Here is a 57,671-nt window from a genome sequence, read left to right on the forward strand (position 1 = left end):
GCGCGGTTGACCAGGACCGCGTCTGCTTCCCGGACGGTCTTGGCGCCGCTGCGCAGCAGTTCCTTGTCCGGCTCGCGCAGCTCAATACTGATGAACCGGAAGGATTCCGCGCCGGCCTGGCCATCCTTCAGGATCGACGCCGCACGGGAGATCTCGGCGCGGGAGAGCGGATCCAGGGGGTGCGATACCCCTACAACGGTCTGGACTTCAGTGGTCAGAGTCATGGTTTCTCCTTGGTTTCTAATAAAAAATGACGGCGCTTATAGCGGGCAGTCGGTATGGTTTTATTGCCATCGCGGGATAAAGGACAACATTCGCGGAATATCAGAATGGCAAATCTCTTGATTTCCCAGAACTGCTAATTATTTCGTGCATACGGCGCTGCGCTAAAAGACCCTCCCCGGGCCCGTTTGAGGCTGGTGAAGGGATCGCTTGCAATCGGCATCCTCTTTTTTTGAGAGTGCCGGCCGGGGCTCCAATTCGGGCCCTGCCAGCGTGATGCGGATCACTGGGATTCCGTCTGTGTAAGAAAGCTACGTCATTCAAGTCACCCAAGGCGAGCCTTTTCCGGATATTTGCGTGAGAAATTCACGGCGGCATTTTCCCGCCACAGTTAACATGTTGGAAACATTCGGGGACGGCCCGGGGGTGGCGCGAGGTGAGAAATTTGGCGCGGATTTTTCCCACCGCAGTTAACATGCTGGAAACATTCACAAACGCGTTCGCGACTGTCATTGAGGGCCGGGAATGCTAATGTTTTGCACCTCCGGCCGGTGACTTGCGTCACGCAAAATCAAAGACGAGCCTGCATGCCGGAGGGAAAGTTGGTCCCAGTGTCTGCCCGCGGTGATCGCTTCATCACGCCCCGCTCTCCGGTGGAAGGCCTGAGACGCCGGAAGCTTTCCTTCCTGCCGGTCTTCGCACAGGCAGTAGCCAATGTGGCGCCCGCGGGCGCCATGACCGTCATTCCGGCCCTGATCTTTCCGGGTCTTGTTTTTGGAGCCGGTGGAACGAACCTTGTTCTGACATTCGGCGCAGCCATGGCGGTCATGATCCTGGTTGCCTTATGCCTGAGGCCGATGGCAAAGCGCATGGCTGCCGTCAGCGGGCTCTACAGCTACACAGCCAAGGGGCTTGGCCAGCGGACGGCAATCACCGCCGGCTGGTCGGCCATCTTCGGGTACGGTCTCGTGGCCATGGCCAGTCTGTTGGCGGTTGGCACGTATGTTGTTGAGCTGTTCATCAACCTTGGCATCCCGGTGGCGGACCCCGGTGTTGTCACGGTGCTGGTCATTCTTGCCGCCGCTGGCGCCGCCTGTTTCCTGATGATCCGGGGGATCCAGCTATCCGCGTGGGCCACGCTGTTAATGGAATCCGTTTCCATTGCAATCCTCGCCGTTCTGATGGTGGTCTACTTCGCCCTCAACAAACCGCAGGTCAGTCTCGGAAGCGTATTTTCCTGGAACGGACATCTTGATTCGCTATCGATCGCAATCGTGGTGGCCGTCAGTGCCTTTGTCGGCTTCGAAAGCCCCACCACCCTCGGAGGGGAGGCACAGAAACCCTTCGTCAGCGTGCCGCGGGCCATTACGTGGACTCCCATCCTGGCGGGCGTGCTCTATCTGCTCGCCGCGACCGCCCAGGACGTAGCCCTCAGAGGTGCACCGTCAGATATAACAGGCAGTTCTACACCGTTGTCTGACTTGTTTTCCCAGACTTCCCCGGTGTTCGCCGCCGTGCTCGACCTGGGAATCGCGGCATCGTGGTTTGCGTGCGCCATCGCATCTGTGAATGCCCTGGCCCGGATATTTTTTTGCATGGGCCGGGAAGGCGTTGCCCCACGGGCCGTCGGCCGGACACATCCCGCTTTTCGGACACCTTCGACGGCCATCCTGGCAGTTATGCCGGTCGTTGCCATCGTTCCCAGCGCCATCGTCATCTCCGGAGCCAGTCCTGAGCAGGGCCTGGCCAACCTCTTCACGCTCGGCGCCTACGGATACCTGGGGTCCTATATCCTTGCCAGCGCGTCCCTGCCCTTTTTCCTGCGCAGGATCGGGGAGAACACGTACACAAGCTGGGTACTTGGAGCGGTAACCTCCCTGGTGCTCGGTGCAGTGCTGTGGGCGGCTGCGACAACATCGATTGGAACAGGCAACCTGCAGACCCTCATCTACGCCGGTGTCCTCCTGGCCAGCGTCATTTACGCCATGTACCTCCACCGCCGGTTACCCATGCGCCTGGCGTCAGTGGGAATCTACGACGAGACCCGGGAATCGGACCTGTTTCATGGCGGGCCGAACAAATGAACTACAGACCCACACACTCCGGTTCCGGCCCGGCGTCAAACTCGCTCAGGATCCTGGAGACCGTGGCACGGTTCGGTACCGGGACAACGGCGAAAGAGATTACCGACGCCCTGCGCATGCCTCCGGCCACCGCCTACCGTTTACTGAATGCCCTTGTCGGGGACGAATATCTGGTCCGCACCTCAGATCTTCGCGGATTCGCGCTCGGCCACGCAATTTCAGGACTGGTGACAGCGGCGAACCCGCCAACTGTTCCCACCGCGGCCCGCACGGTAATTGACGAGTTCCGGCAGGGAAACCGGTTCGCGGTGCACCTCTTGATGTTCAGGAACGCTTCCCTCAGGATCGCTGATGAAGATCCTGATTATCCGCTCCACTCGGTCCACGAGATGCTCCGGTACCCGCACACCTCCGCCCCGGGGAAGCTCATGCTCGCTGAACTTGGTGACTCGGTCTTCCCGCTTCCGAGCGGCCAGCTGGTGAAGCTGACAGAGGACACCATTACCGACAGCGGCCAGCTGTACAGGCAACTCGCGGAAATTAGGCTCAACGGCCAGGCCTCGGAAATCAACGAACTCGAAGCGGGATCCGCAAGCCTGGCATTTCCCGTGCGGCAGCCCGACGGCTCAGTCGGCGGAGCGTTATGTCTCACCGGCCCCGCGGAACGGTTCGCCGCCATCAGCGAACACGCGGAGGCGGCACGTGAACTGACAGTACGGCTATCGCCCCTCCTGTTCTGATGAGCGGGTGCTTCGCCACGCAACTGTCCTCGGTTCCTCAGAGCTGTCCCCCCGAAGAACCCGTCCCCATTCCCAGCCGCCGGACGTAAACTGACCTCCGCACCATTTATCGCGGGACGGAACCCTTGGAGCCGCCATGCTCTGGAAACTGCTTGTTGAATACCTGCGGCCGCACCGGCAGCTGCTGGTCGCCGTCGTGGTTTTCCAGCTGGCGCAGTCCATCGCGTCGCTGTACCTGCCCACCCTGAACGCGGACATCATCGATGAGGGCGTAGCCAAGGGGGACACCGGGGTCATCCTCAGCCTGGGCGGCCTGATGCTGGCGATCACGCTGCTGCAGATCATCTGCGCCGTGATTGCCGTGTACTTCGGCGCCAAGGCCGCGATGGGCACCGGAAGGGACCTCCGCGGGGCCATCTTCACCCGTGTGGGGGAGTTCTCCGAGCAGGAAGTCACGAAGTTCGGCGCGCCCAGCCTGATCACCCGCTCCACCAACGACGTCCAGCAGGTCCAGCAGCTGGTGCTGATGGGTGCCACCATGATGGTGGCCGCGCCCATGCTCGCCATCGGCGGGGTGATCATGGCCGTCCGGCAGGACGTGCAGCTGTCCTGGCTGATCGCCGTCGCCGTGCCCGTGCTGCTCATCGCCGTGGGGCTGATCATCGTCCGGATGGTGCCGCTGTTCCGGAAGATGCAGAAACGGATCGACACCGTGAACCGGGTGCTCCGAGAGCAGCTCACCGGCATCCGCGTGGTGCGCGCGTTCGTCCGGGAGGACATCGAGACCGCCCGCTTCGCCCAGGCCAACGACGACGTCACGGACACCGCGCTGCGTGCCGGCCGGCTGATGGCGCTCGCCTTCCCCGTGGTGATGCTGGTGCTGAACGTCTCCAGCGTGGCGGTGATCTGGTTCGGCTCGTTCCGGATCGAGGACGGCTCCATGCAGGTGGGCACCCTGATCGCGTTCCTGAGCTACCTGATGCAGATCCTGATGTCCGTCATGATGGCCACCTTCATGGCCGTGATGATCCCGCGCGCCGCAGTCTCGGCGGACCGGATCGGCGACGTGCTGAACACGGAATCGAGCGTCCGGCCGCCGCTCAAGCCAGTGAGCAGCGCGGTGTCGCCCAACGGGCACCGCCGCGGTGAGCTGGAAATGCGCGACGTCGGATTCGCCTACCCGGGTGCCGACCAGCCCGTCCTCTCCGGGCTCAGCTTCACCGCCAAGGCGGGGCAGACGACGGCGATCATCGGCAGCACCGGCGCGGGCAAGACCACCCTGGTGAACCTCATGCCGCGGCTGTTCGATGCCACCACCGGCTCGGTCCGGATGGACGGCGTGGACGTCCGCGAGCTGCACCCGGACCTGCTCTGGGGGCACATCGGCCTGGTCCCGCAGCGGCCCTACCTGTTCAGCGGCACCGTCCGCAGCAACCTGCAGTACGGCAAGCCCGACGCCACCGAGGACGAGCTCTGGACCGCCCTCGAGATCGCCCAGGCCCGGGACTTCGTGGAGGAGATGGAGGGCGGGCTGGACGCGCCCATCTCCCAGGGCGGCACCAACGTCTCCGGTGGGCAGCGGCAGCGGCTGGCCATCGCCCGGGCCCTGGTGAAACGCCCCGAGCTGTACATCTTCGACGACTCGTTCTCCTCGCTGGACACCGGCACCGACGCCCGGCTCCGCCAGGCCCTCAAGCGCAACACCGCCGGCGCCACGCTGGTGATCATCGCCCAGCGCGTCTCCAGCATCGTGGACGCGGACCAGATCCTAGTGCTCGACGACGGCAGGATCGTGGGGCGCGGAACGAACCTCGAGCTCCTGGAGACCTCCGAGACGTACCGGGAGATCGTTTCCTCCCAGCTGGCAGCCGAGGAGACGGTATGAGCACGCAGAACCGGCCGACGTCGGGCGCTCCCCACAGTGCAGGACCCGCCTCCAAAACCGCGACGGCCGACGTCGTACGCATCCCCCGTCCGCCGGTAGGACCAGGGAGGGGCGGCGGACCGTTCGGCGGGATGAACATCCCGGCGGAGAAAGCGATGAACTTCGGAGCGTCGGCCAGGCGGCTGGTGGGCACGCTGCGGCCGGAGCGGGCGTGGCTGCTGCTGGTGCTGGTCATGGGGGTGGCCAGCGTGACGCTTTCGGTGATCGGGCCGCGGCTGCTGGGGGAGGGCACCAACCTGATCTTCGCCGGAGTGGTGTCCCGGGAGCTGCCCGCCGGGGTGAGCAAGGCGGAGCTGATCGCGCAGCTGCGGGACGCGGGGGAGAACCAGAAGGCGGACATGCTGACCCCGATGGCTCTGACGCCGGGGCAGGGGATCGACTTCGCCGCGCTGTCCAACGTGCTGCTGTGGACGCTGGTGCTGTACGTGCTGGCGTCGGCGTTTATGTGGGTGCAGGCGTATGTGCTGAACGGGGTGGTGCAGCGGACGGTGTTCGGGCTGCGCGAGGAGATCGAGGCGAAGATCCACCGGCTGCCGCTGCGGTATTTCGATTCGATCCAGCGCGGCGAGCTGCTGAGCCGGGTGACCAACGACGTCGACAACATCTCCCAGAGCCTGCAGCAGTCCATCAGCCAGGCGGTCACGTCGGTCCTGACGGTGGTGGGTGTGCTGGTGATGATGTTCATCCTCTCGCCCACGCTGGCGCTGATCGCGCTGGTGACCGTGCCGCTGACGCTGGGGATCACGGCGCTGATCGCCAAGCGCTCGCAGAAGCTGTTTGTGGCGCAGTGGAAGCACACGGGGGAGCTGAACGGGCAGATCGAGGAGACGTACACCGGGCATGCGCTGGTGAAGGTGTTCGGCCGGCAGCGCGAGGTGGAGGAGCGGTTCCGGCAGAAGAACGCGGAGCTGTACGACGCGAGCTTCGGCGCGCAGTTCATTTCTGGGTTGATCATGCCGGCCATGACGTTCATCGGGAACCTGGTGTACGTGGGGATCGCGGTGGTGGGCGGCTTGCAGGTGGCGTCCGGGGCCATGCAGCTGGGCGACGTGCAGGCGTTCATCCAGTATTCGCGGCAGTTCACCATGCCGCTGGCGCAGCTGGGGTCCATGGCCAACCTGCTTCAGTCCGGGGTGGCGTCGGCCGAGCGGGTGTTCTCGCTGCTGGATGAGGATGAGGAGTCTGCCGAGCCTCCTGCTTCGTCTGGTCCGGTTTTTGGGCGTGGGCGGCTGGTGTTTGAATCTGTTTCCTTCTCGTATTCGCCGGACAAGCCGCTGATCTCTTCGCTTTCTCTGGTGGCGGAGCCGGGGCAGACGGTGGCGATCGTGGGGCCGACCGGTGCGGGCAAGACCACGCTGGTGAACCTGATGATGCGGTTCTACGAGCTGGATGCCGGGCGGATAACGCTCGACGGCGTGGACGTCACCACGGTGCCGCGGCGCGAGCTGCGCTCGCGGCTGGGGATGGTGCTGCAGGATACGTGGCTGTTCGGAGGGACGATCCGGGACAACATCGCGTATGGCCGGCCTTCGGCTACCGAATCCGAGATTCTTGAGGCGGCGCGGGCGACGTATGTGGACCGGTTCGTGCACTCGCTGCCTGAGGGGTACGACACTGTGCTGGAGGACGAGGGCGGGAATGTGTCCGCGGGGGAGAAGCAGCTGCTGACGATTGCGCGGGCGTTCCTGGCGCGGCCGTCTGTTTTGATTTTGGATGAGGCGACTTCTTCAGTTGATACGCGGACCGAGGTGCTGGTGCAGAAGGCGATGCGTGCGCTGCGGTCCGACCGGACTTCTTTTGTGATCGCCCACCGCTTGTCGACCATCCGCGACGCCGACCTTATCTTGGTGATGGAGGCCGGCCAGATCGTGGAGCAGGGGACGCACGCTTCACTGCTGGCTGCGGGCGGGGCGTACGCGCGGCTGTACGAGGCGCAGTTCGCGGCTCCTGTGGCGGAGGTTTAAGTGGCTTGCCGCTCGGGAATCCTCACTGCAGCAGAGCGAATCCGGACTCGTAGCGTGTTTTCCCGATTGCTGCCAATACGATCTGGAGAAAGCCCATCGCCTCAAGTTCCCTCGCACGCGAAAGAGGGCCGGCGTCGACCGCCCGGAGGCCTGCCGCTTCGAGGAGGGCCGCGACTGCCATTTTCGCCTCTGGATCGTCTCCTGCGAACAGGACTGTCGTCCGCGTTAGGCCATTGGTGCCGGTGCTGAGCGTGTCGCCGAGATTGACGTTGAACGCTTTCACGACTGTAACGCCCACCGGGAGGGCCTTGGAAAGTTCAACTGCAGTCGAGGAGTCTGCTGGGACCAGCAACTCATCGTACGTGGTGAAATCAATGGGGTTGCTGATATCGATGACGACCTTGCCGCTGAGTCGATCCCGATAGTGCTCAAGTATGTTCGGATACGCTTCGTATGGAACGGCGAGGACGACGAGGTCACCTGTGAGTTCATCGCCGACAAGCCCATATGCCGCATCCGGACGCTCGGCGGACGAGCCAGCCCCCGCCCTGCGCCGGATGATTTGGATACTCGCTCCGGCTCGCGCCGATACTTCGGCAATTGCTGAGCCCATCTTGCCGGTGCCAATGATGCTGATCGATGTCATGCGAACTAGATCCTCCTGAATCGTTTGAGTGCCTTTTCGGCGGCTGCCACCGCGTCGAAGTCGAAGAGCACACTTCGGCGAAAATCGCGTCCTGCGCGCAAGTCAGCGTCACGCTTCTTGATGTCCTCAAATTCATTCTGCGCGTCGAACTGTGAGCCGCTTCTGCGAGAGCTGTTCTGCAAGATCGCCGTGCGTTGCATTCGAACGGCGGTGTAGCGCTTGAAAGCTTCGGCAATCTCATCGGCGTCTTCGGCCTCCTTGAGGAAGAAGGCAAGAGTAATGCTGTCCTCGATTGCCTGGTTCACTCCCTGGCCCGCGTGCGGCAGCATGGTGTGTGCTGCGTCCCCAAGCAACGTGACGCGCCCTCGCGACCAATTAGTGAGTGGCTCGTGGTCGTAGAGGCCCCACCAGAAGGTCTGGTCGATGAGCTGGATGAAGTGGCGAAGCTTCGGGTCCCATTTCTCACCCGCAAACTCGGCGGCGAGTTCGCTCACGTCCCCCGGGGCCGACCAGGTTTCCTTGAGCGGCCTGTCACTGGGTACGAACCCGACATAGTTGAACAACTTGCGCTGCTGCAGCGGGTAGCACATGAAGTGCTTTCCCTCACCCATCCATACCTGGCTGATCATGGGCCAGTCGTCGGGAAGAAGGGCCGCGTCAAGTACTCCGCGAAACGCGATGAATCCGGAGTAGACGGGGTCGGGGGTTTGCATCAGAGAATCCCGCACCACCGAGTGGATGCCGTCCGCGCCCACCACTGCATCAAACTCATCGTGTACGCCGTTCTCGAATTCGAGGCGGACGCCTGTGTCTAGCGTCTGAATCGACGTCAGACGATGGCCGAGACGGATCGTGTCGGGCGCGACCTCTCGAGACAAAACGTCTACCAGGTCGGGCCTGTACATGCCGACATTCTGATACCGCTTTGCTGAATCTTCCCAAGCTGCTTCGGCTACAACGTTGCCCATGGCGTCCTGGTAGACGCCGTGGCCATCCGGAGTGGCGCCTGCGCGCTTGACCTGTTCAAGGACACCGAGTTTGTCGAGAACGCGCTGGCCATTCGGAGCGACAGTGACGCCTGCGCCCACGTCGCCCAGCCCCCTTGCCTGCTCGAACACCGTGACGTGGGCACCGGCGATCCGCGTGAGGGCGATCGCAGCAGTAAGCCCCCCCAGCCCCCCTCCAATGACAGCGACTCTGGTGGTGTGATTTACCATCGGTTCTCCTCGACTGCATTACGTAATCCTTGAATTTGCCGACCATAAGAGGCCATGACGGCATGGTGAATAGTTCCGTGGACGTCACGGTGGAAGGGTAACGGGGTCGCTACGGCTTCGCCGCAAGCTCCCTGTGGGCCACGTTGGGGGCGAATATCGTTGCGCCGCTGGCCTGCTCGGCCTCGTGGTCCGGGCCGAGGGGGATGCCGCGCCGATCGCGCAGGCACAGCGTCGCCGCGGCTCCGACGAGGGTGGCTATGAGGATATACCACGAGACCGCAGTCGTGGTGCCGGTGGCCTGCAGCAGTGCTTGGGCGATGGTGGGAGCGAACGCCCCGCCGAGGATTGACCCAATCGCGTAGGGGATGGCCACTCCCGAGAAACGAACGGAAGCCGGGAAGATCTCGGCGTACCACGCCGCCAGGGGCCCGTAGGTGAGGCCGAGGCCGATCGAGAGCAGGACCAGGCCAGCGTAGAGCCCGGGAAGCGTCGCGGTGTTGACGAGCCAGAATAGCGGGAAGGCCATCAGCGCCTGTACCGCGAAGCCGATGAGGTGGGTGTTTCGCCGGCCGATCGAATCGGCGAGGCGCCCCGCAATGAGCGTCGCGACGAACCATACCGCCGAGGCGACCGTGGACGCGATGAGCATCGCCGTGGTGTCTATCTTGAGCCTGCCGGTGGCGTAGCTCTGGAGGAAGCCGCCGGTGGTCATGTAGCCCACAGCGTTATTGCCCACGAACACAAGCGCGGCGAGGATCACGAGGTGCCAGTGCCGCTTGAAGAGGACCACGACAGGGGCCTTGGTCTGCTGGCCGCGCTCGGCGATCTCGGTGAACACGGGGCTTTCCTCAACGGAGCGGCGGACAAAGTAGCCGACGACGATGAGCACGATGCTCAGCAGGAACGGCACGCGCCAGCCCCACTCGAGGAAGGCCTGGCCGGGGGAGACGACACCGGTCATGAGGGCCATCAAGCCCGAAGCGAGAAGAAAGCCGAGCGGGACACCGACCTGCGGCAAGGCGCCAGCGCGACCGCGGCGGTCAGCAGGAGCGTGCTCGACGACCATGAGGACTGCGCCGCCCCACTCGCCGCCGGCGGAGACGCCTTGGAGAATGCGGAGGAGGAGCAGGAGGATCGGCGCTGCGATGCCGATCTGGGCGAAGGTGGGCAGGACGCCGATGAGTGTCGTTGCCGCGCCCATGAGGATGAGCGTGCGGACAAGCATGGCACGGCGGCCAATCTTATCGCCGTAGTGACCCGCGAGGAACGCGCCGAGCGGGCGGAAGAGGAAGGAGATGCCGACCGTAGCGAAGGAGAGCAAGAGCCCGATGTCCTCCCCGGCAGGCTTGAAGAAGAGCTGGGTGAACACGAGCCCAGCGCCCAGCGCGTAGATGAAGAAGTCGTACCACTCAATCGTGGTGCCGATGATCGTCGCGAACGCGACGCGACGTTGAGTGGCGGGATTGCTAACGGCATTGGAGGAGGTCATTGCTGTCCTTGTGAAGAGTGCGGACGATGCTGTTCCTCTATGGTGAGCGGACTCACATCTGCATGTAAATCTCAGAGATTTGTAGATAAAGTTCTGTTGTACTTAAGAAGACCTATCTACGCTGAGGTGGCCATGGCCGATGTGAGCCTGAGGCAACTCGAGCTGTTCGCTGCCTTGCCGGACTTCACCACATCCAGTGCAGCGGCAGCCCATCTTCACATCTCAGAGTCGGCGCTGTCCCAGGCCATCACGGGGCTCGAGAGGACTGTGGGGGAGCAGCTATGCGTTCGCCGCAAGGCGCGTGGCCTCGCGCTGACTCCCGCGGGCCAGCACTTCGCAACGCAGGCGCGCCGGATCCTCGCGGACACACGGGAGCTCGTCCAGGGCGACCGCCGGGGAGAAGAGCTGCGGGGGAGTGTCAAGTTTGGCTGCTACGCGAGCTTCGCCGCGAGCGTGGTGCCCGAGCTCCTCGAAGGCTTCCCGCGGAGGCATCCCGGGGTGGACCTCGAGACCACGGTGGGCACCAACGAGGACCTGTTCCCCGCCCTCCAGTCAGGACGCCTCGACGTGGCCATCACGTACGAAAGGTTCCTGCCTGCCGGCTACCGTCACCGCCGGGTCTACGCGACCGAGCTTGAGGCCCACCTGCATCCGGACCACCCGCTCGCGGCGGGCAGCACGGTGGATCTCGCTGATCTCGCCGGCGAGCCACTCATCCTCTACGACGTGAGCCCGAGCACCATCAATATTGTCGAGGCGTTCGCCGCGCGCGGGCTCGAGCCCAGGGTCGCGGCCCGGGTCACCCAGATCATCCTCGTCGAGGCGCTCGTGGGCCGGGGCATGGGGTATGGCCTGCTCATGTCCCGGCCCAACGTTCTCCCCGTGAGCGTCGAGGGGCGGCCGGTCGCCATCCGCCCATTCGACCCTCCCGTAACCCTCTCCAACGTCGTGGGGATCTGGCCCGAGGACATGACCCTCACGCGACGAGCCGCGGCCCTGCTCGACTATGCGGTCGAGAAGCTCGGCTGCTACGACCGCGCAGACGTAGTTCAGAGCGCAGCCACCCACGACGTCGCCGCCCCGCCTCATGCGGGCAGCGGCGCTTTTCAGAAGTAGGCCTTCAGATCGAATGTGGGATCGGCCAAGACCCCAGGGCAGTGCCAGGGGCTGCGCAAGACGATTAGGAAACAAGACGGCCGTTTCTGACCGGTGGCCGGCAAGCCTCCCTTTCGGCCTTTGAGGCCCTCCTGACCTGCAGTATCAGGCTGACCTGTGGGCCGCGAGAGGCTGAGTCACTGCCACCCCAGGGGCAGCATCGAGTTTTGAGGCGCAGTTCATTTCCGGGCTGATCATGCCGGCCATGACGTTCATCGGGAACCTGGTGTACGTGGGGATCGCGGTGGTGGGCGGGCTGCAGGTGGCGTCCGGGGCGATGCAGCTGGGCGATGTGCAGGCGTTCATCCAGTACTCGCGGCAGTTCACCATGCCGCTGGCGCAGCTGGGGTCCATGGCGAACCTGCTGCAGTCCGGGGTGGCATCGGCCGAGCGGGTGTTCTCGTTGCTGGATGAGGATGAGCAGTCGCCGGATCCTGTTTCTGCTGGTCCGTCACCGGATGGGGCGGGGCGGGGGCGGCTGGTATTTGAGTCTGTGTCCTTCTCGTATTCGCCGGACAAGCCGCTGATCTCTTCCCTGTCCCTGGTGGCGGAGCCGGGGCAGACGGTGGCGATTGTGGGGCCCACCGGTGCGGGGAAGACCACGCTGGTGAACCTGATGATGCGGTTCTACGAGATTGATGCCGGGCGGATAACGCTCGACGGCGTGGACATCACCTCGGTGCCGCGGAGGCAGCTGCGCTCGCGGCTGGGGATGGTGCTGCAGGATACGTGGCTGTTCGGCGGGACCATCCGGGACAACATCGCGTACGGCCGGCCCACTGCTACCGAGGCGGAGATCATGGAGGCGGCGACGGCGACGTATGTGGACCGGTTCGTGCGTTCGCTGCCTGAGGGGTACCACACGGTGCTGGAGGACGAAGGCGCCAACGTATCCGCCGGCGAGAAGCAGCTGCTGACGATTGCCCGCGCGTTCCTGGCCCGGCCGTCGGTGTTGATCCTGGACGAGGCGACGTCTTCCGTGGACACCCGGACTGAGGTGCTGGTGCAGAAGGCGATGCGTGCTTTGCGGTCTGACCGGACTTCGTTTGTGATCGCGCACCGCCTGTCCACGATCCGCGACGCCGACCTCATCCTGGTCATGGAGGCCGGGCAGATCGTGGAACAGGGGACGCATACTTCGCTGTTGGCCGCGGGCGGGGCTTATGCGCGGCTCTACGAGGCGCAGTTCGCGGCTCCTGTGGCGGAGGTTTAGTGGGCGCCGGCGCGGCGGCTGAGACTTTCCTTTAGCGGTTTCGCGAAAAGGCTCAGTATCATTCCGAAGATACAGGGCAGGGAAACATTCCGATGCAAAGGACCAACATGGCTAAGTGGGGGATAGACCTAGAACAGGGTGCAAAGGTCCTCAATGGTGAGAAGTATGGCGACTGGTATCGGGATCCCTGGGGGTGGCCAGAATTCTCCGAACAGTTTGTAAAAACGCTGGATATTGAGCAGGATTTCGGAATAGTCCCCGGGGGGTCTGGTGTACCGTTCAAGTTCGCAGAGACACCCCACTTCCATCCCCTTGACGTTCCGAAATCCAGGCTGGGCACCCGGCCGGCCGTAGTTCAAGATCCACGAAGCAGGCTGGTTTACAGTGCAGCGACCCGCGGCTTGGTTGGGACTCTGCACAAAGACCTGCCCGACTGGGTGTTCGGGTGGCGACAACGGGATGGCGAGATCCCTCCCTCACCTGAAGAATGGTCTGCCTACGGGCGCAGCATGGCCGATGTTGCGGAAGATACCTACTCGCTTCAGACGGACATTACCTCTTTCTTCTCGTCCATAAACGTCGAGACGTTGATCAGTACTCTCAGCAGTTCCTTCGGTCGGAATGCGTCCGTAGGCCTAATTTCTGAGGTGTTGAGAACGCACAACAGCATGATGTCCCGTAGTGGGTTGCCGCAAAGGAGCTCTGCATCCGCCTTCCTCGCGCAAGTTGCCGTTGGGCCCATTGACGACGAGATATCGACCGCATTGCAGAACGACCTTGTACGGTCGGCCAGACGCTGGATGGACGACATCAGTGTTGAAGGTAGCGAGGATGAGCTATTCGCCCTAAGCCAGAGAATACAGGCGAAGGCTCGACAGGCTGGCCTCGAAATAAATGCGGCGAAGACGCACCTCTCTACACACAAGGAAGGTCTCGATCGATTCAATTTAGAAGCCATTCGTAGTATCCGAGTCCCAGAGGTTATAGCGATGCTGGCAGCTGAGTACGACGACGAACCAGAGTTCGCTTTTGAATCGGACCCTGGTGAGCTGGTCGCCCTCGAGAGAGAGCTCTTGGATTCACCTCTGGCAGTACCCAGGCCAGTAGGAAGGGCGGTGCTCCGCTCGCTGCGAGACAACTTCCTTTTCGATCAAGTCGGGGAATGGATTGACAATGCGCACCACTTCCCGCATCTCGCGGATGCCCTGAGTCGCTACTTTGCCGGTGCCCGCACCTATCCAGGCGTGTCGACCGGTCTCGAATCATGGTTTCCAAAATTTGAGAGATCGAACTGGGGCAAGCTTGATTGGGTCACGGCGCAGCATGCCCTTGCCTTTGCTGCCGACGATTTACCTCAAGCAGTTTTGGTAGTCCTGAGACAATGGCTGAGCCAGAGCTCTAATGTACAAAAGGTTGCCGTAGCCATCCAAAGGCTCTCGATTGCAGACGCAAATTTTGTCCGCAGCACCGTGAGCGCACGCGTGGATCAAGTCTCGGACCCACAACTTCTTCGTCTCTTTGCGCTTGGGATGGTGGCGGCAAACGCAGATAGAACTACTGTGGAGAGCATTTTGAACCGAGATCGCCGGAATCAGTTGACTCACAAGTTTCTTGACGATCATAAATGGAAGCTTCCTGCGACGCCTATTGATTTTGATCACGTGCAGAAAGTGCCACCGCTCACGGACGAGGTTGGGTGATCGAGCAGGAGCTCACCCGTTTCTGCAAAGGTCAGCTTTTGTGCCTCAAAGCTGCTCCCGTGTGAAAATCGCCATGTTTCATCAGTGGGCGTGCCGTAGAGCCTGCTGTGCCGGTTGGAATGCCATTTCAATCCTCTGCGCTATGACGTAACTTCCGACAACGGCCGCGTGTTTACGCCAGCCCGTGAGAGTCATCACGGCTAGAACCGGAGTCGAGAGTCATCTCCTTCACGTGGTGGGTCTTCCGCCTTTCGGACGTTGGAGCCGTGGCAGGGAGCTGTGCATTGTTTGTGGATTCCACCGCCCGGCGCAGGTCGTGCGGTCAACTTTCGGTGTGGCGAGGCGCATAAGCCGCGTTCCTGACCAAAACTCTGGTTCGATAGTCGAATGACAAATATTGGGGAACTGGGAATTACGCTGGGTGATCTAGACTTCGGAGGTATCGACGCCGAATCAGATACTGGACTGGAAAGACACTTCGTAACGACTCCATACGTTGAATCCGCGTTGGAAGGCAAGCGTCGACATTTTCTTGGAAGAAAGGGCAGCGGCAAGTCCGCATTGTTTAGTCAAATCCCTCAACTCGTAGCTGATAGTAATAGGCCGGAAACTTTGGTTCTATCTTTGACTCCCAACCAATATGCTTGGGGTGCCTTGCGGGACTATCGAGACCAGGGGATCTTGGAGGAACAAGCGCATACCGACGCGTGGAAGTTTACACTTGCCGTAGAAATAGCTGGGGCACTTCTTGCTGCTGATGTAACTTGGACTCCTGGAGCGGCAAATTCATTGGCGCGAGTTCGGAAATTCCTGACTGATAATTACGGGAGCGTAAACCCGGGTCTCTTAGGTACAGCAAAATCCATAGTCAAAGGGCTAACTACTTTTAATTTGAGCGCATTCGGTTTTGGGGTAGGTGCAACACGAAAGATAGACGACAATCAACCGCTAACCCCTGCTATCTCAAGTCAACTCATGTCGGAGCTTGCTACTGCCATTCATGAAGAAGGTCTGATAGTAGCGATCGACAGGCTCGATGATTCGTGGGATGGGAGTCCCGCATCGGCCTCCTTGATGGTGGGATTGCTGAAAGCCTCAAAGGATCTGAATGACGAATTTCCAAAGTCTGGAGATAACAGGGGTCTTCGAATTCTGACATTTATCCGATCGGACATATATGACAGCCTTAAGTTTGACGACAAAGACAAGCATCGTTCCTTGGAAGAGCCAATCCAATGGACGCCGGAGCTTCTAAAAGAAATGGTCGATCGCCGACTTCCACATAATTTAGAAGCTGGTGACCTATTTGAAGAAGGTGATATGCGAGGCCGGATATCGCCGTTCAATTATCTTGTCAAGAGGACATTCTTGCGGCCGCGCGAAGTTCTTCAATTTCTCGATGAGTGTATTCGTGTCGCTGGGACGAAGGCGCCCGAAATTTCAAAGGACAACATAAGTACTGCCGAAGACCGGTACAGCTCGTGGAAGGTCAGTGACCTAAAGCAGGAGTATTCGAAAGCGTTCCCTGACTTCGAGCCACTGATTGAGAGTCTCCGCCAGGAAGTTCACCGATACGAGAGCTTGGACGATCTCGCATCGCTACTTGAACGGAAGGTGCCGGACTTGGTTGGAAAGTACGGCACACGTTCACTCCTTGAGAAGCTTTTCGAATTCTCGGTTATTGGGGTGCGACTTGCCGATGCAGGCTCGACGCGTTTCAAGGCGGAGGACAGCAGCCTCACTCTGCCGTCGTCGGGTGCAGCATATGTCCACCAAAGCCTTTTTAGGGGACTAAGTATCCGTGAAACGCGTCGTGCCGCGGAAGCTGTGAATTAGTTAGGTGCGCTTGCTTAGACTCGTTCCGCATGGTGGTCCCTCGCCACAATCTAAACGCTCATGCGCGGTTGGTCCTTCGTTGCCCATGTCGGCCCGGCCTGAACTGAGCCACCGGTCCGGACGAGGTGAGAGAGCTTCTGCGCCACCTCGCCAAGCAGTCATCCGTCGCCATGGCCTGCATAGCCAGGAGTTCACTTCGTTCAGCGGTCTGTTCGGGGCAGATGGTCGCGTCCACCAATTTCCTGCTCAGCGGCGCCGCGGCAACATCGACAGCACCATGCCCAGGTCCGACGGCGGTTGGTCGGCGTTTACAGCACCTCACCACCACCGAAGCTGGCGGCGGCAATTTCTTGCCGTCGCACCACAGCGCGAAGAGGCTATTACGTGCGCGCCTAAAAGAGCATTCGCGGCTTCCCCGATTCAAGCCCATTCTGCTTTCGTTTTGCCTTGACGCTAAGCGGAACAAAGCGTTCCGACTCCGGTAAGGAATCGTAAATCGCTTTAGCTCGTTCCGCCCCTTGCGGTCCCGATGCGGCCAGGTATGAATGTGCCACGTCAGTGCGAAGCCAACCAAGATCCGTCATTCGAAGCAAGACCATATCGGTCATGAACTTCACATCGGGCTTTCTGAGCTGTTCAATGCTCACGTTGTGGATCGGATCCAGCAAAGCTAGGGGCTCCTCACGGATACGTATCACCCGGAAGCCAGCACGGCGAAGTCGCGTTGTTTTTGATTGGTCGCGTCCCTCGTGACCTTTGCCGTTGTGAGAGTAAGAACCGTCGAACTCGATGACAACCCCGAGAGATTTAATGAAGACATCGACTGCGTGAGGCCGGTTGTGGCCAAGTTCGAGACGTTCCTGGTGGATCGGATCCACGTCGTGAGGGAAAACCACTGCAAACTCACAAGCGAGAGCGACATCAACCTTCGACCGCACGACGGGTGCGCACCACTTACAGCCATCACCGTCGAGGGCACGTGCCCGAACTTGTGCCTTCCACACATGGTCTGGCTCCTGTGGACAGATCCACCATGCGGACTTGTTGCTCCCGATGGTTATGTTCGCCGGGACTAGGTTTCCGTTCTTTGACGGGTGCCATTGCTCGGCCAGCGCGGGCCGGTTTAAGTCAAGACGGTTGTGGTCCGTGGGCCGCTTTCCGTCGCAGAACGGGCAGCCAGCGCCGTTATCTGGCCTAGAGCTGACTGCAGCAGTCCACTTGTGAGTGCTGTCTTTTCGGCAAATCCAGCCAGCTGAGTAGTCGCTCCCACGAGCCACTTGTTCAGCGCTTTTTGCATTGTCAGGATCCCACTCGGAGTCAAGAAAAGGACTCATTCCGGCGACACTGTTTGATGAGTTAACCCGTTTTCCAGCGCAGTAGGGACAGCCCCTGCCGCGGAACCGGGCGGCAGGGGAGGCCTGGTAGTCATGGCTGGTGTCGAGCGGACAGGTCCACCACACCTCCTGATTGGATTGTGGCAGTACTTCTGTCGGGGCCAATCTCAGTTCGGTTTGGTTTCGCTGATAATGCCAAGTGGGTAGGAGTTCCGGCCGGGCCAGCGCGAAATTACTGTCGGGTGCGGCTTTCATGCCTGCGCATACAGCGCAGCCGTGACCTTTGGTTCTTACGTCGGGGGTCGTAAGCCATGAGTGTCCCTTGTTGCAGAGCCACCATATCGAGCGATTGCTCCGAGGACGGACATGCGTCGGTGGAAACAAATTCTTGATTGGGTCCCATTCCGCGGCGACCTCAGGGAATTTGTGAGCAAGCGAGTCCAGTCCTTCATCTTTGACAGGCTGCTGACGATTTCGGGCCTGATTATCTGACCTGCCGCCTTTGCCATTGATCATGAGCTTCCTTATAAGTGAGGGTTTGAAAAAGGGGTCGGCTCTGTCGAATAGCAATACCGTGTTGCACCCCTTCCGAAGAGCATTTCACGGCTTAGAGGAAACAAGGTTGGAATCGGCCGAAGACCATAACCATCTTTGTCGCGCCCTGCTGCTACGGTTCGAGCATCGCTACTCGACTATTGGGGGAATCATGTCAGACGTGTCATCCGGGCCTGCGCCGGAGCCGGAGAAACCAAGAAAGGCGCCGGATCCATTTGCTAAGCACATCGCATGGGCCTGCGTAGCCCTTCTACTTACCGCGTTACTTGCGGCTGCGTTCTTTCCACTTAGTCTCATACCGGCTGGCGGCGTGCTCTGGATTCTGCTCGACGTCCTGAAGCAGTACAAGAAGGCCTTTGGTGCACCCGCCGAAGGCTTCGGGATCAGTGCTGAGAACACCTACCGGACCAGCCTCGGCGCTCCGCCACTCCCGGCCGCGGGGCTGAAGCAGTACGCAGATGAGGTGTATAAGGCGAATGCCCAAATGCTTGCAGACCTGCAGAGGCTTGGCGCATTGGACACAATGGCCAAGGAACGCCACGACGCAGATCTAATGGCCAGCATCGCTTCCGCGCAGCGCGAGTTGGCTGCGATCAACGCCGAGCTGGCTGCCGTCCGCGGGGAGGTGCTGGACGTCCGGCAGGTCGCAGAACGCCACAATGTTGGATTCTACGACTACGAGCATCCGGCCGAGACATCGGTAAAGCTGGCCGATGAACTGGACGCCGTGCGTGCGCGCATCAAGGACAAGCTGCGGGAGAAGACTGCAGTGACCACCGTCTCCGGTTTCACCTTCAATGGATCAACGAAGGAAGGCGCCAAGTTCGTTCGCGACCTCTCCGCGCTGCTGCTCCGCGCCTACAACGCCGAGGCCGAGAACTGTGTGAAAACGGTGAAAGCCGGAAATCTTCACACCGCCGCCGCCCGACTTGAAAAGGCCCGGGAACAGATCGCGAAGCGAGGCACCATGATTGGACTCCAGATCACCAACGCATTCCACTCGTTGCGGGAGAAAGAACTTGAACTGGCTGCTCGGCACTTGGAAGCCGTAGCCATCCAAAAGCAAATGGAGGCTGAGGCGCGGGCCGAAGCCCGCGAGGCGGCCAAAGCGCAGCGCGAATGGGAGGCACTGAAGGCCAAACAACAGAAGGAAGTGGACCACTACGCCACTGTGCTCGTCCAACTGCAGGCTGCCGGAGACCTTGAAGGTGTCCAGCGTATCCAGGAGCAGCTCGAGGAGGCAGAAGCAAAGCTCGCCGATGCCGAAGACAACGCGCTGAACATCCGCGCCGGCTACGTGTACGTTATCTCCAACCGCGGCGCATTCGGTGAAGGTGTTGTGAAGATCGGCATGACCCGTCGCCTTAATCCAATGGAACGTGTTCGTGAACTTGGCGACGCATCGGTCCCGTTTCTCTTCGACGTCCACGCGCTGTTCTTTTCTAAGGATGCAGTTGGAATCGAGACGATGCTGCATCAGTACTTTGCCCTCCATCGCGTGAATCTCGTGAACCTGCGGCGTGAGTACTTCTACGCGTCCCCTTCGGACGTGAAAGACGCTCTTGTTGAGCATCACGTGGAACTGGTGGAGTACCAGGAGAATGCACCGGCCGAGGAGTTCGCCGCATCCAAGGACATGCGCGAGGCAGCGTTAGTGTCGGCCGCCGTTTAGCAATGTCTGCGGGCAATGAACCGAAGTGGACGGCGGCACGAGGTCCCGCCGTCGTCCATTCAGTGGTACGGCCTCGGCCCCTGTCACTATCGGTCTAGGCGCATCTGCCCACTCCCCGCCGTAGTACACGGACACACAGCGCAACGTTGGAGCCACCAGACGTAACCTGTTTAGATGCCTCGTTTTGCGCTTGATATTGAGTCCGTGCCCCGTCCCGTCCGCGCCCAGGAGCTGCTGGATGCGGTGAACCACCGGGTGGTCATTGCCGACGGGGCGATGGGCACCATGCTGCAGGGCCGGGAGCTGTCGCTCGAGGACGACTTCCTGGGGCTGGAAGGCTGCAACGAGATCCTCAACGCCACGCGGCCGGACGTCCTCGCGGACATCCACGACGCGTACTTCGCCACCGGCATCGACGCCGTGGAAACCAACACCTTCGGCGCCAACTGGTCCAACCTCTCCGACTACGGCATTGACGACCGCATCGAAGAGCTCGCCCGCAAAGGTGCGGAGATCGCCCGAGACCGCGCCGAAGCGGCAGAAAAAACAGACGGACGCATGCGCTGGGTCCTCGGCTCCATGGGGCCGGGCACCAAGCTCCCCAGCCTCGGGCACACCAGCTACGACTACCTCAAGCAGACCTTCGCCCTCCAGGCCGAGGGCCTCATCGACGGGGGAGCGGACGCCTTCCTCATCGAAACCAGCCAGGACCTCCTGCAGACCAAAGCCGCGGTCAACGGCTGCAAACAGGCCATCGTGACCCGCGGCATCCGGCTCCCCATCTTCGTTACGGTGACCGTCGAGACCACCGGCACCATGCTGATGGGCTCGGAGATCGGCGCGGCGCTCACCGCGCTCGAGCCGCTCGGCGTCGACGCGATCGGCCTGAACTGCGCCACCGGGCCGGATGAGATGAGCGAGCACCTGCGCCACCTCTCCAAGCAGTCCTCCGTGGCCATCGCCTGCATGCCCAACGCCGGCCTGCCCGTCCTCGGCCCCAACGGCGCCCACTATCCGCTGTCGCCCACCGAACTCGCCACCGCGCACGAGCAGTTTGTGCGCGAATTCGGCCTGGGCCTGGTGGGCGGCTGCTGCGGTACGACGCCGGAGCACATGGCCGCCGTCGTCGAACGTCTTGCGCCCTTGCGCGCCGCCGCCGCGGTCACCGGCGGCGGGAGGGGCGCCGACGGCAGCCGCCTTCCCACCGAACGGGAAGCCGGCATCGCTTCCCTTTACCACCACGTGAATTTCGACCAGGAGTCCGCGTACCTCGCCATCGGAGAGCGCACCAACGCGAACGGTTCGAAGGCGTTCCGCCAGGCGATGCTCGAGGAGCGCTGGGACGACTGCGTGGACATCGCCCGCGAGCAGGTCCGCGTGGGTGCGCACCTGCTCGACGTGTGCATTGACTATGTGGGGCGCGACGGCGTGGCCGACATCAAGGAGATCGTCTCCCGTTTCGCGTCGGCCTCCACCCTCCCGCTTGTCATCGACTCCACGGAACCGCCGGTCCTGCAGGCCGGGCTTGAACTCATCGGCGGACGCCCGGTGGTCAACTCCGTCAACTACGAGGACGGCGACGGCCCGGACAGCCGCTTCGCGCGCATCATGCCGTTGGTGAAGGAACACGGCACCGCCGTGATCGCCCTGACCATCGACGAACAGGGCCAGGCGCGCACCACCGAAGGCAAGGTGGCCATCGCCTCCCGGCTCGTCGACGCTCTGGTAGGCGAATGGGGGATGCGCGTGGAGGACATCATCGTGGACGCCCTGACCTTCCCCGTCGCCACCGGGCAGGAGGAAACCCGCCGGGACGGCATCGAAACCATCGAGGCCATCCGCCAGATCACCGCCAAGTACCCCGGCATCAACACCACGCTCGGCGTCTCCAACGTGTCCTTCGGCCTGAACCCGGCAGCGCGCATGGCCCTGAACTCGGTGTTCCTGCATGAGGCCGTGCAGGCGGGCCTGACCAGCGGCATCATCGACGCCGCCAAGATCGTGCCGCTCGCCTCCCTCCCGGAGGAGCAGCGGAAGGTGGCCCTGGACCTCGTCTATGACCGCCGCGAATACGACGCCGACGGCAACGTTACGTACGACCCCCTGGCCATCATGCTGGACCTCTTCGCCGGCGTCGATACCGCAGCGCTGAAGGACCAGCGCGCCGCGGAGCTCGCGGCCCTGCCCACCGGCGAACGCCTGCAGCGGCGCATCATCGACGGCGAAGGCAAGGGCCTGGAAGCCGACCTGGACCTGGCCCGCAGTGAAGGCATGTCCCCGCTGGCCATCATCAACGACCAGCTCCTCGAGGGCATGAAAGTGGTCGGTGAGCGCTTCGGCGCCGGCGAGATGCAGCTGCCCTTCGTGCTGCAGTCCGCCGAGGTCATGAAGAACGCCGTGGCCCTGCTCGAGCCGCACATGGAGAAGTCCGATTCCTCCGGCAAGGGCACCATGGTGATCGCCACCGTCCGCGGCGACGTGCATGACATCGGCAAGAACCTGGTGGACATCATCCTCACCAACAACGGCTACAAAGTGTTCAACATCGGCATCAAGCAGGGCATCGCCGAGATCATGGCCGCGGCCGAGGAACACAACGCCGACGTCATCGGCATGTCCGGCCTGCTGGTGAAGTCCACCGTGGTGATGAAGGAAAACCTCGCCGAACTCCAGTCCCGCGGCCTCGCGAAGAAATGGCCCATCATCCTCGGCGGCGCCGCCCTGACCCGCGCCTACGTGGAGCAGGACCTGGCGGAGCAGTTTGAAGGCACCGTCCGGTACGCCAAGGACGCCTTCGAGGGCCTGGCACTCATGGAACCGCTGGTGCAGGTGGCCCGCGGCGCCGACCCCGCCGCCGTAGGCCTTCCGCCGCTGAAGAAGCGGATCCACAAAGGCGGCCCGAAGTTTACGGTGACCGAGCCGGAGGCCATGCCCGGGCGGTCCGATGTCGCCGCCGACAACCACGTGCCTTCGCCGCCGTTCTGGGGCACCCGCATCGTGCGCGGCGTCTCGCTCCACGACTACTCCACCTTCCTCGACGAACGCGCCACCTTCATGGGGCAGTGGGGGCTCAAGCCCGGCCGCGGCGATGACGGCGCCTCCTACGAGGAGCTGGTGGAACGTGAGGGCCGGCCGCGCCTGCGCTACTGGCTGGACCGCATCCTCGGCGAGGGAATGCTGGACGCGTCCGTCGCCTACGGCTACTTCCCGGTGGTCTCCGAGGGGGAGCAGGTGGTGGTGCTGCACCACGGTACGGATTCCGACGGCGTCCTTGGCACCCCGGGGCTGCTCGCCCCCGACGGCGGTTCAGGCGGCCCGGTCGGCACCGACCGGCTGCGGTTCGACTTCCCGCGCCAGCGCCGCGACCGGCACCTGTGCCTCGCCGACTTTGTCCGATCCCGCGAATCTGGACAGATCGACGTGCTGCCGGTGCAGCTGGTCACCGCCGGCTCGAAGATCGAGGAGGTGACGTCCAAGCTGTTCGCCGCCAACCAGTACCGCGACTACTACGAGCTCAACGGCCTGGTCATGCAGCTCACCGAGGCGCTGGCGGAATTCTGGCATGCGCGCATCCGCTCGGAACTGGGCTTCGCTGCCGAAGAGCCGAAGGACAAAGCGGGCCTGTTCAAGCTCGACTACCGCGGTGCGCGGTTCTCGCTGGGCTACCCGGCATGCCCGGACATGGAGGACCGCCGCAAGGTGACGGAGCTGCTGAAACCCGAGCGGATGGGCGTGGTCCTCAGCGATGAGCTGATGCTGCACCCCGAACAGTCCACCGACGCGTTCGTGTTCCACCACCCGGAGGCCAAGTACTTCAAGGTGTGAGTTGAAGCCGGTCTCTGGCCTGGGCGGAGGTAATGCATCACCACGTGGCAGGTTGGGGCTTCCTGAGGCCATCAACCCTCATCCGGGCCTACACTGAGCCCTCAAAGGCGTTACCCCGGGCTAGGGAAGGCACCGGTGGACGCCTGTACCCCGAGGCGCCTAGGGGACGGTCACTGCCGATGCGGCCCGCCGGACTTCTATGGTGAGTCCTTCGATTTCGTCGGGTGAGACGTCTTCGCTTGCTGCGCCAATGGTGATTGCTGCAACCACTGCGCCGCTTTGGGTGCTGCGGACTGGCGCCGAGACTGAGAGTGAGCCCAGTTTTCGTTCGTTCAGGGCAACCTGGAAGCCCTGTTTCCTGATTTTTTCGAGGTCAGATCGGAAGATCTCGGGGCTGATTTCCCTTCCTTCAGCGTCCCGCATGGGGCCGACCTGGTCCAGGAGGTGCCGCAGTTCCTCCGGTCCGAGATCGGCGGCCAGGGTCTTCCCGGCCCCGAGATGAAGGGGCAGTTTCGCCCCAATAGGAAGTTCGTACCGCAGCGGCCGTGATCCGTGGACCCGGGCAACAACGGCCCGGTGCGCACCGGTCCGGACGAACAGCGAGGCGGTCAGGCCTGTCCTTTCGGCCAACTCCTGGAGCACCGGGCGGGAAGCTGCAACCAACGGACTGGTCGTCAGATAGGCGTGTGCTCCAAAGATCAGATTGACCCCTGCGCGGTAGTTCATTCCGTCTTTCTCGACGCGGCCACGTCCCTCAAGCACGCCGAGTATCCGTTGAGTTGTTGCAACGTGCAGGCCGGCCCGGCCGGCGATGTCCACCAGGCGCAGGGGCCTTGCGGCATCTTCCAGAACCTCCAGCACATCGATCGCCCGCTCCAGCGACCTCATCGTCGTGGGCTCTTTCTGCTCAGTCATTTTTTTCTTACCTCTCAAGTCCGTCTGCTCAGTCCAGCAGTAAAAGTCACCCGCGTTGACAGTGAAGGGCATCACTCATACTCTTATTTCATCATTCTTTGAGAACCTCTCTCATTCTATGAGATAAATGTAATTGCGTCAATGAAGATTGCAGGAAGTGCAGCATGTCAATAACCCATAACTCCGAGAGCGACCTGCGGAACCCTGCAGCAGCCCTGTGGCCGCGGCTGGTGTTCCCTGCCGTGCTTGCGGCTTTGGCTGCTGCGGTGGTCGTCAGCTCGACCGGAATGGGCTTCTGGGTGCGGTTGGGCCCGGGTCCCGGATTCTTCCCGCTCGTCCTGGGCAGTCTCCTTGGTCTCTTGTCGCTCCTCTGGATCGGCCAGGAGGTCCGCGGCGCCAAGAACGGCGCTTTGCCGGACGAACCCGAGACGGGCGATTCCACGGACTTGGTCATCCCCGAAGAACCCCACGAGCCGTTGCGGCTGAAGACCGCTGCGACCATCGTCATCAGCCTTGCCGTTCTGGCCGCGCTGATGCCCCTCATCGGCTTTCAGCTGAGCATGCTGCTCTTTCTCGTCTTCCACCTCCGCGTCATGGGCCGCCGGCGGTGGCTGCTAACGACGCTGGTGTCCGTCGTCGGAAGCTTCGGGGTCTTTATTCTCTTCACCCGGGTACTGACAGTGAACCTGCCGGCGGCGTCCATCGGCTTCCTGCAGTCACTGGGCTTTTAGGAGCAATCATGAACACTTTTGAATCACTCATGCAGGGATTCAGCCTCGCCCTGACTCCGGAGAATCTTCTCTACGCACTCATCGGGTGCCTGATCGGCACCGCGCTAGGTATCCTCCCGGGTATCGGGGCCACGGCTGGCATCGCCATCCTCCTGCCCCTGACGATAGGCATGGAACCCGCCTCGGCGATCATCATGCTCGCCGCGATTTTCTATGGCACGGCCTACGGCGGAACGATCACCAGCGTCCTGCTGAACATCCCCGGCGAAGGTGAATCCGCGATCACCTGCATCGACGGTTACCAGATGACCCGGCAGGGCAGGGCGGGCATCGCCCTGACGACGGCGGGCATCGGCTCCTTCATCGGCGGTACGGCGGCAACCCTGGCGCTCGTCGTGGCCGCTGGCCCCCTGTCCCAGCTCGGCCTGATGATCGGCCCTCCGGAGTTCTTCTGCCTGATCCTTGTCGGCATCGCCTTGCTTGCCGGACTGGTCGGACGGTCACTGGTCAAAGGCCTCATCTCAGCGGTCCTGGGACTCCTGATCGCCATGATCGGCATCGACCCGGTAGCCGGGGCGCCGCGCTTCACCTTCGGCAGCGAACACTTCCTGGACGGTATCAGCATCGTCCCGGTGCTGGTCGGGATCTTCGGCCTCGGTGAAATGCTCCACAACGCTGGAGGAACAGCTGCCCGACCCACCGCACCCCGCCTCAGGCAGCTCGTTCCGACCCGGACCGACATCCGCCGGGCCGCACCCGCGATCTTCCGCGGTACCGTCATCGGCTCCGTCATTGGGCTAGTCCCCGGCGTAACCTCGGCCATCTCCTCACTGCTGGCCTACAGCACCGAACGTAAGGTTTCCCGCTTCCGTCACGAGCTGGGCACCGGTGCCATCGAAGGCGTAGCGGCTCCGGAAACAGCCAACAATTCACATTCCAACGCCGCGTTCGTTCCCCTCTTCACGCTCGGCATCCCGGCGTCTCCTGCCATCGCGGTCCTCGCCGGAGCCTTCCTGCAGAATGGGATCACCCCCGGACCGCGGCTGTTCGTGGACAACTCCGCGCTTGTCTGGACCGTCATCGCGAGCCTGTTTGTCGGCAACGCTCTCCTGCTGCTCCTGAACGTCCCGCTGGTTGGCCTTTGGACCAGGCTGCTCGCCATTCCCTATTCGGTCCTGAGCGCCCTGATTTTCGGGTTCATCGTTATCGGCTCGTACGCGGTGAACAACAGCATTATCGACGTGTTCATCATGATCTTCTTCGGCATTGTCGGGCTGATATTCCGCCGCCTGGACATCCCTCTTGCACCACTGGTCCTGACCTTGGTCCTGGGCCCTGTAATGGAAAGCGCCCTGCGCGAATCCCTGCAAATATCCGCCGGCGACTTCTCGGTCTTCACAACGCGCCCCATCGCTCTGATCTTCCTCATCATCGCCGCGGTCATCCTGACCGGATCGATCTTTGGGTCGAAATTCAAACGCAAAGCACACCTCCCCATGGACGCTGCAGCATGAGCCATCCTCAGCCCCCGTCCAACACGACACGTCATAACAACCAGCAAAGGAACACATCCATGAAAAAGAAACTCGCAGCGGCAGCAACGGCGCTGGTCGCAGCACTGCTCGTCACCTCCTGTGCCCAGCCACAGGCAGCGACGTCCAATGCAACCGATTTCCCGACCAAACCGATGAACATGGTCATCAGTTTCGCCGCAGGCGGATCCACCGACGTCGGCGCACGGCTGATCGCCAAAGGACTCGAAGACAAACTCGGAAAGCCTGTCGTCGTGGAAAACAAGGCCGGCGCCGGCGGACAGGTTGGAAACTCCGCACTGGTCGCCGCCAAAGGCGACGGCTACACCGTCGGGACGGTCAGCCTGGCCGGCACGCTCCTTTCCTACCTCGATCCGGACCGCGGCGCCTCCTACAAAGGCGACAGCTTCACACCCGTAGCCCTCTACGTCCAGGATCCCCAGGTCTTCGTCGTGTCCCCCGACAGCCCTTACAAGTCGCTGGAAGAACTGGTCACAGCTGCCAAAGCAGCACCTGGCAAACTTCGTGTCGCCACATCAGGTGTCGCCACACAGGACCACGTCGCCAAAGTCCTCTTCGAAGAAATGTCAGGCGCTCAATTCGCGCCGGTCCACTTCAGTGAAGGCGCAGCCCCAGCCGCTACCGCATTCCTGGGAAAGAACGTGGAAATCCTCATCACCAACGTCGGCGACGTGAAGGAAATGGTCGCCAACAACCAGGCCCGCGTACTTGGCGTCGCCTCCGCCGAACGCAACGACTTCCTTCCCGACGCACCCACGTTCAAGGAACAGGGCTTCGACTTTGAGCTGGCCTCCAGCCGAGGCTTCGTGGTCCCCGCGGGAACGCCCGACGACGTTGTCGCCAAGATCTCTGACGCCATCGGCGACATCATGGACGACGAAGAAACCATCCAGAAGCTGCGCGACATGAACCTGACCCCGGCCTTCCTCGGACACACCGAGTTCAAAACGCTCTGGGATGAAACCGAAAACTCATTCTCCAGCGTCCTCGAGCGTGTCAAGGCGGACCTGTAACCCATGGCCACCAACACCGATCCCCACAGCCAAGAAGGCCAGCGCACCCGGATCGTCGTCGGATACGTCCCGACAGATGAGGGAAGAGCCGCCTACACCGTGGCCGTAGCGGAAGCTAGGAAGTCCGACAGCGAACTCGTGCTGGTGAACTCCTCCCACGGGGGAGCCTATATGGACTCCCAAGTGGCCACCGACCAGGACCTGGACTCCCTCGTTAGCCAAGCTTCCGACCAAGGCGTGGCCGTCACCATCCGCAAGTTTCCCCATGGCTCAGACCCCGTCGATGCAGTCCTGGAAGCAGTTGAAGAATCCGGTGCGAGCCTGCTCGTTATTGGCCTGCGCCGACGATCACCGGTCGGCAAGCTCTTCCTGGGCAGCACCGCACAGTCCCTGCTCATGCGCAGCCATATCCCGGTCCTCGCCGTGAAGGCCGAAACCGGGCACGACCTCGGCCACAAACGGTCAACCGCAAAGGACTAACAATGACCACGACCACCACCGGATCCCCCGACCTGACCACCGGCTTCGCCGCCATCCCGACGACGATCATTGGAGACTCCCAGGACAGGTTCGGTCTGCCGGCCGGGCTGCACCCGATGTGGAACAGCGAGCCCTTCGCCGGCGAGGCCTTCACAGTCCTCACCGCCCCGGGGGACAACCTCGGCATTCACAAGGCCCTGGCCGAAATCCGCCCGGGGCAAGTACTCGTCGTCGACGGCGGCGGCTATGAAGCCCGAGCACTGATCGGTGACCTCGTGGCAGAAAAGGCTCGGGCCATGAAAGTCGCGGCACTCGTCATCGACGGCGCCATCCGCGATGTCATGGACATTGCCGATATTGGAGTCCCGGTCTACGCCCGGGCGGTCATCCCTGCAGGGCCCTGGAAAAACGGACCATTCCGCCTCAGCACACCGGTCACCGTCGGCGGCGTCGTGGTCAACCCTGGCGACATCATCGTCGGTGACGCCGACGGGATCGCCGTCATCACTCCACCCAGGGCAGCAGAAGTGCTGGCCACGTGCCATGAACGCCTCGCCCACGAAGAAGAATCACGCGCCAAGTACAGGGAACTGAAGCCTAATGACTGAACACAAACCGCTGGTCTGGATTCCCTACCCCATCCACGAGCTGGCAATCAAAAAGCTCAGCCACGAGTGCGAAGTCGTGTTCGGCTACGGGGACGCGCTGGTTCCCTTCGACGCGGTAGCGTCCCGCGTCGAAGGAATCCTCATACGCACCGGCAAAGTGACCGCTAAACAAATCGTTTCAGCTCCCCGCCTCAAGATCATCGCCCGGCACGGAGTCGGTGTCGACAGCGTGGACGTAGACGCGGCCACAGCAGCCGGAGTCGTCGTAACGAATACGCCGAACTCCAATCTAGTGTCGGTCGCCGAGCACACCATCGCCCTCCTCCTCGCCCTGCGCCGGAAACTCATTGCCTCGGACCGCGCAAACCAACGCGGCCTCGGCGCAGAGTCAAGGCCGGAACTGGTCGGACGCGAGTTACAGGGCAGCACACTCGGGCTGATCGGATTCGGCAGGATCGCCACTGCCCTTGCCCGCATTGCCATTGACGGTTTCGGCATGAAAGTCAGTGCCTATGACCCCATACTGAGCGACGAGGAGATCCGCCAAAAAGGAGCAACCCCGGTATCCCTACAAGAGCTCCTTGCCACTTCCGATGCGATCAGCCTGCACGTTCCATTGCTGCCGCAAACGCGCCACCTGATAGGTGCCAATGAGTTCGCGACCATGAAACAAGGGGCGGTTATCATCAACACCGCCCGCGGCGGAATCATCGACGAAGAGGCACTCCTCCGGAGCCTTAACGATTCACACCTCGGCGGCGCAGCCTTGGACGTCACAGAAATTGAGCCTCTCCCGGCCGGACACCCCTTCTACAGCCGTACCAATGTGATCATCACACCCCACATCGGCGGGCAGACAGAAGAATCCCTGCTGCGCGTCGCCTTGGACGCGGCCGAGTGTATCTGCCAGGCCCTTCGCGGAGAAACACCGGCAACGGCAGTCAACGCACCAACTCAATTACGGCTAACGGCTCAACCGGCAGCATAAGGACAACAAACGCTACCGGCCCGGTTTCCCTGGGGAATCAACGGCCTAGGAAAACCGGCGGATCGCGCCAGGCAGAGGGCTACCCGACTTTCAGCGTCTCCAAGGACGGAGAAGATTCGCCCCGGTCGCGGCCGGCAATTCACCCTGGTTCTGAAGCGCAAACCAAGAATACTTGAACACGCCAGGACTTACCTTCGTCAGGTTGGGGTGTACGTGAGTTGACGTACCAAGGCGCCCGGGGGCGTCGGATTGGATACTCATCTTTCGTTCTGATCGGTACCGGCCGGTACTGCGAGATGTCCTTGGCGCAGATTTTCGAGAATCTGATCAGTGAGCGCTTCAATGCCGCCTTCGGATGTCACGGTCATTCCGGCTTCGGCTGTTTCCAGGGCCTCGAGTGTCTTCAGCTGTGAGGTGAGAAGGGATACAGGCATGAAGTGTCCTGGACGCTGGACCAACCGCTCCTTCAGTATCGAAGGGTCGACCTTTAAGAGGACGAACCTGGTGGAGGGAGCGGCTGCGCGGATAGCGTCACGGTAGTCGCGTTTGAGGGCCGAGCAGGCAACGACGATCCCATGGGGGTGTTCGCCCGCGAGTTCTGCGCCGACCAGGCGAAGCCAGGGCCGTCTGTCTTCATCGGTGAGCGGTACGCCAGCTGTCATTTTTTCGACGTTCGCCAAGGGGTGCAGGTCGTCTGCGTCCTTGAAGGTTGCTCCGAGCCGGGCTGCCAGGGCGGCGCCGACCGCAGTCTTGCCCGAGCCCGCCACGCCCATGACGACAAGGGGCCCATGCACTACAGCGCTCCCTGTTGCGCTGTTCCTGCGGGCATCGGCACCAGCCGGGTCACTACGACGGGTTTTTCCAGCAGGCCTTCGAGGGAGGCGTTCAGGCGTTTGACCGGTTCACCTTGGCCGTGGGCGTCGAGCAGCGCAGCTGATTCCCATTTCTCGATCATGAGGATCTGGTTGTTTGGGGCCTCGTGTATCGCGTAGAGCAGGCAGCCGGGTTCCTGGTGGACTTCGCTGATTGCGGGGGAGAGGGCGGCGACGACCTGGTCGAAGGCACCTTCCTTCGGGCTGAAAGCAGCGGTGACGACGATGGTCACGGTGAGGTTCTCCTTGCTTCATAGGGTGCCCTGGAGGGGCGTGGGAGGGTCCTTGAGGACGCGGCGCGGACCGACGGCTATAAGTGCGTCAGTCCGCGACGAACATCCGCTGAGTGTCCTTCAGACTTAGCTGCGGACAGCGAGGTTTTCTTCAAGGGCAAGGGCCTCGGTTTCGCGACGCAGTTCGAGGGCCTGGTCGAGCGAGTCGTCCATGATGACGTCTTCCCAGCGGACGATTCCGCCCTTGGCCACGTCATTGCGCAGTTCCACGTGGTGGGCCAGCGCGACTGGCAGTGCACCGGTACTCACGGAGTGCTTCGCGGAAACGAGTTGGCCCCAGACGGTGTATCCGCCTTCGCCGTCGAGGAATTCACCGGCTTTAAGGTCTTTTTTGGCGGTGGCGACCACGTCGCCGAAGAACCCGATGGGTGAACCCGTGGGGATTCCGCGGAGGACGGCGTTGGCGATGGATACGTTCAGTTCCAGACCGACGTAGTGGTAGGGGCGGTACAGGGCAGCGTACTGGCCGGTGGGGTCCGGGTGCCAGGGGTATTCGTTGAAGCAGCCGGAGACGTAGGCGTTGGTGGCCTTCACGACGACGAAGACGCCTTCCTGGGTGTTGTGGGGGATCCAGGTGCCGTCGCGGTTGACACTGGACATGACGTCGACGGTCCCTTCGTGTGCGAGGGCTCCTCCGACGTCGGCGGGCCGGCAGATTGAGGCGATTTCCTCCACGTCTCCCGGCGTGAACGTCAGCCCGGTGTCAGAGGGGACCAGTCCTGCCCCGTTGGCGACGGCGGCCATTTCGATGGCGGCCTTGGTGCCGTCCCGGAACGAGGTGTGCATGTTGGGGTTCAGCTGCCCGGAGTCGGTGAGTTCCTTGGAGAATTCCCAGTTTTCCCAGACGTTGTCGGGGTTCATCTCGTGGTAGTGCTCGAGGAATTTGGCGCCCTTGCCGGCGCAGACGACGTCGAATCCGCTGGTGCGGGCCCAGTCGACGAGTTCCATGATTAGGGCCGGCTGGTCGCCGTATGCCATTGAGTAGACAACGCCGGCTGCTTCTGCCCGCTTGGCCAGAGCGGGCCCTGCCAGGGCGTCGGCTTCAACCGTGACCATGATGATGTGCTTTTTCGTTTCGATGGCGCGCAGTGCATGCTTGACGCCAACGATGGGGTTGCCGGTGGCTTCCACGATGATGTCGATGTCGACGTCGAAAAGCTCATCGGCGTTGGCCACGATCGCGGTTGAGCGGTCCCTCAGGGCGGTTGCTATGTCGGGAGCGATCTGGTCTTTGGGCCATCCAACGAGTTCAAAAGCACCTTCAGCGCGCTTGACGTTGATGTCTGCGATGGCGACGACGTGGATGCCCGGGATGTTGTTTGCCTGGGCCAGGTACATCGTCCCGTAGCGTCCGGCGCCGATCAGGCCAACCCGGATGGGCTTTCCGTCGGCCTCGCGCTGGGTCAGGAGATGGTGCAGATTCATGGGTTGCCTTTCAAGGGATACGGCGCTGTTCCGGAAGGGATGCGGGCTGGTCTGGGATCAACCGCAGCTTTTGGGCTCCTACTTTTCACCTTGCGGCTCGCCGCCTTTGGTGGTGAGGCTGCAGGCCAACCGGGATCGAACTAAGGTAAAATAAGTGGAACCGGTACACTTTTATGTCACAGGCGCAGGGCCAAGGTCAAGCCCTAGGCTGAAAAAGGTTCCAGATGTCCAGGAAGTGCCACCTAAGGAGTAGGCGTGCAGAAACAACCGACCATCCGCGATGTTGCCCAGGCGGCGGGGGTGTCCGTTGCAGTCGTCTCCCGGGTGCTGAACCCGGGATCAGGTCCAGTCGCTGAAGCCACACGGGGCAGGGTTAACGACGTCATGAAGAACCTCGGTTACCATCCCCGCACGGCGGCCAGGGAGCTTAAGTTTGGCCCGCCTACTACGCTGGGGCTGCTGCTCGCCGATGTCTCGAACCCCTTTTTCGCCCGACTCGCCGACCGGGTGGTGCAGGAGGCGCACGCCCGCGGAATCCAGGTGCTGCTGATGACCACGCAGGAGGATGACCAGCTGGAGTCAGAGCGTCTGGCGACACTGATCGAACGCAGGGTCAGTGGGATTATCGCCACCCCGACCGGCAACAACCTGGCCATCTGGAAGCAGCTTCAGGACCTCGGGACTGATGTGGTTTTTGTCGACAGATCAATTCCTTCGCTTCCCGAAGTTGACGTGGTGAGCATCGACAACTTTGAATCCGCGCGGTCTGCTACTGCGCTCCTCGCCGCCCATGGCCACCGCCGCATCGGGATCATTTCCGGGCCCGCTGCCTCATCTACGGGAAGGGACCGGATCGCCGGCTATCGGCAAGCCCTGGAAACAGCCGGCCTGGAGCAGGATGAGCTCCTCATCCGGCATGCCGCGTTCCGCGGGTCGGCGGGCGGAGATGCCGCGTCGGCGCTGCTCAGCATCGAGGAGCCGCCCACCGCCTTGGTGGTGGCAAATACCGCCCAGGTAACCGAAGTTCTGCGGCGCCTCTCCCACGCCGGAATAGACATCCCCGGGACGCTGTCCGTCATCGTCTTCGAAGATTCGCCTTGGACCGAACTCATGACCCCGGCCCTGACAATCGTCAGGCAACCCATAGATCTGCTCGCCCGGCACTCTGTGCAGCTCGCTTTGTCCAACACGCAGGGCAAGGCGTCGGGAGAACCCAAAATCATACGCGTAGCCGCCGAACTGGTCGAACGGTCCAGCGTTGCCCGGGTGCACTTCACAAAGTAATCCAAGCTGGCATCCGCTCCCAACGGTTTACAGCCCCGCCAGCGTGTGGTAAAAAAGTGTACCGGTTCCACTTCGGGATGATTCACGGCGGGAAGGCAGCCTGCGCGAGCACCGCCGCGTCTACAAAACACTGGGCAAGCGGAACGAGAAAGCTGCAAGAGCAGCCCTTCTCGACCATATCCGCACAGCCCAGGACGCTTAATCACCGCCATCAAAGCATCAGTACCCCTGTCCGTGTAGGCCAGGAACCAGCAAGTATTCAAAGGAGAATCAGATGCCCAAGCGCATCCTGGCCACCATAGCTGTGGCCGTTGCACTCACCGTTACTACTGTCCTCACCGGTTGCGGCGGGGGCGGGGCGCCCGGCGCCGGCGCGCCCAGCACCACCATCCGCCTCGGCCTCGGCGACCCCGCAACCTCTTCCGTGGGCGTCACCGGAAAGCACTTCGCCGACAAGGTTGCCGAGCTGAGCGACGGCAAGGTCAAGGTCGAGACATTCCCCGACGGCACCCTTTTTGGCGGAGACCAGAACGCCGCCGTCAACCTGCTTGGAAACGGCACGCTGGACTCGACCATCATGTCCACCTCGGTATACGCGTCCTTCGAACCAAGAATGAATGCCATCAGCCTTCCCTACCTCTTCAAGGACACAGATGAGGTCACCAAGTACCTCCAAGGCGAACCGGGCAAGGAACTGCTGGGCTCACTGGACAAGCTGGGCATCAAGGGCGTGTCAATGCTGACCCGTACTCCACGGCACACCACCAACTCGATGCGTCCCATCACCCAGCCCGAGGACTTCAAGGACCTGAAGCTCCGCGTACCGCAGAATGACCTCTGGGTTAAGTTCTTTGGCTCATTGGGCGCCAACCCGACGCCGATGGACTTCAAAGAGGTTTACACCGCCCTGCAGCTCGGCACTATCCACGGCCAGGAAAACCCTCTGGAAGTTCCAGTCAACAACAAGTTCTTCGAAGTCCAGGACTACCTCTCCCTGACGGGCCACATCTCCGACGGCTTCGTCCTTGGGTTCAGCAAGAAGAAGTGGGACTCCTTCGATGAGGACACCCGGAAGGTCCTGCAGGAAGCAGCGGACGAGACCGCTGACTTCAAGACAAAGTACGACAACGACGAAGCCACCAAAACCCTCGACAAGCTCAAGGGCGAAGGCGTGAAGATCAACGAGCTGACGCCCGAAGCCAGGGAAAAGTTCCAGGCGGCAGCGCAGAAGGTCTACCCCGAGCTTGAGGGCAAGGTAGGCAAGGAATTCGTCCAGTCAAGCCTTGAGTTCCTTGGACGTTGAGGTGACGGGTCCAGTGCAGGAGACGAGTTCAGTGCATGATGATGGAAGCACCCCAACCCGGGGGGCCGAACACCAGGCGGCCGAACATAGCATCAAGGTGGTTCCGGTAGGCGAAGTCTCGGAACCTCATGGTCTGATCTGGAAAGCCGTGGATGCTCTCCTCTTCGTCGGAATCTGCGCGATGCTGCTCAGCCTTGCTGCCCAGATGGTCAGCCGGCAGATGGGAGCCTCGCTGCCATGGACCGAGGAACTGACCCGTTTCCTGTTCATGGACACCACCTTCCTGGGGATGGCAGCAGGCTTCCGGGCCGCCGTGCACCCGCGTGTGAACTTCGCTGTGGCGTGGGGACCAGCCTGGCTCAAGCAAGTCAGCGTGCATCTCTACGCCATCTGCGGGACCGTGTTCTTCAGTGTCCTGCTCTACAAGACGTGGGAACTGATGCTGCAGCAGTACGCCGCCGGAGAGTCCAGTCCTGCCCTGGGACTGAAGATGTTCCTGGTAACCCTGCCCCTGGTGATCAGCGCGGCACTGGCCATCGTCGCCCACATCACAACCGTCTACTTCTCCCCGTATATGCGTAAGAGAATCCTCGAAGGAGAGATGATCGCATGAGCCTGACCCTGCTGGGCATATTCCTCCTCCTGCTGCTGCTGGGCGTTCCGCTCTCAGTCTCACTCGGCATTGGCGTCATCGCCACGCTGCTGATCTTCGACATCCCCCTCGAACTATTACCGCAGTCCATGATGAGCTCCATGAACAGCTTCCTGCTGGTTGCTGTCCCCTTGTTCGTCCTGGCCGGCAACCTCATGGCCGGAGGGGGTATCTCGGACCGGATCTTCCGTGGCGCCGAAGTCATCTTCGGCCGCTTCCGCGGCGGCCTTGGCCAAGTGAACATCGCATCGAGCGCAATCTTCGGCGGCATCTCCGGTTCCTCCGTTGCCGACATTGTCAGCCTCGGCAAGATCGAGATCAAGGCCATGACTGACCATAAGTACCCGCGGCCCTACGCGGCAGCGATGACCATGGTCACCGCTACCCTGTCCTCACTGATACCGCCGAGCATCCTCATGATCATCGCCGCCTCGACCGCGAACGTCTCGGTAGGCGCTGCACTCGCGGGAGGATTTGGACCGTCCATTGTCCTGATCATCGTCCTGATGCTTGTGAATTTCTTCCTGTCGGCACGCCATGGTTACGGCGAGGTCTCAAGGACGCCTTTCAAGAAGGGCCTTCGGATCGTCCTCGGGGGAATCCCGGCCATGGGCGGCCCGGTGATCATCCTGGTGGGCATGTTCAGCGGGCTCGTCACGCCCACGGAGGCGGCCGCCGTTGCCGTCTTCTACAGCCTGCTGGTCGGCATCTACGTTTACCGGGACATGAAGTGGCGCCAGATGCCCAAGATGATCGTGGACGCCGGCCTCACCACCGGCACCATCCTGCTCATCGCCATGATCGCCGGCGTCGCCTCATACATCTTCACCATTGACGGGCTGCCGGCAAAGGTCAGCAGCTGGCTGCTGAGCGTCAGCACTAACCCCACCATCGTCATGCTACTGATCGGCCTGATCCTGATCGTCATCGGAACCGTGATGGACAAAGTTGCAGCCATCCTGCTTTGCACACCGGTGCTCATGCCCGCGGCCGTGTCTTCCGGTGTGGATCCCGTCCACTTCGTCGTCTTCCTCGTTGCTGCCCTTGCCGTTGGCCTGGTCACGCCGCCTGTCGGCGTCTGCCTGTTCGCGGCATCCTATGTCAGCGGGCTGCCGATGGAGAAGATCGTGAAGGCCGCGGTGCCGCTGTACGTGGTCATGGTGATTGCCATCGTCATGCTGGCCATCTTCCCGCAACTCATCCTGTGGCCGTCTGATCTCCTGACCAAGCAGTAACGCCGCCCTAATCGCTAAAGGATCCCCAATGCCTGAACATGACCACCCAGCGCTTGCCCTCATGGGATTAGGGCCGATGGGGGAACCCATGGCGCGTCGGCTGCTGAAGGGCTACGGCGAGCTGACAGTCTGGAACCGGACTGCCTCGAAGGCCGAAGCCTTGGCGGGCCTGGGCGCCCGCGTTGCGACCTCACCTTTTGAGGCGGCCGCCGGCATCGTACTCACCGTGTTGCCGGACCTAAGCCACGTCGAAGCGTTGCTTCCGGGAGAAGAGGGCCTGATAGCCGGATGGACAGCCAAGGGCATTGCCCGGCCGATACTCGTCGTGCACGGAACCGTCTCGCCGGGGGCAGTGGCGGCCTTTGGCGAACGGATGCTTCGCGAACACGGCGTCCGAGTCCTGGATGCCCCCGTCAGTGGCGGCACCGTGGGCGCCGAAAACGGCACCCTGAGCATCATGGTGGGCGGGGACGAAGACACGTTCAGCTCGGTCACCCCGGCGTTCGGGTTCATGGGCAGCACTATCCGGCACATGGGTTCGGGAGGTTCGGGCGCGCTGGCCAAGGCCTGCAACCAGATCGTGGTCGCCGGCACGGTCACGGCAGTTTCCGAAGCCATGCTTCTCGCGCGCGGCGGGGGACTGGATCCATCGGTGATGCTTGAACTGCTTCGGGGTGGGCTGGCCGACTCCGAGGTGCTGCGCCAAAAAGGGCACAGATGGATAGACGGCGATTTCACTGGTGGCGGCAGCGCCCAAAACCAGCTGAAGGACCTCAACTTCGTGCTGGGGGCGGCTAGAACAGCACTCCTGGAGCTGCCCCTGAGCACGGTAATCCGGGATCTTTTCGAGGATATGGTCGCGCGGGGCGACGGCGCCCTTGACCACACAGGAATCCTCCGGACCCTTGCACAGCGCACCAGCGCAGCCCTGTGAACATCTGTTATCAGGCACCCGCAGGGTGCTTGATAACAGAAGGCCTGTCACGAGCGGGTGTCGAGGTAGTGCAGAATCGCCCGGGCCGTTTCCTCCGGAGCGCTGACGTGGGGGCAGTGCCCGGTGGCCTGGAGCTGCACCAAGGTGCTGTGATCCAGATTCTTGTGCAGGTAGGCGCCCACTTCCGGCGGGGCAAGCCGATCGTCGGAGCACTGCAGAATCAGGCAGCTGGTGCGCAACTTTTTCAGTTCAGGGCGGGTGTCGGAGAAAAAGGTTACCCCGGCGAAGTGCCGTGCGATGGTCGGATTTGTCCGGCAGAAGCTGCCCCGCAGATCCTCCGCTAATTCCGGCTCTTGCGGGTTGCCCATAACCATGGGCGCCAAGGCCGCGGCCCAGGCGAAATAGTTGCTGTCCAGAGATGCCAGCAGGCCCTCGATGTCTTCCCGCGAAAACCCGCCCACGTAGCCGTCGTACGGGTCATCCGTATGACGGGGTGAAGGAGCAAGCAGGACCAGGTGGGAGAAACGGCTGGGGTCCTGCACTGCGGCGATCACGGCGATCATCGTGCTGACACTGTGGCCCACCAGGATAATGTCCTCAAGTTCAAGGGCGGCGCAAATCTCCAGCAGGTCCGACGCGTACCCATCCAGGGACCCGTACTTCTCCCAGTCATAGGCACTGATGTCGGAGTTTCCTGCACCTACATGATCAAAAAGCACCAGCCGGTAATCATCAACGAAATAGGGCAGCAGCTTCCGCCACATAGCCTGATCGCAGCCAAAACCGTGGGCAAACATCATCACAGGCCCATCATCCCGGCCAAATATGGTGACGTTGTTCCGGCCGATTACCGCAGCAGCTGCTTCGATCACATTCTCACTGACCCTCCGTAGGGTGGCGTCCTGTCCCAGACTATCCACAGGAAATAGCGAATCCTAGGATCCTCCGTGTCCTTGGCCTACGCAGCCAGGCTGCTGCACATCCGCCAGGAGAACGCCCTAGCCATCCCGACGTCGCCCCCGACCGGTTCGGCCGCGAGACAGCCGCAATGTGGGACCGGCTCCAAGCCCAAGCGCACCATGGAACTGTCCTCAAGCCCCGATTTGTAGCCGGTCCCTGTCCTGGTCAAGTGAAGCCTGCCCGCCTGGTCCAGGAACCGCGCTGGAGACCGGCTTCACCCGCCGGAGTGCCGCAAGGATGGCCCGCCCCACCACGGCAATCCCGACCACTGTGGTGACGGCACGCAGGGTGTCCCAGCCCGCCGTCGACGTCACCAGCGAGTACAGCAGGAAGCTGCTCAGGTTGGTGCCCAGCGGCGCGCCGGGCACATAGGAGATGCCGGTGCCGGCGCCCACCGCGAACGGCCAGAACCACAGGTTGGTCAGCAGGCCGAACAGGTAGGACGCCACGACGCCGTAGGCCGCCAGCATCCACAGTTCGGCCTTGCCCCGCACCCGCCGAGGGAGCAGACCGGCCCCGGCGCCCACCCACGCGCAGGCGAAGATCTGGAACGGTGTCCACGGCCCGATCCCGCCCCACAGCGCGCTGGAGAGGGCTATGGTGGCGGCGCCGAGCAGCATGCCGAAACGCGCGCCGAACGCCCTGCCGGCGAGGATCAGCAGGATGAACACTGCTTCCACGCCCCCGACGCCGGTGCTCGCCACCCGCACTGCGGAACCGACCGCTGCCAGGACGCCGAGCAACGCCACCGTGTGGGCGGAGCGCACCGACCCATCGAGGGACACGACGACGGCGACGGCGGCGAGCGGCGCGATGGCCAGCGCCGCGTAGGGGAGGGCCGCGGCGGCATCCTGCGGAAGGGCTGCGGCGAGCAGCGGCCAGCAGAACGCTGCGAGGGCGAGGAGGTTTGCGGCTGCGAGGACGGCGAGTTCCACGCCACGCGGCATCCGGAGTCGGCGCTGCCGTGTCGGGGCGTGCGGGTCCGGTTGTTCGGTGACGCGTGGCCGGGGTCCGGCATTTTCCTGCCGGGGAAGCGGAAGGGGCGGTTCGGGGGCGGCTTCTGGTGCGGAGGAAGGCGCGACGCCGTCACTCATCGGGAGGATCCGGGCACCGAGGCCGTGGGCAAAGTCGTGGTCGTGCGTGGCGATGAGGACAGCCGCGCCGGAGTCCGCTGCCGCCCGCAGCGCCGCTGCGACTGCTGTACGCGCCGCAGGATCCAGTCCGCGGGTGGGCTCGTCGATCAGGAGTACCTGGGGGTTGTCCATGGTCTGCAGCGTGATGGCCAGGATCCGGCGTTCACCGGTTGAGAGGTCGCGGGGGTGCTCGTGCCCAATGGGAATCCGGACGTCTCCCCGCAGACTGGCCAGGTGTGAAGCCGCGGAGATTGGGGGACGCTGGTCAGCGCCACGGTCTGCGTGGCGCCCGGCGCGCGCCTGCCGCCGCTCGGCGGCGCGGAGCTCTCCCGCGACCGTATCCCTGGTGAAGAGGTCGTCCGAGGCGTCCGGCACGAGGGCGACGCGGCCGCCGTCGAACGTGCCGCCGTCGACCGTTCCTCCACCCAGGGCGAGCGCCACCAGGAGGGACGACTTCCCGGCACCGTTCGGCCCCACCAGGGCCACCACTTCACCGCGGTGCAGGGTCAGGGACGCATCGCGCACCAGCGGCTTGCCTTTTCGGTGCACGGCGAGGTTTGTAGCAGTCAGGACGGGCGCGTGCTCAGCTGGCTCCGCCGTTGGACGGACCTCGCGCGGCGCAGAAGGGGAGGGCGCCGCACCCGCTACCAGGGCGCCGTCGTCGATGGTCCACCACGCATCGGCAACCGGGACGAGTGCTGCCGCCCGGTGCTCAGCGACGATGACGCAGACACCGTCATGGTGGGCGAGGTCGTTGAGTACGGCGATGACTCGGGCGCGGGCCGCGGTATCGAGGTCGGCCAGGGGCTCGTCGACCAGGAGCAGGGCCGGGCGGTCCACCACTGCGGCGGCGATGGCCACGAGTGTTGCCTCACCCGCCGAGAGGGTGCTGATGTTCCGCTCCAGCAGCGCCGACACCCCGATGCGCTCCGCGACCTCCACTACCCGGGCCTTGGCAGCAGCGGATGCCATGCCGCGCAGCTCAAGGGTCAGGGAGATCTCGTCCCGGACCCGGGTGGAGGCGAAGGCGGCGCGGGGATTCTGCAGGACGACGCCGATGAACCGGGCGGTATCGCGCGGCGCCGTGGCGGCGCGGTCCGCTCCGGCGACGCGCACGGTGCCGGAAATTTCGCCGCCGTCAACGTGGGAGAGGAGGCCGGCGATGCCCCGCAGGACGGTGGACTTTCCGGAACCGGTTGGCCCGGTAATAACAGTGATGGACGCGCTCGACGGCGTGAATCCGGCGACGCGTATCTCCGCGTCACCGATGCGGAACTGTGCGTCCCGGACCAGAAGCGGGCCGCCGTCGTTCCCTGGTTGGTGCGTTGCCCGGCTCCCGAAGCCGCGCAGCTCCAGGGCCGCGGCCACCCGGCTCGCGTGCTCAAGGGTGCGCTCGAGCACGGGCACCAGGGCGCGGGGCCCGAAGCGTTCGCCCCGCAACCGGAACGCCAGGCGGACGGAGGATACGGCGTCGGCGAGTGCGGGAAGCGCCGCCCACGCCACCACGAGTGTCCGCGCCAGGCCCTGCATGGGGCCGCGGCGGGCCAGGTGCACGAAGCCGCGGGCCACGTCCACCCAGGCGTTGAGCAGGCCGAACGCGAGGAACATCCCGGCAATCGGCAGGGCGGACACCACCGCGGCCCACAGGCCAGGTCCGCTTACCGGACCGAGGAAGACCACATGCGCGTACGGGGCAGGCAGCCGGACCGCCGGCAGGTTGAGCAGCAGCGGTTCGCCGATGCCCGCCCCGTTGAAAAGGACGCGGTAGATGACCCGCGCCGCGATGAACACGACGGCGAGGACTGCCGCCGCGCGTAACGGCGCGGGTCGGAAGGTCATGCCGCGGGGGCGGCCGGTTCGCCGTCGACCGTGAAGAGCAGTTCCAGGCTCTGGCCCGGGCTCACCTGCAGGGTGGCGAGGCCTTCCTGGGCGTATTCCCAGGCTCCGGCGGCGGGCTTAACCCAGAGGGACCAGTACGCAAAGGCGGCGGGCATTCCCGCGCACTCTTCCTTGTACGTGCCGGCCTTGTGCTTGATTTCGAAGTCTGCGGCGGGTACACCGTTCACCCGGCACACCAGTTCGGTGGGGTACTGCGTGGTGCCCACCGTCTTCACGTCGGCTTCTTCGAGCACCTTGGAGGCGGGTGTCGGTCCGTCCACGGGCACGCACACGGACTTATCGGCCGCTGCCTGCTTCAGGGAGCCCGAATCGACGATGACCTTCACGCCGGCGCAGGGCCCGGAGGCGGCGCTGGATGAAGCCGCTGCGGTCGACGCCGGGGCGGAGGTGGTGGGCGTGGTGGTGGCCGGCGCGGAACAGGCGGCGAGGGCAAACAGGAGACCGGCGGCGGCGAGTGAGCTCGCGGCGGCGGTGCGGATCTTAGTCAAAGTCACCTGTCAAGGGTAGGACGTTGCCTGCCCTGAGCGGGATGCCGTCGCGTTGTGTGACGCGGGGTGGCTTAACGGGCAGTCAGACGAGCCTCGCCAGCTCTGCGAGCAGGTCCTTGGCCCGCCTGTCATGGTTCTCGGCGAGCATCTCATTTGTCAGGAAGGAGAAGCCGACGTTCTTGCCGGGCCAGGCTCCGTGCAGCCCGCCGCCGGCGCCTGAGTGGCCGAAGGCCGGAGCGACGGGGCCGTAGGTTCCTATGGGGTCCGCGAGTTCGTAGCCGAGGCCGAAGCGCAGGGGCCTGTCATTGATGGCGTCCACTCCTTCTGCCCAGGTGCTGGTGGCGTCGGCCAGTGCCGCCCGGCTGACCACGCCGCCGGCCGGATCAGCCAAGCGAGAGTACAGGTTGGCCATGGCGTCGGCCGTGCCGATGCCGCCTCCGGCTGAGAGCTCACCCCGGCGCAAGCCCACACTGTTGAACGGGTCCTTCTCCGGGTCCACCAGGTTCCGGTACATACGCTCGACGATCCTGCGCCGCTCCGGATCCTGGAGGAAGGTGCTGACGGCGTAGCTGTCGGAGCGGAAAACCGTGGCCACGCGGGGATCGAGCTCTTCCGGCAGGCCCAGATGGATCTCCAGGCCCAGGGGTTCGCGGATGAGTTCGGCGATCAGCTGGCCGACCGGCTTGCCCGTGGCGCGACGGAAGACCTCCGTCATCAGGTACCCGTAGGTGGCGGCGTGGTAGGCCACCTTGCTGCCCGGTTCCCAGAGAGGGGCCTGGGCGGCGAGGGCCCGGGCGTTCGCCGCGTTGTCCAGCTGCGGGTCATCTCCCTCGGGCTCGGGGTCCACATAGGGCAGCCCGACTGTATGGCTGAGCAGTTGGGCGACGGTGACGGCTTCCTTGCCGCCGGCGGCAAACTCTGGCCAGTACTCGGCCAGGGGCTTCCGGACATCGAGCAGGCTGCGGTCCACCAGCATCGCCGCCACCGTGGCCACCACGCCCTTGGTGCCGGAGAACATGACCGCCATGGTCCTGGCGCTCCAAGCTTCTTCCACCTCCGCGGACGGCTCGGGCCGCCTTGTGGTGCTGCCGCCGTAGAAACGGGCCATTGGTTCGCCGGACCGGTAGACGCAGAAAGCCATGCCGCCCTGGGCGGCCGCCAGATGCCGGCCGAAAATTTCCCGCAGGCCGTCGAACCCCGGCTGCGGCAGGCCGCCGTCGTTATGGTTCTCAAAACTCGGCTCCACGATCCTCCTTCCCTGTCGCTGTGCTGTTTAGAACGTGGGGACGTTGGCCAACAGCTCCCGCGTGTATTCGTGCCGCGGATGTTCCAGTACTTCTTCGGTGCTGCCGGACTCCACGATCCGCCCGTGCTGCAGAATGGCCATGCGCTGCGAGATGTGCCGGGCGAGGGCGATGTTGTGCGTGACGAAGAGCATCGACATCCGTGTCTCTTGCTGTAGCGTGCGCAGCAAATCGATGATGGATGCCTGCACCGAGACGTCAAGGGCGGACGTGACCTCGTCGCAGACCAGCAGCGACGGGGCATTGACCAGTGCGCGGGCAATGGCGGCCCGCTGGCGCTCGCCGCCGCTGAGATCGCCCGGGCGGCGGTCCAAATAGCTGCTGCCGAGCCTGACCTGGTCCAACGCCTCGAGCACCCGGAGGCGCCGTTCCCTGCGCCCCATCCGGCCCGACATTTGCAGCGGAACCTCCACCGACTCGCAGATGGTCCGGCGCGGGTTCAGCGAGGAGAACGGGCTCTGGAAGACGTACTGGATGCGCTGGCGCTGCTCGGCGGTGCGGGCACGGGTGCCCCCCGCCAAGAGATCCCCGGCGAGCCGCACGTCGCCCGCATAGTCGTCGTTGAGGCCGGCGACGCAGCGGGAAAGCGTTGTCTTGCCGGAGCCTGACTCGCCCAGCAGCATCATGGACTCGCCCGGCGCCAAGCTGAAGCTGATGCCATCCAGGATCTGGTTGCTGCCGTAGGCCAGCCGCAGGTCGGATACCTCCAGGAGCGCCGCGGTTTCGCCAGGCCGCGGCGAGTCCGTGGATGCCACTGCCCTGGCCTGAACGGTGCCGCCGGTCGCGTTGGATCCGGCGCCCGCGCGATGGTCCGGTCCCGGCTGGCCCCCCGCACGCTCCACCCTGTCGACCACCGGCTGTTCGCCGGTAATGGCCGATGTCCGGCCCACCCGGCGCTTCCCTGCCAGGTCCGGAACGGAGTCGAGCAGCTTCCGCGTGTACTCGTGCTGCGGCTGATAGAGCACCCGCTCGGCGGGCCCCTGTTCCACCACCTCGCCGGAGAGCATGACCACCACCTCATCGGCAATCTTCGCCACCACGGCCAGGTCGTGGGTGATGTAGAGCCCGGCGACGTGGTGCAGTTCGGTCAGTTGGTCGATGGTCTGCAGTACCAGCGCCTGCGTGGTCACGTCCAGGCCGGTGGTGGGCTCATCCATCACAATGATGCTGGGCCGGCAGGCGAAGGCCATCGCAATGCCGACGCGCTGCTGCTGCCCGCCGGAGAGCTGGTGCGGGTAGCGGCGCTGGTATGCGGTGCTGTTGTCCAGCCCCACCTCCGCCAGCACCTCGGCCGTCCGCGCCCTGCGCTCCGTGTCCGAACTCCCGTAGCCGTGCACCCGCAGCACCTCCAGGATCTGGTCGCCGATCCGCATCGCGGCGTTCAGCGACAGGGCGGGATCCTGCGGGACGTAGGAAATGGTTCCGCCGCGCAGTTTCCGGCGTTCAGTTTCCGGCAGGTCCAGCATGTTTGACGACGAACCGGTTCCGTTCATCCGGATCTCGCCGCCGGCATGCTTCAACCCCGCCCTGAAATGTCCCAGGCACGCCAGCCCGGCTGTGGTCTTGCCGGAGCCGGACTCGCCCACGAGTGCCAGGATACGTCCCGGCTGCAGTTCGAAGGAGACGTCTTTGAGGATCTCCAGGCCTGCGGTGGTTTCGATCCGCAGGGCGGAGACGTTGAGGACGGCTGTCCTGATGGAGTCCTGCAGGGAAGTGCTCATTAGATTGCTCCCGCGTTGGAGTTCGCTGCCGCACGCGCCAGCGAATCGGTGATCAGGTTGATGCCGACGGTCAGGACGGCGATGGCGAGTACCGGCAGGATGACGCCCCAGGGCTGGACCACCAGTGCGATCCGGTTCTCATTGATCATCAGCCCCCAGTCCGCGGTGGGCGGCTGCATGCCCAAGCCCAGGAAGGACAACGATGCAACTGCGCCGATCGAGTAGGTCATCCGCAGGCCCAGCTCCACCATGAGCGGGCCTGTGATGTTCGGCAGGACGTCCTGCACGAGGATCTTCCAGCGCGGCACGGCGTACATCTCGGCGGCACGGATGAAGTCCTCGGTGATGACGTCAACGGTGGCGGAGCGCGTCACCCGGGCGATCCGAGGTGCATGGGTAATACCGATGACAGCCACCAGCACCCAGCCCTCCGGCCCCAGGACCGTGATGGCCAGCAGCGCAAATACCAGCGAGGGCAGCGCCAGCAGGACATCGTTGCTGCGCATGATCAGGCTGTCCACCCGGCCGCCCTGATACGCCGCCGTCATCCCCGCCAGCACACCGAGCGCCATGCCCAGGAGAGTTGCGAGTGCCGAGTAGGCCAGCAGGCGCAGCCCGCCGTCGAGGAAGCGGCTGAAGACATCGCGCCCGAGGTTGTCGGTGCCGAAAAGTCCGTCCGGACGGAACGGCCGCCCGGTGAATTCGGTGCTGGTGAAACCCGTGATCAGGGGGAGCAGCACCGGTCCCAGCAGGGCAAGAAGCACGACGGCGGCGCTCAGCCCGATCCCGATCTTCGCCTGGCGCTGTGCCACCAGGCGCCGGAGCAGCCCGGGAGGGGCCTTGGTTTCCTGGGTGATGATCTGCGGCGAATCAATGGCGGTCATCGGGCACCCCCGGTGCGTAGCTTCGGATTGGTCAGCATGCCGACGACGTCGGCCAGCAGGTTCACGACGATGTAGACGGCGGCGATGAGGATGGCGAGCACCTGAACCACCTGCACGTCCCGATTGGTCACCGCATCAACGAGCGCCTGGCCCACGCCGGGATAGCGGAAGAGGAATTCGACGACCACCACGCCGCCGGCCATCCAAGCCAGCTGGATGGCAATCACCTGGGCGACGGGGGAGAGCGCGTGGGGCAGGGCGTGCTTCAGGATGACTTGCCGCTCGGGCACCCCCTTGAGCCGGGCCATTTCCACGTACCCGGACTCCAGGACCTCCAGCATCGTGGCCCGCGTCATCCGGGTGATGTAGGGCGTCACGACGAGGATCAGGGTCAGTGTCGGGAGGACGAGCTGCTGCGGATAGTTCCACACGGGTTCCCCGGGCGGGGCCATGGTGACCGACGGCAGGATGGTGAACACCGTCGTCGAAAATACGGTGACCAGCGCGATGCCGATGACGAATTCCGGCAGTGCGGCGAGCACCAGGCTGGTGCCGGTGGTGATGTGGTCGCCCGCCCGGCCGCGGCGAAGCGCGCTGTAAGTTCCCACCAGCAGTCCGATGGGGATGCTGATGGCACCGGCCGCCACGAGCAGGACCAGCGAGGCGGCGATCCGCTCCCCCAACAGCGCGCTGACCGGGCCGCCCGAGGCCGCGGAGACACCGAAGTCCCCGACGAAGAGACCGCCCAGCCACCCCAGGTAGCGCTGCCAGACGGGGTCATTGAGGTTCATCTGCTCTCGCAGCGCGGCCAGCCGTTCCGGCGTGGCTTGCTGACCCAGAATGGCCTGGGCCGGATCGCCCGGCAGCAGCAGAGTCGCGACGAAGACCATCACGGAGACGGCCAGCAGGATCAGCACGCTGGTGGCGAGCCTGCGCAGGATGGTGGGCATCATGATGCGACCCCTAACCAGACGCGGCGGAATTCGAAACCGGACAGGGCAAGCCCCGTGCGGCTGGGAACGAGGCCGGCCACGTAGTGCTGGTATGCGTCCGCCTGGTTCGCATGGCCCCAGATGATGTACCCGCCTTCGTTGTATTCGATTTCCATGGCCTGGGCGATCAGCGCGTTGCGTTCGCCGTCGTCGACCGTGGCCTTGGCCTTGCCGATCAGGGCCATGAACTCAGGGTGGTCCCAGTGCGTTTCATTGAACGGCGACGTAGGAAGGGTGCTCGCGTTGACCTGCGGCAGATAGTTGCGCGTGTAGTAGAAGTCCTGGGCAAAATCCCACTTCAGGTAGCTGTCGCCGAAGAAAGTAGTGGTGTCCACCTGACGGATCTTGACCGTGATGCCCGCTGCGGCGGCCTGCTGGGCGAAGACCTGCGCCGCTTCAACAGCACCGGACTGGATGGGCGCCGTCACGAGCTCAACCGTGAGCCCATCCGGATGGCCGGCCTCGGCCAGCAACTCCTTTGCCCGCGCAATGTCCTGCTTGCGCTGGGGAAGATGGATGGGATAGCCGGGGTCGAAGGGTGAGTACATGTCGTTGCCGAGGCTGCCGTTTCCACTGAGCACCTGTTCGATCATCTGCTCCCGGTCCACGACCAGCCGGAAGGCCTCGCGGACGCGGTTGTCGTCAAATGGCGGCCGGTCCACGCGCATCGTGAACGGCATCCAGGCGCCGGTTTCCGCGGACAGGATGCTGATCCGCGGGTCGGCGTCGATCACCTCAAGCAGCGTCAGGGGGATCTGGCCGATTGCGTCGACCTGAGTGGAGAGCAGCGCGTTGATCAGGGCGTCGTCGTCGCTGAAATTCAGGATCTCGAGCTCATCCAGGTAGGGCTCGCTGTCCCTCCAGTAGTGCTCGTTGCGAACAAAGACGCTGTTGCGGCCAGGCGCGAAGGATTTGAGCTTGAACGGACCTGTTCCGACAGGCGCAGCCCGGTCGAAGTCCTCGGGCACGATACCCAGCGAATACTGGCCCAGCGAGTCGTCGAACGTGGCCGTCGGGGTGTTGAGCCGGAACTCGACCCGGTGGTCGTTGATGACGGCCACTTCGTCCAGGATCACCAGGCTTGCGGCGCCGCTCTTTGGGTCGTTCGGGTTAGTGATGCGCTTGAAGGTCGCGGCCACGTCCCTGCCGGTGACCGGGCGGCCGTCGTGGAACCGGATATCGTCGCGCAGGTCGACGGTCCAGGTCAGGGCGTCGGCCGACGGCGTGACCTTGGACGCCAGCAGCGGTTTTAGTTCGTAGTTTTCGTCCCGATAAAGCAGGGACTCGTAGAGGTTGACCACCCGCGCGATGTCGGTGGTGCTGACCGGGGTATGAGCGTCCAGGCTGTCGGCGGAACCGCCGCCGGCGAGGCCAACACGCAGCCGCCCCCCACGCCGGGCCGGACCATCAGGGGCGGACAGCACGGCGGCTTGGCCTCCCCCGCAGGCGGTCAGGAAGCCGCCCAGTCCGAGGGCCATGCCGAGCCCGAGCACGCGGCGCCGGCTCGGCGGAAGTGCCGGTTTCTCGCGCAGTTGCCCGCGAAGAACAGAAGATGTTTCCACTGGTCCTTCTTTCTGAAAGGGGGACGGCTAGGAACTGATTTTCCTGCCGGTCCATTCCGGTGCCGGCTCGCTCAGGGCAGGCAGGAATCCGGTGATGGTGTCCATAACGGAGGGTGCGAATTCGGTACTTCGTCCGGAATGCTGGTTCACATGGAGTGCCAGCAGCTCTTCGGTGGAGATCAGCGTTTCCCCGGAACGCATCTCATGGGCAAGGTGCAGCTTCTTCGGTCCGGTGCCGACAACGCGGGAGGTCACGCTGAGTTCGGCGTCCACGCCGGTCTCGGCAAGGTAGCGGATGTGGGCCTCGACCGTGTAGAGCGAGTGGCCTGTGGAGCGGCGGTACTCGTCATCGAGCCCAAGCTGCTCCATCACCCGGTCCGTGGCGTAGCCGAAGACCAGGACGTAAAAAGCCTCAGACATGTGGCCGTTGTAGTCGATCCACTCGGGCTGCACCCGGCACGAGTACTCTGTCAGGGTGCCGGGTGCAAGAGCACTCATGCGCCGGCGGCCTTGACATGTGCGATGGCGTTGCGGATCGCGATGATCGCCTCGTCACGCTCCGCCACGAGTTCGACCACGGATCGTCCCGCGGCCTCCTCGTCGCAGCCGGCGATGACCGCGTTGCGCAGTTCAGGCGTCAGTTCCGGGGCCACAAGCCGGGTCCACGGCGACAGCAAGGATGGCCCGAAGTGGTCAAGCATGTGCGCCATCCCGCCCTCGCCGCCGGCCAAATGGAAGGTCAGCATCGGCCCCTGCAACGGCCACCGCAGGCCCGGGCCGTCGGTGATGGCAAGGTCGATCTGCTCCACAGTCGCCTCGCCGTTGTCCACCATGTGCAGTGCCTCGCGCCACAGCGCTTCCTGCAGCCGGTTGGCGATGAACCCTGGAACCTCGCGGTCCATGGTGATGACGGATTTGCCGATCAACTCGTACCAGGCTGAGGCCCATTTGACCGCGGCTGCCGAGGTCTGCTCGCCGCCCACCACTTCGACCAAGGGGATGAGGTACGGCGGGTTGAAGGGGTGACCCACTACCAGGCGGGACGGATTCTTAGCTTCAGTGGCCATTTCCGTCATCCCGTACCCGGAGGTGGAGGAGGCAATCACGACGTCGGGCGCCGTCACCGCGTCGATCTGCGCGAGCAGCGATTGCTTGAGTTCCAGGACCTCCGGCGCGCTTTCCTGCACGAAGCCGACTCCGGCAACCGCTTCGGCGAGGTCGGTGTGGACGGTGATGTTGTCCTTCGACGCGTTGGGCGCCAGCCCGAGCTTGGTCAGGGCGGGCCACGCGGCGTCGATCAGTCTGCGGAGCTTCGGCCCGGCGTCCGGTGCGGGATCCCAGGCCTTGACGCGGTAGCCGCGGGCCAGGAAATACGCGGCCCAGCCCCCGCCGATCGTGCCGATGCCCACGCAGGCGATCGTGTCGACGTCGTTCATATCCAGGGGAGTGAAGTCTTCGGTCATGATCAGGCCTTTTTCTCGAGCTGGAGGATTTCGCGGGCCTCATCCGGAGTGGCAACGGAGGACCCGAGATCATGCACAATCTGGATGGCGCGCTCGGTGAGCTGGGCGTTGGTCGCCTTCACGCCTTTACTGAGGTAGAGGTTGTCCTCCAGGCCCACCCGAACGTGCCCGCCGAGCAGGACCGACTGGGCCACCCATGGAAGCTGGTCGCGGCCAATCGCGAAGGACGTCCATTGCGCATCCTTCGGCAGCATGTTCACCATGGCGTGCAGCAGGCCGGCGTTGACCGGGGCGCCGTAGGGGATGCCCATGCAGAGCTGGTAGAGCGGCGGGGGAGCGATGAGTCCTTCCTCGACCATGATGTTGGCGAACCAGAGGTTGCCGGTGTCGAAGATTTCCATCTCGGGCTTGACCCCGAGCTCCTTGATCCGCTCGGCGCCCTCGCGGAGCATGTCCGGGGTGCTGATGTAGACCTGGCTGCCCTCGCCGAAGTTCAGTGAGCCGCAGTCGATGGTGCAGATTTCCGGACGCAGTTCTTCCACGTGGGCCAACCGCTCCAGAGCGCTGACCAGGTCCGTGCCCGGCAGCTGCTTGGTCGGTTCGCCCGGATCCAGGATGAGGTCACCGCCCATGCCGGCGGTCAGGTTGATGACCGGATCGACGTCGCTCTCGCGAACCAGCCGAACCACCTCGCGGTACAGCGCCACATCGCGCGACCCTAGGCCGGTTTCGATGTCGCGTACATGGATATGGACCACCGATGCGCCGGCCCTGGCAGCAGCAATCGCGTTGTCCGCGATCTGCTCCGGAGTGATGGGCACATGCTCGCTCCTGCCGGTGGTGTCCCCGGCGCCGGTGACGGCACAGGTGACGATGACCTTGCGGTTCATTGAGGACTCCCTTGTTCTAGGACGATGTTGCGGTCGATGAAACTTTCGATGTGGCGGTACATCTGATCCGAAGTCAGCATGCCGGTAAGAACTTTGATTCCCAGGCCGTCGATCAGGCACGTGAGCTCCATGGCAAGTTCGTCGGATGGAACCACCACGAAGGCGCCAGCCTCCTGGCCCTGCACGATGGCGTCCTCCACGGTCTTGAACCAGCGCCGGTACCCCTGCGCGTGGTTCTCCTTGCCGGAACTATCGACGGCGACGTCCGCCCAGGTCTGCAGCCAGATGGAGAACTCGGCACTGCCGCGCTCGCCGGCGGGGAGCTGCAGTTCGATCAGACGCTTGAGCCGGCGGACCGGGTCGGTAATGGAATGCAACTCCGCGATCTGCCGGTCGAAGGCCAGCTTGATTGAATAGCGGAGTGCCTCCGCGAAGATCTCGCGCTTGCCGGAGAAGTAGTAGTGGATCGCGGCCGTGCTCAGACTGCAGGCGTAGGCGATATCCGCGATCCGGACCGCGGAAAAGCCGCGGCGGGCGAACAGCCACCAGGCCGCCTCGATGATGGAGCGACGCTTCTGTGCGTGCTCGTTGTTTTCCGGGTGCCGGGTGGGAAGCGCCATGGGCGGCGGCGGAACGGACGGCCCGTGTGTCTCATCCGAACCCGACAGCAGCCAGTTCACCGTGACGCCGGTGATATCCGCCAAGCTCGTTAATTCTTCCGGGTGGAACCGCCGGGTGCCGTTCAGTGCTTTGGACAGCTTTGTCTCGTCCAGCCCTATGTGATGGGCAATCTCCCGCTGGGCCATTCCCGAGTTCCGAATGGAAGTCCGGACCCGCCCTGTGACCCCCGTCTCATTTTCTGCCATGTATCGAAGCTAGCCGTTGTTTGCGATTGTGGCAAGAGCAGCTGATGAATAGTTAGTAGTTTGCGATTCGCGGGCGCGGGGCGTGCGCCTCCTTTTCGGCTGGCTAGGGGTGTCTGATGGACACCGACACCGCATCGTCGCGCTGCGTACCGTGGCCTCGGCCCTTCAGCTGGACGAGGCTGAGCGGGCACGTGGTGACGTCTTGCCGGCAACATGCTGGGACGGACCCTGCACTCCGAGGTATTTAACTCAGCTGTGTCGTCTGGTGGGGACAGTCCGGGCCGGCTGCCGAGCCGGGCACGCTACATTTTCCTGGATCCGCGCGCAGCCGACTTCTACCCCGACTGGGACGCAATCGCTGCCATCATGGTCGCGATGCTTCGCCTGGAATCCGGCCGGAATCCCACGACCGGGCGCTGAACGAACTGGTCACCCCCACCGAGCAGGCCAACAACTCCGGCAAGAAGGTCTGGTTCATCACCGGCGCCGGGCGCGGCATGGGCACCGCCGGGTTCTTCGAGGAAATCACCCCTAGGATTTCCGAGTCGCGGACATCGGCCTGAACGGAGGCCTGGGTGACCAGACCGGCGCCCACCGTGAACTCTCGAGCAACCTCGCCCTCGCCGACTTCTGACAAAAGGGCTCCATGGGGCCGGGCACCAAGCTCCCCAGCCTCGGCCACACCACCTGCGACTACCTCAAGCAGGCCTTCGCCCGCAGGCCGAGGGCCTCGTCGACGGCGGCTGGTCGGCGCTGCAGGGGCCCGGATAAACGCACGAGGAGGGCAACGCATCACCGGTTTATGGCCTGCTCTCCGGCCCTATCGGAATAACGATGGACGGCCTATCTTGGTCTGATACAGACCAAGGAAAGGAACAACGATGTTCACCTTGCAGATCAGCTATCCAGTCCGGGACTACGAGGCCTTCAAGAAGGTATTCGATAGCGATCCTGCAGGCCGCGCCGCCTCGGGCGCCAGGTCTGTCCGGCTGTTCCGGGATACGGACGACGAGAACAGCGTGGCCGTGCTCCTGGACTTCGACACGAAGGATGCTGCGACCGTCTTTCTGGAACGGCTCCGCAGCGAGGTATGGGACAAGCCCGAGGTGATAGGGCAGTTGATGACGGAAGCGCCCACTGCAAGGATCCTGGAGGAGACGGCCCGCGAGGGTGAGGGTGCGGGCTGACCGCTCAGTATCCGGGGTTCCGCCGAACCACTTCATTGCGGCCGACTGGGCCAAAAATGGGAAGCTGTCCGGCACTGACGCAAACGGTCGACGGCGGGTGCCCCCTCCGTCGACCGTGGTCGGGACGTTCCGGGCCTGACACCAACCGGCCAACTTGCCATCGTCGAAGCGCCCCGAGGACCCGTCTTTACGTAAGCGGCCGCCAAAAGGCAGGACCCTTTCAGGGTCCTGCCTTCGACGGGTGCGGATGCACGCTCCTGCGCCCGTCTTTCGGGCTAGCACCACGCCACCTGCGTACGTCATCAGCTGCTTGTAGACGCGCTGACGGTCGTCCTCGCGGGCGTTGGCCACCACCAGGGCGCCGTCCGTGGAGAAGGGCGAGACGTCCACAACCGTGGCGGCAAGCCGGCGACTACCTCTAGGCGGGGGAAGGCGGCAGACCGGACCGAGGAACGCTTGGGGAACGGTCGCGACCTACCGTTAAGCCAGAAATCGGAAAGGAGGTGAGAGCAATGGCAGACCACTATGCCTCAGGAACCTGGCAGGTGAAGCAGGGCAGCGATCAGGAATTCATAGACCGGTGGACGGAGTTCCTTCAGTGGTCCCGGGCGAACTACCCCTCGATCCTCGTGGCTAACCTCATTCGTGACCGACGTGTTCCCGGTCATTATGTTTCGTTCGCGGAGTGGACCGACGAGGCGTCCCGGGACGCGTGGAAGCAGAACCCGGAGTTCATGACCCACTTCGACGCCTGCGTTGCGCTGTGCGAGCACATGAGCGGTGCTGATTTCGACCGCGTAGCGACGGTGTAATCCATCTGTTTTGTTACCTGACCGCCCGCTGCCGGCCAGTGCGGCCGGCAGCGGGCGGACCCGGCTATGGCAATGTCCGCTCTCATGCGCGATCACACTTGTCCGGCCCAATGACGAACACGTTGCGAACGGTCTGGTTGTCCGCGGGCGTGCGGCTCATGGCTGTCTCTTCGATATCGGCGGCCCACCGTGAACTCCTTCGGGTGCGAGAACAGCACTCCCCATGAGTCTCCGAGCCAGTCATGGAAGCGGATGTCGCCGGCGGTCGTTTTGGCGGAGAATCGGGTGCGATCTCACCGAGTTGCAGTCCCATCATGTCCTCCTGGTCGTTTCAATGTGATGACGGAGCCAACTGGCTCGCCGTCACTTCTGACGGTAAGGCGACCCTGTTCCCCGACCGTTCCCCCAGCTACCATGAGGGCGTGGAGAGGTGCGCCGTCGTCATGCTGGGCGCGTTCGGCGTCGTAATTGACGGCCGGCCGGTTCCGGGCGACGCGTGGAAACGGACCAAGGCGGCGGGGCTCGTTAAGATCCTCGCCCTCGCGGAAGGGCACCGGCTGCATAGGGACGCCGTCGCCGATCTGCTCTGGCCCGATCTCGGCGCGCAGGCTGCCGCTTCGAACCTACGCAAGGCCATGCATTTCGCGCGCGCCGCCCTCGGCTCGCCAGACGCCGTTCAGGCGCATGGCGACCTGCTGGTGCTGCTGCCAGGCGCCGAGGTTTCCATTGACGCGGAGCGGTTCGAAGCGGACGGGCGCGCCGCGCTCGCCTCAGCGGCAGGGGTGTCCGAGGCGCTCGCCCTGTATCGAGGCGACCTGCTTCCTGATGATCGATTCGCCGTGTGGGCCGAGGACCCCCGCGATCGGCTGCGCACGCTGTACCTGCGTTTGCTCAAGGCCGCGGCGCGGTGGGACGACGTGGTCAAGGCCGAGCCAACGGACGAGGAGGCCCACCGCGCGATCATGGTTCGCGCGCTCGACGCCGGCGATCGCCAGGGCGCGATCCGCCAGTTCGAGCGACTCCGTCGGCGGTTGCGTGCCGACTTGGGCGTCGGCCCAGGAGCGGCGACGGTCGCGGTCTACGAGGAGGCCATCGCCGAGGACGGCCGACGCGCGGAGAATCGCACGCGGGTCACGTTGGCGCGAGCACTCATCGCCCTGAACAGTGGCGACCTCATCGAAGCCACGTCACACGCCCGGCGTGCACGCGAGCTGGCCATGGAAGCGGACCTGGGCCGAGAGATCGGCGAGGCCAGCGCAGTGCTGGCGATTGCGGCGAACATGCAGGACCGTTGGCCCGAGGTGTTCGAGGCCGAGTTCGTGGAGTTCACACGGCACGACTCCGCGCGCTCCGGGTACATTCTGGACGCACAGTTGTGCCTCGCCGAGTTCTGCCTGAGCGGGCCGGACGGGCACCGGAACCTTGCGCGGCGGGTAGCGCGTCTGCGCACGATCGCCGAACGGGCAGGCTCGGTGCGCGGCCAGGCGATCGCTGACCTGTTGCTGGGGGAGGCGGCACTCTTCTCCGGTGAGCTCGGCGACGCGCGCAGTCTGCTCCAGTCCGCGCTCGAGCTGCACCGGCGGGCCGGGGCGACGGCTGGCGAGATCGTGACGCTGCAACGACTGGCTGAGGTTGACCTCGCGCAGGATCGGCCCGAGGAGGCCGCTCGGGCAGCCAGCCGCGCACTGGCTGCCGCGGCGTCCACGTGGCTCGAGCCGCACCTCGTTGTACGCCTCTACGGAGTGCTCGCTGAGGCAGCCAGCTCTCCGGCGCAGGCGGTCCGCATCATAGAGAGAGCCGACGCCGCTCTGGCCGGGAGGAGCGTCTGTCCGCCGTGCTCGATGGGTTATCAAGTCGCCGCAGCGACGCATTACGCACTGGCCGGGAAGCTGGACGCCGCCCGACGCCGCCTCGCCAACGCCGAGCAGCTCGCAGGCATGTGGCCTGGCGGACCATGGCACGCCGCCCTTTGGGAAGCACGAGCCGTCCTGCGCCGGGCAGAGGGTCACGATGATCAAGCCATCGCCCTGTTTCGGGAGGCGGCAGCTAGTTTTGCCGAGCTCGGCAGGCGCCAAGACGAGCAACGCTGCCTGGCCCGAGCAGCACAAAGATCGCCAATGGCGACCGGAAAGTCCTTGGCCGGCTAGTTCCTGAGAGGCTTCGCTCCGCCGTGGGGGTGGAAAGTTTGCGGTTCCGTTGCGTGCTGCATTTCCCTGACTTGCTAGGTGATCATCGGACTCAGGCGGGCAAGTTCCAGCCAGATAGGCAGACGTTTCCGCGGCCGTGTCAGGTTGGGATTCAAGAGTGTCCGCTGGAGTCATTTTCCGACGTCGTCTGCACGGTCGCGCCTTGTCCGTAAGCGGAACCCTCTACGGGACACTCTCGCCTCACGACGGCTAGCTAGGCGTTATGGAACCCTGGGCATTGGTTCCGGAGAGGCACTTCTCATACGTTCGGGGGTCCACTCTCGCTGCTCTCCCTCTTTCGGCGTCGTGACTTGCGAATCTGCCGAGTTCCTTTCGGAGTGGTCTGTTGGTTGAAGGGGCATCGGTGCAGGAGTGGCCTTGCGCATCTGTTCCTCGGTCAGCGGGACGAATCTTGTGCCGCAGCTGGATGCAGTCGCAGAATCAGCGGAAGAAGCGCCCGATTCTGTTGAGTTGGTCGGAACCCGGACTGTCTCCCGGCACTCGCTTCGGTTGGCTATTTCTGTACCCTCACTAACTTCGGGGGAAGGCTCTGCAGATGGCAGTGGCGGCTGTTGGTGCCATTCTCCCTGCCCGTTATTGCCAGCGCTTCCGCAGGCGGTGACATTGAGGGAGAAAAACAGGACGCAAGCAGCAGTGAACCCGCGGATCTCTTTCGAACGTCCCATGCCCTGATTGTCCCGATACGCGGGTCACAAGAATAGGGGTCCAGTTTGAACCTCTAGTTTCGATCCGATCAATTTTTGACTTTGACTCAACGGAAAGGCCGGAGCTGATGCTCGGCTGCTCTGCTGTCCCATTTGGGAACCCTTATCGGCACACTTCGCCGCGTCGGTCTCCGACCTTGGTAGCGGCCACCGATATCTCGAGTGACCCGACTCTAGAAGTGCGAACTTGACCTAAGAATGGCCGCTCGTGGACTCGGGGCCCACGGGGTATTCGGTGCATGCGGACGTGCACCTAAACTTTTTCGGGTTCAGTGAAACCTTTTGGGCTTTGCCGGACACTAAGAGGCATGGGGAACAAGGGAGACAACGAAGAGGGGTTGTGGCGCCAGAGCCTTCTGGGCCAGGGGGACGCCTTTGGGGCCCTGTACGACCGGCATCGGGACAGGGTCTTCCGCCACGCGTACCGGCTCTGCGGGAATCACCACGACGCTGAAGACATCATGGCGGCCTCCTTCCTTGAGCTCTGGCGGCGGCGAAGGCAGGTCCGGGTCGTGGAAGGATCGATCCTTCCGTGGTTGCTGGTTACGACCACGAACATGGCACGCAACAGTGTCCGCGGCGCATTCCGCTACCAACGCCTCCTAAACGCCCTTCCCCGAACGGAGGATCTGAGCGACCCAACAGCAGATCGTTACAGGTCTTACCAGGACGATCTCGATCAGGACCTTGCACGGGCGCTGGCTACGCTGACGGCC

At 63.5% G+C, this 57,671-nt stretch carries 46 protein-coding genes and 3 pseudogenes (1 of these 49 running past the window's edge); 26 read left to right on the plus strand and 23 right to left on the minus strand.

Annotation, left to right across the window (positions count from 1 at the left end; translation table 11 throughout):
• Nucleotides 1-224, minus strand: a pseudogene (locus tag NFC73_RS18525) (primary-amine oxidase); the annotation flags it as partial.
• Nucleotides 225-833: 609 nt separating this feature from the next.
• On the opposite strand from NFC73_RS18525, the gene NFC73_RS18530 reads away from it, so the two are divergent.
• From NFC73_RS18530 to NFC73_RS18545, 4 genes are all read left to right on the plus strand, one after another.
• Nucleotides 834-2,306 carry an APC family permease gene (locus NFC73_RS18530; protein WP_254752619.1) on the plus strand — a complete coding sequence of 491 codons (1,473 nt, stop codon included), beginning with the start codon at nt 834-836 and terminating at the stop codon, nt 2,304-2,306.
• Nucleotides 2,303-3,046, plus strand: coding sequence for an IclR family transcriptional regulator (locus tag NFC73_RS18535; protein ID WP_254752621.1), 744 nt, complete (start codon nt 2,303-2,305; stop codon nt 3,044-3,046). The genes NFC73_RS18530 and NFC73_RS18535 overlap by 4 nt, the downstream gene beginning before the upstream one ends.
• A 136-nt stretch (nt 3,047-3,182) precedes the next feature.
• On the plus strand, nt 3,183-4,931 hold the full coding sequence (locus tag NFC73_RS18540; protein ID WP_254752623.1) for an ABC transporter ATP-binding protein: 1,749 nt from the start codon (nt 3,183-3,185) through the stop codon (nt 4,929-4,931).
• Entirely contained in the window at nt 4,928-6,955 is a 2,028-nt protein-coding gene (locus NFC73_RS18545; protein WP_372494689.1) for an ABC transporter ATP-binding protein, read from the plus strand. Before NFC73_RS18540 ends, NFC73_RS18545 begins: the two co-directional genes overlap by 4 nt.
• A 22-nt stretch (nt 6,956-6,977) precedes the next feature.
• On the opposite strand, the gene NFC73_RS18550 is transcribed toward NFC73_RS18545, so the two are convergent.
• The 3 genes from NFC73_RS18550 to NFC73_RS18560 form a co-directional block, all read right to left on the minus strand.
• Entirely contained in the window at nt 6,978-7,601 is a 624-nt protein-coding gene (locus tag NFC73_RS18550; RefSeq protein ID WP_254752627.1) for an NADPH-dependent F420 reductase, read from the minus strand.
• Between the two features lie 5 nt (nt 7,602-7,606).
• Complete coding sequence (locus tag NFC73_RS18555) at nt 7,607-8,818, minus strand: FAD-dependent monooxygenase (protein WP_254752629.1); 1,212 nt, start codon at nt 8,816-8,818, stop codon at nt 7,607-7,609.
• A gap of 109 nt (nt 8,819-8,927) precedes the next feature.
• On the minus strand, nt 8,928-10,307 hold the full coding sequence (locus NFC73_RS18560) for an MFS transporter (protein WP_254752631.1): 1,380 nt from the start codon (nt 10,305-10,307) through the stop codon (nt 8,928-8,930).
• A gap of 132 nt (nt 10,308-10,439) precedes the next feature.
• On the opposite strand from NFC73_RS18560, the gene NFC73_RS18565 reads away from it, so the two are divergent.
• The 4 genes and pseudogenes from NFC73_RS18565 to NFC73_RS18580 all read left to right on the plus strand — a co-directional run bounded on the left by NFC73_RS18565 (nt 10,440) and on the right by NFC73_RS18580 (nt 16,211).
• On the plus strand, nt 10,440-11,423 hold the full coding sequence (locus tag NFC73_RS18565) for a LysR substrate-binding domain-containing protein (RefSeq protein ID WP_254752633.1): 984 nt from the start codon (nt 10,440-10,442) through the stop codon (nt 11,421-11,423).
• A gap of 199 nt (nt 11,424-11,622) precedes the next feature.
• A pseudogene (locus tag NFC73_RS18570) lies at nt 11,623-12,675 on the plus strand (ABC transporter ATP-binding protein); the annotation flags it as partial.
• Between the two features lie 107 nt (nt 12,676-12,782).
• Nucleotides 12,783-14,375 carry an RNA-directed DNA polymerase gene (locus NFC73_RS18575; RefSeq protein WP_254752635.1) on the plus strand — a complete coding sequence of 531 codons (1,593 nt, stop codon included), beginning with the start codon at nt 12,783-12,785 and terminating at the stop codon, nt 14,373-14,375.
• 387 nt (nt 14,376-14,762) lie between these two features.
• Nucleotides 14,763-16,211 (plus strand): P-loop ATPase, Sll1717 family, encoded by a 1,449-nt coding sequence (locus NFC73_RS18580; RefSeq protein ID WP_254752637.1) that lies wholly within the window; start codon nt 14,763-14,765, stop codon nt 16,209-16,211.
• Nucleotides 16,212-16,603: 392 nt separating this feature from the next.
• On the opposite strand, the gene NFC73_RS18585 is transcribed toward NFC73_RS18580, so the two are convergent.
• Nucleotides 16,604-18,061 (minus strand): zinc-ribbon domain-containing protein, encoded by a 1,458-nt coding sequence (locus tag NFC73_RS18585; RefSeq protein ID WP_254752639.1) that lies wholly within the window; start codon nt 18,059-18,061, stop codon nt 16,604-16,606.
• Between the two features lie 106 nt (nt 18,062-18,167).
• Here NFC73_RS18585 and NFC73_RS18590 point away from each other — a divergent pair, with 106 nt between their 5' ends.
• The gene (locus NFC73_RS18590; protein ID WP_254752641.1) at nt 18,168-19,772 is read left to right on the plus strand and encodes an SNIPE associated domain-containing protein; all 1,605 of its coding nucleotides are present in this window, start codon (nt 18,168-18,170) and stop codon (nt 19,770-19,772) included.
• A 174-nt stretch (nt 19,773-19,946) separates the two neighbouring features.
• Entirely contained in the window at nt 19,947-23,597 is a 3,651-nt protein-coding gene (metH, locus tag NFC73_RS18595; protein ID WP_254752643.1) for a methionine synthase, read from the plus strand.
• Between the two features lie 159 nt (nt 23,598-23,756).
• On the opposite strand, the gene NFC73_RS18600 is transcribed toward metH, so the two are convergent.
• Nucleotides 23,757-24,512, minus strand: a complete 756-nt coding sequence (locus NFC73_RS18600) for an IclR family transcriptional regulator (protein WP_254752645.1) — start codon at nt 24,510-24,512, stop codon at nt 23,757-23,759.
• A 164-nt stretch (nt 24,513-24,676) separates the two neighbouring features.
• Between NFC73_RS18600 and NFC73_RS18605 the strand changes: the two genes are divergently transcribed.
• The 6 genes from NFC73_RS18605 to NFC73_RS18630 are packed head-to-tail and all read left to right on the plus strand — an operon-like array spanning nt 24,677 to nt 29,885.
• Nucleotides 24,677-25,243, plus strand: a complete 567-nt coding sequence (locus NFC73_RS18605) for a tripartite tricarboxylate transporter TctB family protein (RefSeq protein ID WP_254752647.1) — start codon at nt 24,677-24,679, stop codon at nt 25,241-25,243.
• 8 nt (nt 25,244-25,251) lie between these two features.
• The gene (locus NFC73_RS18610) at nt 25,252-26,757 is read left to right on the plus strand and encodes a tripartite tricarboxylate transporter permease (protein ID WP_254752649.1); all 1,506 of its coding nucleotides are present in this window, start codon (nt 25,252-25,254) and stop codon (nt 26,755-26,757) included.
• Between the two features lie 59 nt (nt 26,758-26,816).
• On the plus strand, nt 26,817-27,809 hold the full coding sequence (locus NFC73_RS18615; protein WP_254752651.1) for a tripartite tricarboxylate transporter substrate binding protein: 993 nt from the start codon (nt 26,817-26,819) through the stop codon (nt 27,807-27,809).
• 3 nt (nt 27,810-27,812) lie between these two features.
• Nucleotides 27,813-28,289, plus strand: a complete 477-nt coding sequence (locus NFC73_RS18620) for a universal stress protein (RefSeq protein WP_254752653.1) — start codon at nt 27,813-27,815, stop codon at nt 28,287-28,289.
• A gap of 2 nt (nt 28,290-28,291) precedes the next feature.
• The gene (locus NFC73_RS18625; protein WP_254752655.1) at nt 28,292-28,897 is read left to right on the plus strand and encodes an RraA family protein; all 606 of its coding nucleotides are present in this window, start codon (nt 28,292-28,294) and stop codon (nt 28,895-28,897) included.
• Nucleotides 28,890-29,885, plus strand: coding sequence for a hydroxyacid dehydrogenase (locus tag NFC73_RS18630; RefSeq protein ID WP_254752657.1), 996 nt, complete (start codon nt 28,890-28,892; stop codon nt 29,883-29,885). Before NFC73_RS18625 ends, NFC73_RS18630 begins: the two co-directional genes overlap by 8 nt.
• 257 nt (nt 29,886-30,142) lie before the next feature.
• On the opposite strand, the gene NFC73_RS18635 is transcribed toward NFC73_RS18630, so the two are convergent.
• The 3 genes from NFC73_RS18635 to NFC73_RS18645 all read right to left on the minus strand — a co-directional run bounded on the left by NFC73_RS18635 (nt 30,143) and on the right by NFC73_RS18645 (nt 32,475).
• Nucleotides 30,143-30,679 carry a gluconokinase gene (locus NFC73_RS18635; RefSeq protein ID WP_254752659.1) on the minus strand — a complete coding sequence of 179 codons (537 nt, stop codon included), beginning with the start codon at nt 30,677-30,679 and terminating at the stop codon, nt 30,143-30,145.
• Nucleotides 30,679-30,990, minus strand: a complete 312-nt coding sequence (locus NFC73_RS18640) for a putative quinol monooxygenase (RefSeq protein WP_056341060.1) — start codon at nt 30,988-30,990, stop codon at nt 30,679-30,681. The genes NFC73_RS18635 and NFC73_RS18640 overlap by 1 nt, the downstream gene beginning before the upstream one ends.
• Nucleotides 30,991-31,116: 126 nt before the next feature.
• The gene (locus NFC73_RS18645; protein WP_254752661.1) at nt 31,117-32,475 is read right to left on the minus strand and encodes an NAD(P)H-dependent oxidoreductase; all 1,359 of its coding nucleotides are present in this window, start codon (nt 32,473-32,475) and stop codon (nt 31,117-31,119) included.
• Nucleotides 32,476-32,730: 255 nt separating this feature from the next.
• On the opposite strand from NFC73_RS18645, the gene NFC73_RS18650 reads away from it, so the two are divergent.
• From NFC73_RS18650 to NFC73_RS18670, 5 genes are all read left to right on the plus strand, one after another.
• Entirely contained in the window at nt 32,731-33,759 is a 1,029-nt protein-coding gene (locus NFC73_RS18650; protein WP_254752663.1) for a LacI family DNA-binding transcriptional regulator, read from the plus strand.
• A gap of 274 nt (nt 33,760-34,033) precedes the next feature.
• Nucleotides 34,034-35,062 (plus strand): DctP family TRAP transporter solute-binding subunit, encoded by a 1,029-nt coding sequence (locus NFC73_RS18655; RefSeq protein WP_254752665.1) that lies wholly within the window; start codon nt 34,034-34,036, stop codon nt 35,060-35,062.
• Nucleotides 35,063-35,093: 31 nt separating this feature from the next.
• Nucleotides 35,094-35,675 (plus strand): TRAP transporter small permease, encoded by a 582-nt coding sequence (locus NFC73_RS18660; RefSeq protein WP_254752667.1) that lies wholly within the window; start codon nt 35,094-35,096, stop codon nt 35,673-35,675.
• Nucleotides 35,672-36,949, plus strand: coding sequence for a TRAP transporter large permease (locus tag NFC73_RS18665; RefSeq protein ID WP_104061615.1), 1,278 nt, complete (start codon nt 35,672-35,674; stop codon nt 36,947-36,949). The genes NFC73_RS18660 and NFC73_RS18665 overlap by 4 nt, the downstream gene beginning before the upstream one ends.
• 28 nt (nt 36,950-36,977) lie before the next feature.
• Entirely contained in the window at nt 36,978-37,883 is a 906-nt protein-coding gene (locus NFC73_RS18670; protein ID WP_254752669.1) for an NAD(P)-dependent oxidoreductase, read from the plus strand.
• A gap of 47 nt (nt 37,884-37,930) precedes the next feature.
• Here NFC73_RS18670 and NFC73_RS18675 read toward each other — a convergent pair whose 3' ends face one another.
• From NFC73_RS18675 to NFC73_RS18730, 12 genes are all read right to left on the minus strand, one after another.
• Nucleotides 37,931-38,755 (minus strand): alpha/beta fold hydrolase, encoded by an 825-nt coding sequence (locus tag NFC73_RS18675; RefSeq protein ID WP_254752703.1) that lies wholly within the window; start codon nt 38,753-38,755, stop codon nt 37,931-37,933.
• A gap of 219 nt (nt 38,756-38,974) precedes the next feature.
• The gene (locus NFC73_RS18680) at nt 38,975-41,815 is read right to left on the minus strand and encodes an ATP-binding cassette domain-containing protein (RefSeq protein ID WP_254752671.1); all 2,841 of its coding nucleotides are present in this window, start codon (nt 41,813-41,815) and stop codon (nt 38,975-38,977) included.
• On the minus strand, nt 41,812-42,369 hold the full coding sequence (locus tag NFC73_RS18685; protein ID WP_254752673.1) for a hypothetical protein: 558 nt from the start codon (nt 42,367-42,369) through the stop codon (nt 41,812-41,814). Before NFC73_RS18685 ends, NFC73_RS18680 begins: the two co-directional genes overlap by 4 nt.
• 76 nt (nt 42,370-42,445) lie before the next feature.
• The gene (locus tag NFC73_RS18690) at nt 42,446-43,609 is read right to left on the minus strand and encodes a serine hydrolase domain-containing protein (protein WP_254752675.1); all 1,164 of its coding nucleotides are present in this window, start codon (nt 43,607-43,609) and stop codon (nt 42,446-42,448) included.
• A 27-nt stretch (nt 43,610-43,636) separates the two neighbouring features.
• On the minus strand, nt 43,637-45,388 hold the full coding sequence (locus NFC73_RS18695; protein ID WP_254752677.1) for a dipeptide ABC transporter ATP-binding protein: 1,752 nt from the start codon (nt 45,386-45,388) through the stop codon (nt 43,637-43,639).
• The gene (locus tag NFC73_RS18700) at nt 45,388-46,272 is read right to left on the minus strand and encodes an ABC transporter permease (RefSeq protein WP_254752679.1); all 885 of its coding nucleotides are present in this window, start codon (nt 46,270-46,272) and stop codon (nt 45,388-45,390) included. The genes NFC73_RS18695 and NFC73_RS18700 overlap by 1 nt, the downstream gene beginning before the upstream one ends.
• Nucleotides 46,269-47,225: an ABC transporter permease gene (locus NFC73_RS18705; protein WP_254752681.1), complete on the minus strand. Its 957-nt coding sequence runs from the start codon at nt 47,223-47,225 to the stop codon at nt 46,269-46,271. Before NFC73_RS18705 ends, NFC73_RS18700 begins: the two co-directional genes overlap by 4 nt.
• The gene (locus tag NFC73_RS18710; RefSeq protein WP_254752705.1) at nt 47,222-48,742 is read right to left on the minus strand and encodes an ABC transporter substrate-binding protein; all 1,521 of its coding nucleotides are present in this window, start codon (nt 48,740-48,742) and stop codon (nt 47,222-47,224) included. Before NFC73_RS18710 ends, NFC73_RS18705 begins: the two co-directional genes overlap by 4 nt.
• A 111-nt stretch (nt 48,743-48,853) precedes the next feature.
• Nucleotides 48,854-49,324 carry a thioesterase family protein gene (locus NFC73_RS18715; protein ID WP_254752683.1) on the minus strand — a complete coding sequence of 157 codons (471 nt, stop codon included), beginning with the start codon at nt 49,322-49,324 and terminating at the stop codon, nt 48,854-48,856.
• On the minus strand, nt 49,321-50,289 hold the full coding sequence (locus NFC73_RS18720; protein WP_254752685.1) for a 3-hydroxyacyl-CoA dehydrogenase NAD-binding domain-containing protein: 969 nt from the start codon (nt 50,287-50,289) through the stop codon (nt 49,321-49,323). The genes NFC73_RS18715 and NFC73_RS18720 overlap by 4 nt, the downstream gene beginning before the upstream one ends.
• A 2-nt stretch (nt 50,290-50,291) precedes the next feature.
• Nucleotides 50,292-51,179, minus strand: coding sequence for a beta-keto acid cleavage family enzyme (locus tag NFC73_RS18725; protein ID WP_254752687.1), 888 nt, complete (start codon nt 51,177-51,179; stop codon nt 50,292-50,294).
• A complete protein-coding gene (locus tag NFC73_RS18730; protein WP_254752689.1) occupies nt 51,176-52,045 on the minus strand; it encodes a TetR/AcrR family transcriptional regulator in 870 nt (289 codons plus the stop codon). The genes NFC73_RS18725 and NFC73_RS18730 overlap by 4 nt, the downstream gene beginning before the upstream one ends.
• A gap of 213 nt (nt 52,046-52,258) precedes the next feature.
• Here NFC73_RS18730 and NFC73_RS21060 point away from each other — a divergent pair, with 213 nt between their 5' ends.
• Complete coding sequence (locus NFC73_RS21060) at nt 52,259-52,465, plus strand: MmyB family transcriptional regulator (RefSeq protein WP_372494690.1); 207 nt, start codon at nt 52,259-52,261, stop codon at nt 52,463-52,465.
• Here the strand turns inward: NFC73_RS21060 and NFC73_RS18735 are convergent.
• The gene (locus NFC73_RS18735; protein ID WP_254752691.1) at nt 52,410-52,682 is read right to left on the minus strand and encodes a hypothetical protein; all 273 of its coding nucleotides are present in this window, start codon (nt 52,680-52,682) and stop codon (nt 52,410-52,412) included. The genes NFC73_RS21060 and NFC73_RS18735 overlap by 56 nt on opposite strands.
• Nucleotides 52,683-52,926: 244 nt before the next feature.
• Here NFC73_RS18735 and NFC73_RS18740 point away from each other — a divergent pair, with 244 nt between their 5' ends.
• Nucleotides 52,927-53,232, plus strand: coding sequence for a hypothetical protein (locus NFC73_RS18740; protein ID WP_254752693.1), 306 nt, complete (start codon nt 52,927-52,929; stop codon nt 53,230-53,232).
• A 246-nt stretch (nt 53,233-53,478) separates the two neighbouring features.
• Here the strand turns inward: NFC73_RS18740 and NFC73_RS18745 are convergent.
• Nucleotides 53,479-53,637: pseudogene (locus NFC73_RS18745) on the minus strand (SLC13 family permease); the annotation flags it as partial.
• A 107-nt stretch (nt 53,638-53,744) separates the two neighbouring features.
• Here NFC73_RS18745 and NFC73_RS18750 point away from each other — a divergent pair.
• The 3 genes from NFC73_RS18750 to NFC73_RS18760 all read left to right on the plus strand — a co-directional run.
• Nucleotides 53,745-54,044 carry an antibiotic biosynthesis monooxygenase family protein gene (locus NFC73_RS18750; RefSeq protein WP_254752695.1) on the plus strand — a complete coding sequence of 100 codons (300 nt, stop codon included), beginning with the start codon at nt 53,745-53,747 and terminating at the stop codon, nt 54,042-54,044.
• A gap of 314 nt (nt 54,045-54,358) precedes the next feature.
• Nucleotides 54,359-56,191 (plus strand): AfsR/SARP family transcriptional regulator, encoded by a 1,833-nt coding sequence (locus NFC73_RS18755; protein ID WP_254752697.1) that lies wholly within the window; start codon nt 54,359-54,361, stop codon nt 56,189-56,191.
• 1,072 nt (nt 56,192-57,263) lie between these two features.
• A protein-coding gene (locus NFC73_RS18760) for an RNA polymerase sigma factor (RefSeq protein ID WP_254752699.1) crosses the window boundary here: on the plus strand, nt 57,264-57,671 show its 5' portion. 201 nt of this gene lie beyond the right edge of the window; the window shows 408 of its 609 coding nt (coding positions 1-408); it begins with the start codon at nt 57,264-57,266; the stop codon falls past the right edge of the window.

Origin of the sequence: Pseudarthrobacter humi, from assembly GCF_024294965.1 — a bacterium.
In the GTDB taxonomy this organism is placed as follows: domain Bacteria; phylum Actinomycetota; class Actinomycetes; order Actinomycetales; family Micrococcaceae; genus Arthrobacter; species Arthrobacter humi.

What these genes read in the sequence shown, in the direction of transcription:
- NFC73_RS18535 (WP_254752621.1), top strand. Translation starts at nt 2,303, where the DNA reads ATGAACTACAGACCCACACACTCCGGTTCCGGCCCGGCGTCAAACTCG.
- NFC73_RS18540 (WP_254752623.1), top strand. Translation starts at nt 3,183, where the DNA reads ATGCTCTGGAAACTGCTTGTTGAATACCTGCGGCCGCACCGGCAGCTG.
- NFC73_RS18545 (WP_372494689.1), top strand. Translation starts at nt 4,928, where the DNA reads ATGAGCACGCAGAACCGGCCGACGTCGGGCGCTCCCCACAGTGCAGGA.
- NFC73_RS18550 (WP_254752627.1), bottom strand. Translation starts at nt 7,601, where the DNA reads ATGACATCGATCAGCATCATTGGCACCGGCAAGATGGGCTCAGCAATT.
- NFC73_RS18555 (WP_254752629.1), bottom strand. Translation starts at nt 8,818, where the DNA reads ATGGTAAATCACACCACCAGAGTCGCTGTCATTGGAGGGGGGCTGGGG.
- NFC73_RS18560 (WP_254752631.1), bottom strand. Translation starts at nt 10,307, where the DNA reads ATGACCTCCTCCAATGCCGTTAGCAATCCCGCCACTCAACGTCGCGTC.
- NFC73_RS18565 (WP_254752633.1), top strand. Translation starts at nt 10,440, where the DNA reads ATGGCCGATGTGAGCCTGAGGCAACTCGAGCTGTTCGCTGCCTTGCCG.
- NFC73_RS18575 (WP_254752635.1), top strand. Translation starts at nt 12,783, where the DNA reads ATGGCTAAGTGGGGGATAGACCTAGAACAGGGTGCAAAGGTCCTCAAT.
- NFC73_RS18580 (WP_254752637.1), top strand. Translation starts at nt 14,763, where the DNA reads ATGACAAATATTGGGGAACTGGGAATTACGCTGGGTGATCTAGACTTC.
- NFC73_RS18585 (WP_254752639.1), bottom strand. Translation starts at nt 18,061, where the DNA reads ATGATCAATGGCAAAGGCGGCAGGTCAGATAATCAGGCCCGAAATCGT.
- metH (WP_254752643.1), top strand. Translation starts at nt 19,947, where the DNA reads ATGCCTCGTTTTGCGCTTGATATTGAGTCCGTGCCCCGTCCCGTCCGC.
- NFC73_RS18600 (WP_254752645.1), bottom strand. Translation starts at nt 24,512, where the DNA reads ATGACTGAGCAGAAAGAGCCCACGACGATGAGGTCGCTGGAGCGGGCG.
- NFC73_RS18605 (WP_254752647.1), top strand. Translation starts at nt 24,677, where the DNA reads ATGTCAATAACCCATAACTCCGAGAGCGACCTGCGGAACCCTGCAGCA.
- NFC73_RS18610 (WP_254752649.1), top strand. Translation starts at nt 25,252, where the DNA reads ATGAACACTTTTGAATCACTCATGCAGGGATTCAGCCTCGCCCTGACT.
- NFC73_RS18615 (WP_254752651.1), top strand. Translation starts at nt 26,817, where the DNA reads ATGAAAAAGAAACTCGCAGCGGCAGCAACGGCGCTGGTCGCAGCACTG.
- NFC73_RS18620 (WP_254752653.1), top strand. Translation starts at nt 27,813, where the DNA reads ATGGCCACCAACACCGATCCCCACAGCCAAGAAGGCCAGCGCACCCGG.
- NFC73_RS18625 (WP_254752655.1), top strand. Translation starts at nt 28,292, where the DNA reads ATGACCACGACCACCACCGGATCCCCCGACCTGACCACCGGCTTCGCC.
- NFC73_RS18630 (WP_254752657.1), top strand. Translation starts at nt 28,890, where the DNA reads ATGACTGAACACAAACCGCTGGTCTGGATTCCCTACCCCATCCACGAG.
- NFC73_RS18645 (WP_254752661.1), bottom strand. Translation starts at nt 32,475, where the DNA reads ATGAATCTGCACCATCTCCTGACCCAGCGCGAGGCCGACGGAAAGCCC.
- NFC73_RS18655 (WP_254752665.1), top strand. Translation starts at nt 34,034, where the DNA reads ATGCCCAAGCGCATCCTGGCCACCATAGCTGTGGCCGTTGCACTCACC.
- NFC73_RS18665 (WP_104061615.1), top strand. Translation starts at nt 35,672, where the DNA reads ATGAGCCTGACCCTGCTGGGCATATTCCTCCTCCTGCTGCTGCTGGGC.
- NFC73_RS18670 (WP_254752669.1), top strand. Translation starts at nt 36,978, where the DNA reads ATGCCTGAACATGACCACCCAGCGCTTGCCCTCATGGGATTAGGGCCG.
- NFC73_RS18680 (WP_254752671.1), bottom strand. Translation starts at nt 41,815, where the DNA reads ATGACCTTCCGACCCGCGCCGTTACGCGCGGCGGCAGTCCTCGCCGTC.
- NFC73_RS18695 (WP_254752677.1), bottom strand. Translation starts at nt 45,388, where the DNA reads ATGAGCACTTCCCTGCAGGACTCCATCAGGACAGCCGTCCTCAACGTC.
- NFC73_RS18700 (WP_254752679.1), bottom strand. Translation starts at nt 46,272, where the DNA reads ATGACCGCCATTGATTCGCCGCAGATCATCACCCAGGAAACCAAGGCC.
- NFC73_RS18705 (WP_254752681.1), bottom strand. Translation starts at nt 47,225, where the DNA reads ATGATGCCCACCATCCTGCGCAGGCTCGCCACCAGCGTGCTGATCCTG.
- NFC73_RS18710 (WP_254752705.1), bottom strand. Translation starts at nt 48,742, where the DNA reads ATGGCCCTCGGACTGGGCGGCTTCCTGACCGCCTGCGGGGGAGGCCAA.
- NFC73_RS18715 (WP_254752683.1), bottom strand. Translation starts at nt 49,324, where the DNA reads ATGAGTGCTCTTGCACCCGGCACCCTGACAGAGTACTCGTGCCGGGTG.
- NFC73_RS18720 (WP_254752685.1), bottom strand. Translation starts at nt 50,289, where the DNA reads ATGACCGAAGACTTCACTCCCCTGGATATGAACGACGTCGACACGATC.
- NFC73_RS18725 (WP_254752687.1), bottom strand. Translation starts at nt 51,179, where the DNA reads ATGAACCGCAAGGTCATCGTCACCTGTGCCGTCACCGGCGCCGGGGAC.
- NFC73_RS18730 (WP_254752689.1), bottom strand. Translation starts at nt 52,045, where the DNA reads ATGGCAGAAAATGAGACGGGGGTCACAGGGCGGGTCCGGACTTCCATT.
- NFC73_RS21060 (WP_372494690.1), top strand. Translation starts at nt 52,259, where the DNA reads ATGCTGGGACGGACCCTGCACTCCGAGGTATTTAACTCAGCTGTGTCG.
- NFC73_RS18740 (WP_254752693.1), top strand. Translation starts at nt 52,927, where the DNA reads ATGTTCACCTTGCAGATCAGCTATCCAGTCCGGGACTACGAGGCCTTC.
- NFC73_RS18750 (WP_254752695.1), top strand. Translation starts at nt 53,745, where the DNA reads ATGGCAGACCACTATGCCTCAGGAACCTGGCAGGTGAAGCAGGGCAGC.
- NFC73_RS18755 (WP_254752697.1), top strand. Translation starts at nt 54,359, where the DNA reads ATGTCCTCCTGGTCGTTTCAATGTGATGACGGAGCCAACTGGCTCGCC.